The following is a 57,671-nucleotide window of genomic DNA, read 5'->3' as shown; positions in this document are numbered from 1 at the left end:
TAAACTTGAATTTACACATCCTGTCACACATAAAAAAATGCATTTTTCTTTACTAGCCTGATTTTGATGACCAACCCGATATGAGCATACTTCTAAATACTATGACATCTGCAACAAAACGGGCAGTCGCGCTAAAGTGCGATGATTCTTTCTCTTTTACAAGAAAAATTTTAAGGACGGAAGAGATGCATTTCTTCCGTCCTTAAACATTTCATTTCTTAATCAGTTTATATGATAGCGGCTACGCTTCCATAACTTCTTTACTCATTGCTTCTTCATACTTGCTAAGAATAATATTCTGGATACGCTCTCTCGTTCCGGAATTGATCGGATGCGCAATATCACGGTACTCTCCGTCCAATGACTTCTTGCTTGGCATAGCAATGAAAAGTCCCTTCTCGCCTTCAATCACTTTGATATCATGAATGACAAATTCTTCATCCATTGTGATCGAGACAACCGCCTTTAATTTGCCCTCCTTTGCTACCTTTCTCACTCGTACATCTGTAATCTGCATTTGTTCTAGCCCCTTTCTTTCAGCCGTTGTACTGTAATCTTTCTACAGCACATACCTCTCGTTCTTTTCGATGACCACTTTCACACCATCTTCCCCTACATGCCTTGTGTTCGCTCTGATGGTGTTACGACTTTCTACAATACAGTTTTCAATATAAGTATTGTCCCCAAGATAAACATCATTCAGAATGATAGAATTTTTAATTACACAATTGTTTCCGACGAATGTCTTCTTAAATAATATAGAATTTTCGACGGTACCATTGATAATACTTCCACTTGCAATCAGACTGTTCTTTACAACCGCACCCGGATTATACTTTGCAGGCGGCAGGTCGCTTACCTTTGAATATACATCTGGCTGTTCCTTGAAGAAGTAGTTTCTTACCTCCGGTTTCAGGAAATCCATATTCGTCCGATAATATGCATCCACGGTCGAAATACTGTTCCAGTAGTCTTTTATTTTATAACCATATATTTTCTTCAGATTCTTGTATCTGATGAGAATATCGGTCACAAAATCATGTCTGTCCTCTTCCGCACAGTGCTCGATCATATCGATCAGATGTCTTCTCCTGATCACATAAATCCCGGTGGAAATAGTGTTGGACTTAGCCACCATCGGCTTCTCTTCAAATTCTTCCACGCGCATCGTATCATTCATCTTCAATGTTCCAAACCGGCTCGCATCCTCTCCTGGAGCAAGTTCTTTACACACGATCGTAATGTCTGCGCGTTTTGCTATATGATATTCCAGAACCTTGTTATAGTCCATCTTATACACCGCATCGCCGGATGTAATGATAACGTAAGGTTCGTGGCATCTCTTCAAAAAATCAAGATTCTGGTAAATCGCATCTGCGGTTCCTCTGTACCAGTATCCGTTATCTGCTGTGATTGTCGGGGTAAATACATAAAGTCCGCCCTGTTTTCTTCCGAAATCCCACCACTTGGAGGAATTCAGATGTTCATTCAACGAACGGGCATTATATTGTGTTAAAACCGCCACTTTCTGAATATGTGAGTTAGACATATTACTGAGTGCAAAATCAATCGCCCGGTAACTTCCTGCGATCGGCATTGCTGCCACTGCACGTTTCTGTGTAAGTTCTTTCATCTTATAACTGTTGCCACCCGCTAGAATAATTCCTACCGCTCTCATACCCGTTCACCTGCCTTTATCAAAGTCTCTCCGCTGTCCAGTACGCCATCCGGGTAATCCTCTGCCGTTGTCTTACCACTGATCGCAGTATTTTTTCCAATCTGTACTTTTTCCGGGATTACCGAATTCTCTCCAATCGTTACCAGTCCAAAAGAATATACGGACGGTTTCAGGCGGTTCGGTACATCTCTTCCGATTCCCATTACAACTTCATCACCGATTTTACAGTTCTCTGCGATAATCGCCTTGTCCACAACACAGTTTTTGCCGATTACTGCATCCTTCATAATGATAGAATCTCTCACAACGGTTCCTTCTCCTATCACAACACCAGATCCGATAACACTATTGTGAACTTCACCGTAAATTTCTGATCCATTACCGATAATGCATCTGTCGATCACTGCCTGTTCGGAAATATACTGCGGCGGCAGGATGCCACTGTTTGTATAAATCTTCCAGAACTCTTCATAAAGATTGAACTCTGGAATGATATCGATCAGTTCCATATTCGCTTCCCAGTAAGAACCAAGCGTTCCTACGTCTTTCCAGTAACCATTGTACTCGTAAGCAAATAAGCGTTCACCTTTTCTGTGACAATATGGAATAATATGTTTACCAAAATCACATCCAGACTCATCTCTCATCGTATGCAATGCTTCTTTGAGCACCGGCCAACTGAAAATGTAAATTCCCATAGATGCGAGATTACTCTTCGGCTTCTCCGGTTTTTCCTGAAATTCTGTGATCCTTCCATCATCATCTGTGATCACGATTCCAAATCGGCTTGCCTCCTCCATCGGCACCGGCATCGCTGCGATCGTCACATCCGCATTATTCGCTTTGTGATAATCCAGCATAACTTCATAGTCCATTTTATAGATATGATCTCCGGATAAGATCAGTACATAATCCGGATGAAAAGTCTCTATGTAATCAATATTCTGATAAATCGCATTCGCAGTTCCGGTATACCATTCACTGCTCGTGCTCTTCTCATATGGTGGTAAAATCGTTACTCCACCATAATTTCTGTCCAGATCCCACGGAATTCCGATTCCGATATGAGCATTCAATCGAAGCGGTTGATACTGTGTCAGTACTCCCACGGTGTCAATTCCAGAATTAATGCAGTTACTCAGAGGAAAATCAATAATCCGGTACTTTCCTCCGAAAGCTACTGCAGGTTTTGCAACTTTAGCAGTTAGGACTCCAAGTCTGCTGCCTTGTCCGCCTGCCAGAAGCATTGCTATCATTTCCTTCTTTCTCATGTCATCACCCCTTCACAGTCGTTTATTATCTTATTATAGCATATATTTATCCTTTCGTGAACATTTTTCACAATTTTAGTAAACGTTTCGTGACCTTTTTATGAAAATATACCAAGAAATTTTAGGTTGGTTTTTTTGCCAGATATGTTTATAATAATATGATAGAAGTAAGTAAATTATGAACACTTTCCGGCAACCCGCCGGAGCATTAAAACTAAGGATGGTAGCTTATGTATAAAATCAATTTTGAACAACCGGTACACGTACACTTCATTGGAATTGGCGGAATCAGCATGAGTGGTCTGGCAGAAGTTCTTTTGGAAGAACATTTCACAATCTCCGGATCAGATAACAAACGTTCTCCGCTTACAGAACAGCTTGAGAAAGCCGGCGTCACTATTTTTTACGGACAGAAAGCTTCTAATATAATAGAAGGAATTGATGTTGTTGTTTACACGGCAGCAATTCATGAAGACAACGAGGAATATCAGGCAGCAGTCCAGAAAGGACTTCCTATGCTGAGCCGTGCCGAACTCCTCGGACAGTTAATGACTAATTATGATACTCCGATCGCTATATCCGGAACCCATGGCAAGACAACAACAACTTCCATGCTTTCCCACATTCTTTTAAGTGCCGAGATGGATCCAACGATTTCCGTCGGCGGTATTTTAAAAGCCATCGGTGGTAATATCCGCGTCGGTAATTCCGAAATCTTCCTTACAGAAGCATGCGAATACACGAACAGTTTCCTGCATTTCTTCCCGAAGATTGGAGTTATTTTGAACATTGATGAGGATCATCTGGATTTCTTCAAAGACCTTGCGGATATCCGTCACTCTTTCCGCAAGTTTGCTGAGCTATTGCCGGCAGACGGCACACTTGTTATTAATGGTGAGATTCCAGAGCTTCACGAGATCACAGACGGGCTTGCATGCCGTGTTGTAACTTATGGTCCGGACAGTTCTTATGACTACAGTGCAACAAATATTCTTCACGACCAGATCGGAGAGGCTTCTTTCGATTTCGTGAAAAATGGAGAGTTTGTAACAAGAATCGCACTCTCTGTCAACGGAGATCACAACGTATCTAACGCACTGGCAGCACTTGCTGTGGCTGATATTCTGAAAATCGATCCGAAGACGGCCGGACAGGGACTGAAAGATTTCCACGGTACAAACCGCAGATTTGAATACAAAGGTGAATTTGACGGCGTCACTGTCATTGATGATTATGCACATCATCCGACAGAAATCACTGCTTCCCTGACTGCTGCAAAACATTATCCACACCGTGAGATCTGGTGTATTTTCCAGCCTCACACTTATACACGTACCAAGGCTCTCTTCCCGGAATTTGCTGAAGCATTATCTCATACGGATCATGTGATCCTTGCAGATATTTATGCCGCAAGAGAGACAGACACACTCGGCATCTCTTCCAAAGACCTTGCAGACGCAATCGCTGAAAAAGGTGCAGATGTATATTATTTTCCTTCTTTTGAAGAGATCGAAAACTTCTGTCGCGAACATTGTCAAAAAGGTGATGTGTTGATAACTATGGGAGCCGGAGACGTTGTAAACATTGGGGAAACGCTCGTTAAGTAAGAGTTATCCACATTTTCCACAGGATTTTATCCACAAAAAACCTGATTTTTGGCTTAAAAATTTCTTTTTTGCCCGGTCAACTGATGTTATAATGATCCTGCAACATTTGAAAGACATTAGGAGGCTCATCAGGCGGGTATGAAAACACTGACTTTAACAAATCAGGCAAAAAAAACAGTTACGGTTCTGGAGAACGAATTCATTGACCGGTATATGCCAAAAGCAAATGGAGAATATGTAAAAGTTTATCTTATGCTTCTTCGCCACCTGGACGAGTCTGCCTCTTTGCCGGCTCCGTCCAGACTGGCTGATCTTTTAGAGTGTACGGAGAAAGATATTTTACGCGCTTTCAAATACTGGGAAGGTCAGGGACTTCTCGAGTACAAAGAAGAAGCTCCGGACCGTTCTTTACAAGCTGAAGTTTCTCCATCAGAAGCTTCGCTGACTGTTGCACCGGTTTCGGGCACGGACAAGTCTGTGAACACCAGAAAGCATGGTAACCGCAAGGAATTTAAAGAATTACTTTTTGTAGCTGAACAGTATCTTGGCAAGACTTTATCTGCTACAGATATTAATGCGATTACATATTTTTATGAGACATTACAGATGTCAGCTGATTTGATCGAGTATCTAATCGAATATTGTGTTGAAAACGGACATAAGAGTATCCATTACATCCAGAAAGTTGCTTTATCCTGGCACAGTCAGGATATCCGCACTGCAGAACAGGCAAAGACCAATTCTGTTCTTTATAACAAGAACTGCTATTCTATTCTGAATGCTTACGGAATCAAAGGACGTGCTCCTGCAGCATCTGAGATCGCATATATCCGCAAGTGGCACGAAGAATATGCTTTTTCTCTGGAAATCATTCTGGAAGCATGTGACCGAACCATGAATATGATCCATCAGCCGAATTTTGAATATACAGATTCTATTCTGAAGAACTGGTATAAGAAAAACGTCCACACTTTAGAAGACGTCTCTGTTCTGGATGCCGCATTTACACGTGCGAAAGCAGACAAAGCCAGACAGCAGACAACGCAGCCTTCCAAACCTTCCGGAAGGAATAAGTTTAACAATTTTGAAAACCGCTCTTATGACATGAACGATCTGGAGCGCAGACTGATACAGCAATAAGCAGACAAGGGAGATTTTCTTTATGGCACTTTCAAATTCACAGTACAATGAACTGATGCGCATCTATGAGCAGCGCCAGCTGGACGCCGTCCATCAGGTGCAAGAGCGCTATGAACGCGTCACACAGGCAATTCCTGAGTTTGCAGAAATAGATAACGCCATCTCTTCTGCCAGTATCCGGCAGGCGAGACTTTTGTTAAATGGCGAGACTTCTGCTCTGGCAGATTTAAAACAAGAGATACATACCTTATCTGCCCGCAAGAAAGAATTACTCAAATCACATGGATATCCGGCACATTATCTGGAGCCGCATTATCTCTGCCCGGACTGCAAAGACACGGGCTATATCGGAACGAATAAATGCCACTGCTTCAAAAAAGCAATTGTGGATTTATTATATACACAGTCAAACTTGCAGGAGATTTTAAAATCCGAGAATTTTTCTACACTTTCTCTGGATTATTACTCACGCAACCACATAGATCCGGTAACAGGACGATCCTCTCTGGATTCTATGAAGACTGCTCTACATGCATGTCATGAATTTGTAGATACATTTTCCACGGATTTTCGGAACATACTATTATATGGAGACACCGGTGTCGGCAAGACATTTCTGTCAAACTGTATTGCCAAAGAGCTGATAGATGCTGCTTATTCTGTCATCTACTTTTCTTCCAAGCATTTTTTTGATATACTTGCTGAGAATACGTTTGGCAAAAAGGATTCAGATTCTTACGATGAGGAATCCCCGGACACCAATTACATTTACAACTGTGATCTTCTGATCATTGACGATCTCGGCACAGAGATGGCAAATGGTTTTACATCTTCCCAGTTGTTTGCGTGTCTGAACGAACGTATTTTACGCCGGAAATCTACGATTATTTCTACGAATCTGGCATTAGATGATATCAAAAACATCTATTCAGAAAGAATTTTCTCCCGGCTCAGTAGCAGTTATACAATGCTTCGTCTGACCGGAGATGATATTCGCATCCAAAAAAAATTATTAAACCTAGGAGGTACAAAAGATGTTACGTCGTAACGAACGTGTTCTGGATAATATACCTGTTGGAGCTCTTGGAATCATTGCCCTTGACGGATGTCAGGAGATGGGAAAAAGAGTTAATGACTACATCGTAAACTGGCGTCGTGAAGACAGCCACGAATTTAAAAATGATGTAGTATTCAAGGGTTATGAAAGAGACAATTACCTGATTGATGCAAAGGTTCCGCGTTTTGGTTCCGGAGAAGCCAAAGGTATTATTGGTGAATCTGTCCGCGGTAAAGACCTGTATCTAATGGTTGATGTATGCAATTATAATCTGACTTATTCCCTGAGTGGACATACAAACCATATGTCTCCGGATGATCATTTCCAGAATCTGAAACGTGTCATCGCAGCCGTTGGCGGAAAAGGTCGTCGTATCAACGTGATCATGCCATTCCTTTATGAGAGCCGCCAGCACAAGAGAAGCGGACGCGAGTCTCTGGACTGTGCACTTGCTCTGCAGGAATTAGTGCGCATGGGTGTAGACAACATCATTACTTTTGATGCACATGATCCGCGTGTACAGAATGCAATCCCGCTCAGTGGATTTGAAACCGTTCGTCCTACCTATCAATTTGTAAAAGGACTTTTACGCAAATATAAAGATCTCCAGATCGACAGCGAACATATGATGGCGATCAGCCCGGATGAAGGTGCTACCGGTCGTGCTGTTTACCTTGCCAACGTATTGAATCTGGATATGGGTATGTTCTACAAGAGACGTGATTATACAAAAGTCGTAGATGGACGCAACCCGATCGTTGCACATGAGTTCCTTGGTTCTTCTGTTGAAGGAAAAGATGTAATCATCTTAGATGATATGATTTCTTCCGGTGACAGTATCTTAGATGTTGCCAGACAGTTAAAACGCCGCAAAGCAAAACGTATCTTTGCCGCCGCAACATTCGGACTGTTCACAAACGGACTGGACAAATTCGACCAGGCATACGAAGAAGGTACTATTGATGGTATCCTGACAACAAATCTGATCTATCAGACACCTGAACTTCTTGAGCGCCCTTACTATATCAACTGTGATATGAGTAAATATATCGCACTCCTGATCGACACACTGAACCATGACGGTTCTGTCAGCAGCATTCTTTCCCCGAACGAAAGAATCCAGCACGTTGTCGAGAAATATAAAAGAGGAGAAGAGATTTAAATCGTCTCTTCTCACATTTAGAATCATATAGCCAAAAAGAGCTTCCCCGCAGTTTTTAAGTATCCTTCTCTAACCCTGAGATAACATACTTCTTCGATTTGTTTATATCTGCTTGGAAGCTCTTTTTTATGGCATCATACATTTTCCTTATTATGCGGAATATGCATTTTCTTAAGCAGTTCTTCTTCCCGTTTCTGGCACGTAAAGATCAACACCTGTTTTTTATTTTCTGCAAGCCACTGTAATGTATTTGCCAGACGTTTCTCATCATAAAATCCAAATGTATCATCCAGAATCAGTGGAAATTCTTCTTCATAGAGAAATTCTGCGGCTGCAATACGAAGTGCAAGATAGATCTGTTCCGCTGTTCCACGGCTCACCTGTTCTATCCGGATTTTCCTGTCCTCTGTAATGAGATAAATTCGCGTGTCTTCGTCTACAAAAAGCCGCTCGTATTTTCCACCTGTGAACGCACAGACAATCTCAGATACTCTGCCATTTAACAACTTGTCCGTCTGCTCGCGCAGTCTTCCCGACAAAGCTTCCAGTTGTTCATACGCCATCGTAACCGCGTCTCTCGTCTGCTGTAATCTCTCAATAACATCATCTGTCAAATCTAGTTCTTCCAGCTGTTCTTTCAGATTCTCATATTGTGTCTGTTTCTCTTTCAATTCTGCTTCTATGCGGTTCTGCTCCCAGAGCAGTTTCTCTCTGGATGCTTTTTCTTCTCCCGGTCGGATCTCTTCAAGTAGAATCTCCGGCTCTGTTTTTTCCTTACGTTTACTTACTTTCATCCGATTCCAGATATAAATCAGGCAGCATAGGAAAATGATGATCGCCATCAGATAATTCCACGGTTTTGACACAATAAATAATGGGGAAATAATCAAAAGAACAAATACGATCAGCTCCATCGGATGAATTCGCCATTTGGAAACTTCTTCTGTATAAGCCAGACTGTCTTTTTTATTTTTCTGTTTTTCCATCTCCCGGAGTGCCAGTTCTTCACTGATGCGGTTCTTCTCTTCGGTGTACTTATGGATATCTGTCCATACATAGGATGCTTCCTGCTCCGTAATTTCCTGCTTTTTCTGTCGTTCTTCCAGTCTTATTTTTATCCGGCGTTCTATGTCCTTTTTTCGTTCCTTCAAGCGGGCAAATGCCGCCCCCAGATCGATGTCTCCCTTATCCTGCGCGCAAGCATTGGTTGCATAATTGCGAAGCTCTGTTCCAAGTGAAGCATCCGGTGTTACTTTCAATTGCCCACAGGATATTGTATTCTCGTATCCTGAAGCAGTCAGCCCATCGAGCAGCATTTCCAGATCTCCATTTTCTACCGAAAATTCTTCTCCGTCTTCCTCACAGAACAATTCTGCCTTTCTCCCTGTTTTTTCAAATGATCTCTGTAGGCAGAATGTCTTACCTCCCGCTTCAAATCGCAACACACCTGCATAGTAATTAGGATTTTCCCACGGTTCATACAGATGGCTTTCATCAGTTGCTGAAGCACGTCCACGCTTTCGCTCCATCCCAAATAACATCCCTTTCAGGAATGTGTGAATCGTTGATTTACCTGCTTCATTTTCTCCATAAAACAGTTGTATGCCGTCATTTACAGTAATTCTGCGATCTGCAAAACGCCCGAAATTCTTCATCCAGATCTCTCGTATACGCATAACTAACCCCTTCTTGTATCCATCAGCGCCTGTACTCCCTCACAAAGCGCACGATACTGTATGCTTTCCTGTGGATATTCTGATAATTCTTCGATAAATGCCCCCAGGATATCTTCTTTATGCTGTTTCATAAGCTGCTCAAAATCATATGTCGGCGTTGTCCGATCAGCGATTTCCAGTATATTCCATCCATGTTCATTTCCAAACGCCGGATGACCGTATAAGCTGTCACCGGGAGAAAATCTCCGGACCGTCTCAAACATAATATCAGGATCCCTGAAGCCGGTCAGTATAAATTTATAAAAATGCTGTTCTCCCTGTTCGCGGATACATGCTTCTATTCGCTCCTGCAGCTCCTGATCGGTAAACTGCGGTGTCACTGTGATTTTCTCATGGATGTAACGTCTGACACTTGCCGGTACAAAACGTATCCTGCAGCCTTCATCTGTTATTTCACCTTTGATAAAACCATGCTTTCCGGTATCATTCTTATCGATTGGTTCCAGCGCACCACTGTATGCCGCTTTCCCATCTATCACAGTCTGTGGCTTATGAATATGTCCGAGTGCCACATAATCATAATCTACGCGCCGCAGATCCTCTCTGTTAAATGGAACATGTGTCTCATCGCCTCCATGCAGCAGCAAAATTTTGTATTTTTGTCTTCCCTTTTTCAACTGGCTGATATCCAGACGATCTCTTATCTCCCGCGAATGATAACTAAACCCACAGACAGATGTACTGATCTCCAGAAGTTCGATACACTGCGGCTCATCTGCCGATATCATATGCACATGTTTCTGCCAGTGAAATGTACGGTAATAAGAATCTTTTTTTATGTAATCGTGGTTTCCTGCGACCAGAACCACCTGTGTTTTTGTCAATTTTCCAAACAGGTAACTGACCTCTTTTAATTCACGAAGCAGCGGTTGTCTGTGAAACAGATCTCCCACAATCAGTAAAAGATCTATCTTCTCCCGCTCACATGTCTCGATCACATTGCGGAAACTATTCCAGATCTCCTTTTTTCTTTTCTCTGCGAGTCCGTTTGGCAGGTCTGGACTTGCCCCTAAATGTATGTCCGCGAGGTGCAGAAACTTCATCTTCTTCTCCTTCCTCCTGCTCCTTCTTTGAAGGCAGTGTTACAATAAATTCTGTCTTCTGATCGTTGCTCTTCGCACGCACATGCCCACCGTGCAGTTCTACGATTTCCTTCGCGATCGCAAGCCCCAGTCCGGCTCCACCGGTACCGCTGGATCTCGAACCGTCCACACGGTAAAATTTCTCAAAAATTGTCTGCAACATTGTTCCCGGAATCTTATCCCCTTCATTGCTGAATACAATCTCTACGTCATCTTCTTTTTTTTGTGCATAGATCTGGATCTTCGTTCCGGCATAGCAGTATGCAATTGCATTTCTTAAAATATTATCAAAAACTCTGGCAAGCTTATCCGGATCTCCGGTCACTTCCAGATTTTCTTCCACTTCCACTTCACAACACAGATTCTTATCCTGCAGTACGCCGTACAGTTCGTCCGCAATCTGCTCCAGCATCAGAGATAAATTAATCTCAACCGGTTCCAACTCTATGTCCTGCAGATTATAGCGGGTAATATCAAAAAATTCATTGATCAGATCGCCAAGCCGCATAGATTTCTCTAATGCGATGTGAATGTACTTTTCCCGTTCTTCATCTGACATGTCCGGATGGCTGTCCAGCATTGTAAGATAAGCTACGATGGACGTCAGCGGTGTCTTCAGATCATGTGCAAGGAAAAGCACCAGATCATTTTTCCGTTTCTCGCCTTCTTCCGATTCCAGTTCCTGTCTCTTAATCGTTGCCTTGATCTCATTGAGACGGATCTCAATTGGCTTGAGCTCCGTGATCAGATGCACCGGTTCGTTGGAATCTGATACAATATTTTCGATTCCGTCTCCCACCTGATCCAGATATTTTGTCATTTTTGAGAGCGCAATATAGAAAAAGAGCGCAAATAAAAGCAGGAAACCGACAACCATGAAAAAGGTCTTATTGTCTCCGATCAATTTCCAGTATAAATGAATCGCTGTCGATTCATCAATATTCAGGTCTTTCAGATATTTAATGAAAAACTTACTGAATTTGTCATTATACGGTCCATCGATAATATAGCGCAGAATAAATCCACCTACCAGCACAGTCAGTGCCGTTACCAATACCGTCTGCAATAATATACTGAATTTGAGTTTCCGATAATTATTCTTCAACTTTATATCCCACTCCCCATACGGTCTTTATGAAATCAGATTTGCCGGTCGGTATGTTCATCTTCTCCCGCAAATGACGAATATGCACCATCACCGTGTTGTTGCTGTTCTTATAGTAAGTCTCGTGCCATACTTTCTCGAATAATTCTTCTGAGCTTATGACTTTGCCTTTGTTCTCACAGAGCAGCCAGAGAATATCAAACTCAATCGGTGTCAATGTCAGCGGAACTTCATTGTAAACACACTCATGAGACTTTCGGTTTAATAAAAGTCCGGCAAAATCAATGATATCTCCGGTGTCTTTACTGCCTTCATTGTACTGCGTATAACGTCTGAGCTGTGCCTTGACTCTTGCAACAAGCTCCAGCGGATTGAACGGCTTCGGAATATAATCATCTGCCCCCAGTGTAAGCCCTGTGATCTTATCCATATATTCCGTCTTTGCAGTCAGCATAATCACCGGAAATGTGTATTTCTCCCGGATCTGTTTTAAAATCTGGAAACCATCCACATCCGGTAGCATAATATCCAGAATTGCAAGATCAATCTTCGTGCTGTTAATGCAGTCCAGTGCCTCCTGCCCTGTATAAAACTTCAGAATCTGATACTGATCATTCTGTAAATACAGTTCAATTACATCTGCAATCTCTTTCTCATCATCCACTACTAATATATTCATACAATCCCTCCTGAAAACCAGGGGACGGGGCATTTCTCAAAAAGCCCCGTCCCCAATTAGTAATTAAATCTTACAGTTCGCAGTTATTGACTGTTCTTGGGAATGGAATCACGTCACGGATATTTCCCATACCTGTCAGATACATCACGCATCTCTCAAATCCCAGACCGAATCCTGCATGTCTGGTAGAGCCATATTTTCTAAGATCCAGATAGAACTTGTAGTCTTCTTCCTTAAGTCCCATCTCGTTCATACGTGCAAGCAGCTTGTCGTAATCATTCTCTCTCTGGCTTCCTCCGATGATCTCACCGATTCCAGGAACCAGACAGTCTACAGCGGCTACCGTCTTATTATCATCATTCATCTTCATGTAGAATGCTTTGATTTCCTTCGGATAATCGGTTACGAATACCGGACGTTTGTAGATCTCTTCTGTCAGATAACGCTCATGCTCTGTCTGAAGATCTGCGCCCCAGGATACTTTATATTCAAACTTATCATTGTGTTTCTCCAGGATCTCAATTGCTTCTGTATAAGTCACTCTTGCGAAATCAGAAGATATGACATTCTGCAGTCTCTCTAAAAGTCCTTTGTCAACAAATGAATTGAAGAACTTCATCTCTTCCGGGGCATTCTCCAGTACATAATTGATGACATATTTTAACATAGACTCTGCAAGAATCATGTTATCATCCAGATCTGCAAATGCCATCTCTGGCTCGATCATCCAGAACTCTGCTGCATGTCTTGTTGTATTGGAGTTCTCTGCACGGAAAGTCGGTCCGAATGTGTAAATATTGCGGAATGCCTGTGCGTATGTCTCACCGTTGAGCTGTCCGCTTACAGTAAGACTTGTCTCCTTGCCGAAGAAATCCTGTGAATAATCTACCTGTCCGTCTTCTGTCTTCGGTACATTCTCCATATCAAGTGTTGTCACACGGAACATCTCTCCTGCTCCTTCACAGTCACTTCCTGTGATCAGTGGTGTATGCACATATACAAATCCTCTCTCCTGAAAGAACTTGTGAATTGCGTAAGCTGTCAGTGAACGCACACGGAATACAGCCTGAAATGTATTCGTTCTCGGTCTCAGATGCGAAATAGTTCTGAGATATTCAAAGCTGTGGCGCTTCTTCTGAAGCGGGTAATCCGGTGCTGATGCACCTTCAACTTCGATCGTATCTGCCTGAATCTCAAATGGCTGTTTCGCCTGTGGTGTTGCTACCAGTGTACCGGTTACGATAATTGCCGCACCGACATTCAGTTTGGAGATCTCTGCGAAATTCTCCATTTTATCATGATATACGATCTGCAGTGGTTCAAAAAATGTTCCGTCATTCACTACAATAAATCCAAATGTCTTTGAATCACGGATGCTGCGAACCCATCCACCAATCGTGATGGTCTTATCCAGATAGTTTTCTTTGTTCTTGTATAAATCTCTGATTGAAATCAATTCCATGCTAATTTAACTCCTTTTCCTGTACAGCGACAAAAATAGCCGCAATATGCTCTTGGTATTATAACATATTGCGACCCGTTTTTAAAGTCTCATACCTATTTAAATCCTGTGCAGATTCTTAAGTGAAATGTCCAGGATCGGTGCGGAATGTGTCAGTGCACCGCTGGAAATATAATCCACTCCGACATCTGTCATTCTCTGGATATTTTCCAGTGTTACATTGCCGGAACATTCTGTCTCGGCTCTGCCGTCAATATATGCGACTGCTTCTTTCATCTGCTCCGGTGTCATATTGTCCAGCATGATAATATCTGCCCCTGCTGCCACCGCTTCTTTAACCATGTCAAGCGTCTCAACTTCTATCTCGATCTTGCGTACAAACGGCGCATATGCTTTTGCCATCTGTATCGCTTTTGTCACACTTCCGGCTGCTCCGATATGGTTATCTTTCAAAAGCACACCATCGGACAGATTATACCGGTGATTATATCCACCGCCTGTGCGGACTGCATATTTCTCAAAAATACGCATATTCGGCGTTGTTTTTCTTGTATCCAGAAGCTTGATCTTACTTCCTTTCAGATAACCCGCCACCGTATGTGTATACGTTGCGATTCCACTCATTCTCTGTAAATAATTAAGCGCCACACGCTCTCCGGATAACAGTACGCGGATATCTCCTCTTACTTTTCCCATCAGCTGTCCTTTTTTCACTTCATCTCCGTCTTTGCAGGAAAAAGTCACTTCTGTATCTGCATCCAGCAGTTCAAATACCCGTTTGAAAACATCCAGTCCTGCGATCACGCCATCCTGCTTGCAGATCAGTTCCACTTCTCCGTCTACCGCCTCCGGCATCACCGCATTCGTGCTGACATCTTCGCTCGATATATCTTCTTTTAACGCCTCCAGTATCAGATGATCTGCCTGAAGTGTCATTGAAATCTTATTCATCTTTGTTCCTCCTACGCTGTCTCTTTTTCCATCCGTGCATATTCTTCTGTAATACAGTTCGCCGCACGCTTCGCAAATACCAGACTTTCCAGCAGTGAATTGCTTGCAAGACGGTTCGCTCCATGTACACCGTTGCAACTTGTCTCTCCTACTGCAAATAAATGCGCCATCGATGTATGACTGTTCCGGTCTACCCAGATACCGCCCATAAAATAATGCTGCGCCGGAACTACCGGAATACATTCTTTTGTCACATCATAGCCTTCTTCCAGACAATGCTCATAAATATTTGGAAAATGCTTTAAAATTGTCTCTTCCGGAATGTGTTCCATAGAAAGCCATACATATTTTGTGCCATCCTTTGCCATCTGCTCCCGGATTGCCTTTGTCACAACGTCCCTCGGCAGCAATTCATTTACAAAACGTTCTTTATCTTTATTATATAATACAGCGCCCTCTCCACGTACAGATTCGGAGATCAGGAAACGTCTGCCCGGCTTCTCGGAATATAATGTTGTCGGATGGATCTGCACATAGTCCAGATGCTCCAGACGGATATCATGTTTCTTCGCAACTTCCAGTGCATCTCCTGTTAAATGCGGGAAATTCGTAGAATGTTCATACAGACCACCGATACCACCGCTTGCAAAAATCGTATAATCCGCTTCGATCTTTAACTGATCTCCATCCTGGTCTGCCGCATAAATGCCACAGCATTTACCAGCTTCTTCTATAATATCTGTCATTGTTGTATATTCCAGAATCTCGACATTCGCTCTCTTCTTAACCTGAGCAAGCAGTTTGCTCGTAATCTCTTTTCCGGTAATATCTTCATGGAAGAGAATACGCGGTTTGGAATGTGCACCTTCTCTTGTATAACAGAACTCGCCGTTCTTCTTCTCAAAATCTACTCCGTAAGATACCAGATCATCAATAATCTCTCTGGAACTGCGGATCATAATGTCTACGGATTCTTTCCGGTTTTCATAATGTCCGGCTTTCATTGTATCTTCAAAATAACTATCATAGTCTGTCTCATCTCTCATTACACAGATTCCTCCCTGTGCCAGAAATGAATCACTACTTTCTAAATCTGCCTTTGTCAACATCAGAATCCGCTTATCTTCCGGGAGATTCAACGCATGGAACAGACCGGATACTCCGGTTCCGACGATAACCACATCCACTTTTCTCTCTTTCACTCTTATCCCTCCTAATTATATAGCAAGAGCAATTTTTTATTTTGCAAGCTGTAACATACGCTCCAGCGGAAGCTTCGTCTTCTCACGAAGTTCTGCATCAACGTGTACTTCATTCTCTCCGGTCTGAAGGACATGCAAAACCTTGTCCAATGTAACCTTCTTCATATTCGGACATACCGGAACACTCTTTGGATAATAAAATTGTTTCTCCGGATTCTGACGCTTAAGCTCATATCCGACACCTTCTTCTGTGCAGATGATAAATTCCTCCTTCTCACTTGCTGTCGCATACTGGATAATTCCTTTTGTACTGCCTATGTAATCCGCATGCTTCAATACCCCCTGGTTACATTCCGGATGTGCCAGCACTTCTGCTTCCGGATGCAAAGCTTTCTGTTCAAGAATTTCATCCTCTTCCATCCGCTCATGTGTCGGACAGAAGCCTTCATTATATATAAAATGTTTTTCCGGCACCTGCTCTGCAATGTGGTGTGCCAGATTACGATCCGGGATAAAGAAAATGTTCTTCTGTGGAAGTGCTTTTACAATCTTCACTGCATTGGAAGATGTAACACAGACATCGGAATATTTCTTAAGCTCTGCTGTAGAGTTGATATAACAGACAACCGCCAGGTCATCATATTCCGCACGCACCTTCTGGATTGTCTCCACATCTGCCATATGTGCCATCGGGCAGTCTGCATCTGCTGCCGGCATTAATACGGTCTTATGAGGGCTTAAGATCTTCGCACTCTCTCCCATGAATCCAACACCGCAGAATACGATCAGCTGTGCGTCCAGATCTACCGCTACTCTGCTCAGATAAAAGGAATCCCCGATATAATCTGCTATCTGCTGCACTTCCGCCGGCACATAATAGTGAGCCAGGATCACTGCGTTCTTTTCTTTTTTTAATTTCTTTATCTCTTCAATTACTGACATTGCTCCGTCACCTCGTTTATTTAAAGTCATACTATTATACCATACTGTCTTACAGGTGACAAGACACTTGTATTATTCAAGGCTTTACACATATAATTACTTTTCTGTTTTCCGAATTTGGATAATACGTTTTCTTTATTTCCACAAATTTGTCTGCTGCTTCCTCTACAGAGGACCAGATTCCGTTGGCAACTCCAGCCAGAATTGCACAACCCATTCCCGGTGTACTTCCGCTGTTTTTAATTACTTTAACCGGAATTTCAAGAATATCCGCCTTAATCTGACACCACGCTTCCGATTTAGCTCCGCCACCAAGCGAGCGAATCTCTGTCATCGTTGCACCCAGTTCTTTTTCGCATGCCTCATATTCTGCGGGAAATGAAAGATAAATATCCGGGCGTAAAAGTCATACAGCATCACGGTAATTATAAAGAAATTGAATACTGGCTAGAAAAAGAAAAAGTAGATGTTGTATTAATCCCCCTTGTCGAATGTGGACTTGGTATCTCTGTGTTTCCAAAACTGATTATGGATTTTGTCCATTCCAACGTTGTTATCAAGAGATTTGCTTGTCCACGTTACCGGACTATCGGACTGGCTGTCAAGAATCCGGATGAGAGCTCCGGATCAACAAATCTTTTAATGAACTTATAGAATTAAATCTGCTATTATTGAAGAAATCTTGCACTAAAAATCACGACCACCGGCTTAGCCGGTGGTTTGCTTTGACCCTATAAGGGTCTCTTACCGGCACTGGAGTCTAAAGACTCATCGAAATAGATTCGCCAATCGCAACATCACTTACCCACCAAGCCCTTTCGGGCTTATTTTATTTGTTATGTTTTACTGGCTCACCCGTGAACGGGTCGATATACTCCTTTAGTGTCATTTGATCATATTCCAAATCACTCTGTAACTGATTAGCTATATATTCCTGAATTTTCTTCGCATTTTTTCCTACCGTATCTACATAATATCCTCTGCACCAAAAATGTCTGTTGCCATATTTATATTTCAAATTTGCATGGCGTTCGAATATCATTAATGTACTTTTGCCTTTTAAATACCCTACAAAATACGATACACTTATGCTCGGTGGAATCTCAACTAACATATGCACGTGATCTGGACATATCTCTGCTTCCACAATTTTTACACCTTTTCTCTTGCATAACATACTTAAAATATTTGCAATATCTTGCTTAATCTTTCCATATGCTACTTTTCTTCTATATTTGGGAGCAAAAACAATATGATACTTACAATTCCATTTCGTATGTGATAAACTATTATTATCCATATGGATACCTCCTTTGTTAAATAATGCGGTTGGCGAACCTAACATTATTATAGCACTGGAGGTTTTATACTGTAAGCTGAAGCAACTTCAACCACCCGCACATGGTGGTTTATTTGTTTTCCAAAGTTTCGTTTTTCGGATCAACGAAAAACTCCACAATGTAAAACAGGGCTTTGCCCTAACAATCAAAAACACCACCAGCCTTTTTATGACTGGTGGTATACTACATAGATAATATTTCTATATCATTCCACAATTCTTTTAACGATATATCATTTATTTTATTCTTATCAAGCATCGTCTGAACATTAGCGTAGAACATGGCTTCTCCTTCAGGACATTCGCATATAAACGGCTTATTATCTCTCCTGGAGATATTGTATCTTTTTCCAGAAAGAATAAACTCAATATCCAATCCCATCTCAATAGCTTCTGACATCTCTGATAGACTTTCAAATTTTGCGCAATCTTTGTACTCGATCATCCTGATCACCTCTCTACAACCATCATATCCTACCCGCCAGCATTCCGCAATATCTCCCTGACTGCTGCCATCACAATTTATTCATTGTGGGTAAATTGTGGGTACAGCTTGAAATTCTCTATCACCCATGTTATACTATCACCCGTTACAAAACCCTAAAAAACAAGGTCTAATAAGGGTTTCGCCGATTCCCGGCATAAAATGAATCGAGTGTTCGTGACCTTCCACTCGTAAAACAAAACTAAAGGAGATATGAAAAATGAAAAACAAAAACATCACTTACATGACACAGGCTGCCATGATTGCTGCCATCTATGTTGTCATCACCTATGTCGGTGCAGCTTTCTCGTTCGGAGAAGTGCAGGTTCGTATTTCGGAGGCGCTTACAATTCTTCCGATCTTTACTCCGGCTGCCGTTCCAGGATTATTTGTCGGATGCCTGATCGGTAACATCTTAGGCGGAGCAATCCTTCCGGATATCATCTTCGGAAGTCTTGCCACTTTGATCGGTGCTTTCTTTACATGGAAGCTTCGCAACCAGAACCGCATCCTCGCACCACTTCCACCAATCATTGCAAATATTATTGTTGTTCCATTCGTTCTGCGTTATGGCTACGGTGCAACTTTACCAATTCCGTTCATGATGCTGACGGTAGGTATCGGCGAAGTGATTTCCTGTGGTATACTCGGACTGATCCTTGCATATGCGCTGGACAAATACAAACACATCGTATTTCAAAATGCATAAATAAAATAGAATGTGCCTTGGCACATTCTCGCGCCGAGCGCGTTGCTGAGCGCCTGTGACGCTCGTTTAGCAACGACCGGAGTGGAACGTAGACAGCTTGCAACACTCTACGTTTCGTGCGAGTGCGCATCCTCCCGGAGGGTTTGTTATGTAATAGAAACGAAGTTTCCTATTACATAACAAAGAGCTGCGTCAGAGTGAATTTTTCACTCTGTCACAGCTCTTTCTTAGTTAACTCCCAATATAATTTCCATTGGCTTTTTTATCCATCTTCTCCAGACTTACCGTATGGCTCTTGCCATTTTTCGCTTCAACATATGTCACATCCGTCTCCGTATAACCGATCAAAATCACATATTTTTTATTTTCCGTAACTGCGATCACAGGTTTTCCCTGGTTCATTACATATGCAATCTGTTCAGCTTTACAGCCACTCAAGTCCAACGCATCCTCGCCAAATATCTTGCTGATCGCTTCCATCGGTGTCGCGCCGCCATTCAATTCAGAACGCAGTCCTTCTACCGGCTTACTTGTGGCGCTGATCTTATATTGCAGATCACGGTTGCCCCGCTGCCAGATATATTCCTGATTCTGATCAACCACTACACCTCCGTAGTTATCCGCTGATTGAATCGCATCGCCCGCCTGTTTGTAAATTTCCTGCAATTTTCCGTATCCAAATACATAGTATTCTTCTTTACTTTCTGCTTTCTGTACATTTACAACTTTCGGTTTCTCAAACAATACCTGTTTTGGTCTTAACAGCTTCGGTTCTTTGTCAGAAATTCCGTCTGCATAAGTCAGACGCATCTGCGCGCCTTTCAAATCAGTCTTATAAGTCTCCAGCATAATATTGCTTTCGTCTTTTTCTTCATTATTTGTAATATATTCTTCGGTTGTCTTAATGTATGTGCCGTTCTTTTTCTTTGCCTGCTCCAGAATAATACGGTTATCTTCTACTTTCGCATCCAACACATAGATCTTCTTCTGGCTGTATTTCTTCACAACCTCCCCTTTACTGCTCCGAATTTCTACCTGATACATCGGATCTGTAGATTCTCCCGCCGCTGTCTTTCCAACGTCCGACAGGTGGAAACGTCCGTACACAAAATCACCACCGATAAATCCAAGCGGACGAACACCTTCTTTATTCTTTGCAGAAATTGTCCGTTCTTTTCCATTCTGCAGGTTCAGAATTGTAATTCTGGAAAAGTCCTCATCTGCACAGTATGCCAACAGATGACTGTCTCCGGAAATAACATATTTGCCTTCCGTCAAACCAGTCTGTAATTCTTCACTCCGGTTCTTATTTACATCTGTCTTTCTTAAAACGCCATCATTTAACAGATATAACTCTCCATTATCTTCACTGTAGTAAATTAATTTGCCGAGTTTCTGTGAAGTAATTCCATAGGACTGATCCGTCTGCACAAACACTTTCTCTTCTACGGAATTTTTCTCTATATCATAATAGTAAATGGCAATACCGACCTCACCTTCATGTTCGCCACGGTTCATATAACCACATACGGCAAATGTGATATTTCCTGCTTTATCTGCTGTGAGCAGACGGATCTCATGTTCAGATGTAAGGTTTCTTGCATCATTGTTCTCTGTACTTGCAAAGCTAAATACAAGTGACAGCTCGTCGCGGTCCTTGTTGTAATTCCACAGTTCATCCGCCTGCACAAATGACACGATCGTACCTTTTTTATTGATTAGATACGGAACGTCTGCATCCGTAATTCCAAGCAGTATTCCTTTTGCTGAAAGCACTTTGGAAGAAGGATCAAATACCTGTTCCGCAGTCCGGTCATAATCAAGCAGATAGACTCTGCGTGCAGTCTTATCGTAACGCACGCGGAAAAATTCTTTTACATTATACGTATCCTGTTTGTTTTTTTCGCCTTTGCATTTCACCCGATATTCAAGCTGGACACTCGTTCCTGTAGAAGTCGTCTCCTTTACGCTCCAGCGTTCACCGCCCTCAATCTCAGGTTTTAAATCGCCCCACGTAACCTGTGAATAATTGGAATGAATCGTTACATGCCCATAGGATGTATTGCTGCTCTCTTCATCCGCTTCCAGTGCTGTGCTGATATCTGTATCCGTATTCTTATCGACCGTTGCCTCATGGAATGCCTTGATATAATCCATGCAGGCACTCATATTTGTCTCATTCGTCTGCGCAACTCTTGTATAAAAATACACATCTTTTCCCGTCTCCAGATGAAGGATCACTTCCATTACACGCTCTTCACCGAGTACACTTACCGAGCCAAGCGGAAGACTCACATCTGTTCCCGGATTCTTCACCGTATCTTCATGCAGACATTCTGTCCCATCCAGTGTATAAATCTTATATTCCAGACTGCTGATCTTATTGTCATATGGAATCAGCTCCATATCCAGTTTATTTTTCAATACAGGAGTAATCGTATCACGGACCTCTGTAATATTCATCTGTTTTGCATATCCCGGTACGGCATTGACACCAAATCCGTCACAATCAAATGAAATCTGTGGAAATGTCGCTGATCCGAGATCTGCTGTCATGGAGTCATCCCCTTTATTTGTCAGATAACTGAATACCAGAACAGCCATGATAAATACACCGGCTAAGATAATTCCATCTCTTATTCTTTTTTTCAAAATCATTCCATCTCCTTCAACAGTTGTCCCAGTGTCGGTTTCACATGTAAGAATGCTTCGCACTTACGGATTTCTTCTTTACTCTGCTCTCTGCTCTGTTCTTTTTTGTCATTCTTTATTGCACGGATAAGCAGATTTTTCGGCGTATGTTCCATATCGATAAATTCCAGTATCTGTACATCATAACCGACAGATTCCAGATATTCTGCACGAAGTCCGTCTGTCACAATCGCCGCAAAACGTTCTTTTAAAAGTCCGTATTTTAATACCGGTTTTAATGTATCACTGGCAATCTGGCGGTTCACTTCATGCTGGCAGCAAGGCACCGACAAAATTACTTTTGCATTCCAGCCAACCGCCTTCTCAAGTGCGAAATCCGTTGCCGTATCGCAGGCATGCAGTGTAACCACCATATCTACTTCACTCGCCCCTGTATAATCGGCAATATTTCCCTCCAGAAATTTCAGTTTCTCATAGCCATATTTTTCACTCAGTTCATTGCAGTGACGGATTACATCCGTCTTCAGATCCAGTCCGATCATGCAGACATCGTATTTCTTCAGTTCATGCAAATAATAATACATGGCAAATGTCAGATAAGACTTGCCACATCCAAAATCAAGGATTGTAACTTCCCTGTCTTTTGGAAGCTGCGGCAACACATCTTCTACAAATTCAAGAAAACGGTTGATCTGCCGGAACTTGTCAAACTTCGCATGCACGATCTTCCCCTCGGCAGTCATAACACCCAGATCACGCAAAAAAGGCACCATGGTTCCTTCTTCCAGAATATAGTGTTTCTTCCGGTTGTGCGTAAGATCTACCTGTTTCCAGTTTCCCTGCTGCATTCGTCTTTTGATGGTCACTTTTCCTTTCTTACTGACAAGAACCGTATAATTGTAAGTTCGCGTCTCCATCTGCATCTGTTTCATTGACTGCATATATGCAAGGATCTTCTCACAGGTCTCTTCTACTGATAAGTTCTCATGAAATGCCTGATTGTTACGGAAAGACTCCAGCTGAAAGAGCAGTTCTCCCCGTTTTATAAGTGGACGGACGCGCACTTTCGTCACCCCCGTCTTATCATGGGCTCCGCTTAATACAGCGGAGCCGAAATCTTTATTTAATTGTTCATTTAATAATTTTCTTAATTCTTCCATAATCATATATTATAACAGAAAAATCAGATTTGTGTACTTTGTTCTTCCTGTACTTTCGGAAATGTAACGGTTGCCTTAAACAGATCACCGTCCAGATACAGTTCAAACTTACCTTTCTGCATCTCTGTCAGTGTCTGGGCAATGGAAAGTCCCAGTCCGCTTCCCTCTGTACTTCTGGAAATATCTCCGCGGATAAAGCGCTCTGTCAGCTGATCTGCATTGATATTTAACGGCTGTTCGGAAATATTTTTAATGCTGAAGATAACCGCACCTTCCGTCACTTTCAGATCTGTATAGATCCTGCTGCCCGTCATTGCATACTTGGCGGCATTATTGTATAAGTTCGCAAGGATCCGCCATGTTCTTCTTCCATCAATATAGACGAGTGCTTTCTCTTTTGGAAGATGCTGAATTTCCGTCAGATTTCTTTCTTCAAACTTCTCTTCATACTCTGCACTTGTCTGCAATACAAGCTCTGTGAAATCCAGTTTCATACATTCCAGCTTAATATTACCGGAAGTAATCTTAGATGCTTCCACAACATCTTCTGTCAATGTTTTCAGACGCATAGATTTCTGTTCCAGCACTTCGATGTATCTCTGGATTCTCGGATCATCGAAATTCTCATTTTTCAGGAGATTCACATAGTTAATGATCGATGTCAATGGCGTCTTAATATCATGCGAAACATTCGTGATCAAATTCGTTTTCAGACGTTCATTCTTAATGCTCGCTTCCACAGCCACTTCCAGACCGGCACCAACAGAGTTAATTCCTTCTGCCACTTCCTTCTGACTGCTAAACATACCTTCTGTCGGCACTTTATAGTCCAGTTCCCCTGCTGCAATCTTCTTTACACCGTCTTTGATCTTCGCTCTTCCGATCCCATCATAGACCAGATACACAAACACTGCAAGCTCCGCCAACAACATCATGAACAGCGGAAATCCATAAGTATCTGTAATCATGACAATCCAGTGCAAAACAACAAAAAGTACAAAAACCATGATATTACGCCACAGCGAAGACATATTCTGCGCAATATCTCTGACCAGGTGACAGAACATTCGTGAAAGACTGTTTTTCCAGACGATATGCGCTTTGATCCTGCGGACAAAACTCAAAAATCCGATCAGAAACATACTGCATGTATATGAACCGAAAATTCCTCCCACAATAATATATGGGATCGCATTTTTTACATAATCTGCCTGACTATAAAAAGTCCCCTTTGTTTTTTGTAAATAATCATCAAAGTAAACAAAATTACCCACTACAGCTACTGTCACCCAGAGACCTATGATCAATACTGCGGCAATCTCCGTTTTCCACCGGTCAAATCCCGCCAGATGCATTTCTTCATCTTCTGCTCTGCGTCCCGCAATCGCTGTGAGCCAGATTACACAGATCACAAAAAGTGCAAATGCAATCACTGAGAGCATACAGATTCCACGGATACCTGAACCGTATTTTTCATAAAGCTGATTTTCTGAATAAAAATGATCTGCAATCGGATAGTTTGTATTTACACATGCTGCAAAGGCAAAATCCTTCTTTTGGATTCCTGTATTTTTAATCTCATCACGCCATGCTTCTGCAATCTCACTTCGAAGGTTCGTCTTAAAATCCTTTAATTTGGATTTTACAATTACATATTTTCCGGTTTTACGGAGCAGCTTTAAATTGTTGTCCAGTTCCTGAAAATTTTCAAGTCTTTTCTGATTTGTATAAATCGTTCCCGCCTTCATATCTGCGTAAATATAATAGAAGTTCGAGTCTCCTTCTTCAATATCTTCATTCGTGTTCTGATATTCTGAATAACGCTCACTCAGACTGTCTACCACACTTGTCACAAGATTATAAGCATCATTCAGTCTGCCATTCCATCTGGAATCTTTATTGGCAAGATTCATCAGGCTGTCGGCTCCTACCGGGGCATACGGCTCTTCCATCGAATATCCATCATAACTCCAACAATCTACATATTTTAATTCATTATTGCTGCCCTGAATCCCTCGAATCTCACTGCCACCAACATAATTCTCACTGTCATAACCATAATTTCCTGCCTTTAAAGAAGAAAGAATCTCTTCTGTAGATGTTTCGCTTCCTGCATTCAAAATAAATTTCAGTTTCTTTGCATTAACAAGCGCTGCAAATTTAGAATAACGATAATAATGATAAGAACCATCTTTCTTTCTGCAGACAATAATCGGATTCTCCGCATTCGTATCTTTTGTGGAATCCATCGTGTCATTCCATTTCAGCAGATCCTTTAATCGATATGCCAGTCCGCTCTCATTCCTGCCCGTATATTTTTTTTTCTGATCATAAGCTTCAATATCTACGATTTTATTCGGATCAAATTTTCCTTCTGTCTCAAAATACTTTCGCGCACTGATTCCGTTCACAACCTGTGTCGTATAGTCCTTCATCTGAGTATTAAAATTCCTGGAATCCTCGTATTTTTTTGCCGGTTTTCCTTCAAAAATCTCCTGTCGGAAAATCGGATACGCAGTTACCCAGAGTCCACCTGTCGTCGCCGTGATCACAAAAATGTGCGCCAGAATAATCAGGACGAATTTCATTCCTTTTGACCGGTACCATTTACTTTTCATACACCGTCTCCTATATCTTTTATACCCTGCTACTTATAGTCAGATCTTTTCAATCTTATATCCGACTCCCCATACAACCTTCAGATATCTTGGCTCTTTCGGGTTGATCTCTATCTTCTCACGAATGTGACGGATATGTACCGCAACTGTATTATCTACACCGATTGCATCTTCATTCCAGATATTTTCATAAATTTGGTCAATGGAAAATACTTTTCCCTGATTCTGTACAAGAAACAGTAAAATATTATATTCAATCGGTGTCAGTCTTACTTGTTCCCCATCAACTGTTACTTCTTTCAGATCATCGTTGATCACCAGTCCACCGGTCGTATAGACTTCTTCCCTCTCCTTACCGGATGTACTTCCAAGCTGTGTATATCTGCGAAGCTGGGATTTGACTCTTGCAATCAGCTCCAGCGGATTAAACGGTTTTGTCACGTAATCATCCGCGCCGACATTCAGTCCCAGGATCTTATCCGCATCTTCCGATTTTGCTGACAGTATAATAATCGGAATATTATTCGCTTCCCGAACTTTCAGTGTTGCACGGATTCCGTCCAACTTTGGCATCATGACATCTATGATCAGAAGTTCCACATCTTTTTCTGTCTCCAGAATCTTAAGTGCTTCCTCACCGTCATATGCTCTCAGGATCTGATGTCCTTCCTGACTCAGATAGATCTCAATCGCTTCTACGATTTCTTTATCATCATCACATACTAATATTTTCGCCATTTTTCTTCACCTCATCTCTTACTATACAAGAATAACAGAAAAAATTTAAGGACAAATAAGGAATTTCCTTAAGAAATTATGAAAAGAGCCAAAAAATGTGTGTCGATGTCTGTCGCAGTTTTCCTTATTTTGTAGTATTATTAAGAAAAGTACCGATTTTCTATTATAATAGTCGAATAATAGTCATCACTTTTTACTTTTGCAGGCGGTTTTAATCTCGGAAGAAGTGCGAGGTAATTTATGAGAAAACACGAAATTGAACAGCTTATCCGCTCACTTGGCATTGGAGCCACTTACCGTGGATATCATTATCTTGTCTATGGCGTATCCCTTTGCATGGACAATGAAGATTACCTGCTATCAGTAGGTAAATTATTATATACCCGTATTGCAGAAGCTTACTCCACAACCGGAAGCAGCGTAGAACGTGACATACGCACAGTGATCCGCATTTGCTGGGAACGCGGGAACCGTCCCCTTCTTCAGGAAATTGCCATGTATCCACTGCATGCCCGTCCAACCGCGGGAGAATTTTTTGATATACTAGCCAATTACCTTAACAATCAGTTGCGTACAGAGGCCTGTCTTTAGATTTTCTTCCCATCATCTTAAGGTCGTCTTAAGATTTTTTCGATTTCTTTTATAGTTTTAACATATTTTGGACATATTTATCTAATATAATAAGAGACAGATAGATGAGAAACACTTATCTATCTCCCCCCTCATAAAGTTAAGCATTGACACAAGTTCAATGCACACTTTACTCTCATTCCTTTAGATAACTATAAAAACAACGAAAACCCGTTAGCACAATGCTAACGGGTTTTCGCTATTGTTGAATTCTACCAGTTCGCGACATCTTGCTTCATCTGCCGTAATTCCTGCTATACAATTATCTGCTAACGTTTCTGCTGCCTGTCCAAGTGTCTCAACAGATTCAAATAAATTATAAAATATTACCGGTAACTACTCCATGCTCATTATAGTTGCATTTCCAAGCACAATTGAATTGGATCAATTCATTGGACATCTGCAAAAGTTTGGGAAAACACAAACTCAGATTGTTTTCTCTACCCCGGTAGAACCCCGCAGTCTGAACCTGGAACACATGGACGATCCACAATTGGGATCTGAACTTTCATAGTCAAACCTTCCCTATATTCCGATACAGCATATAATTTCAATCCCAGATCTGTCGCCATCTCTCTTGCAAGATAAAGCCCCATGCCGGTTGGTTTCTTGCTGACATTGATATCACTGCCGGTGAAGCCTTTATCAAAAATATACGGAAGATCGCAGGCTTTTACACCACAACCGTTATCTTCTATATAAAGTATCCACATTTTCTTCCTGTTTTCTTCTCTTTTTTCCACATGGATACGGATTTCCGGCTCTTTATCACAATATTTGACCGCATTGCTGATAAACTGTCCCAGCATAAATTCAAGCCCTCTCCGGTCACTGTAGATTTGAATCCCTTCCGGCTCCATCTGGATATCCACGTGAAATTTCTTCTCCTCCAGAAGCGGACCGTAATCTTCCAGGACTTTCCCCAGTGATTCTTTAAGATTCAGCATTTCAAACAGATAATCTTTGTGACCACCCTTTAACCTTGCATAAAATAACATCTGATCGATCGATTCCTGCATACGTGTCTGAATATATTCCAGCTTATATCCGACCGGCTCTGAAAATTCTTCTTTATGATTTCCCAGTATAAATGTAAGCAAAGATAACGGCGTTTTTACCTCATGTGACCACCCTTCAATATACTCTTCATAATCTTCCGTCTTTTTCAACAGATTTTCTTTTTCTTTTCGTTGTATTTGCAGATAGTCGAGGAGATTCTGCATCCGTTCTTTCTCTGCTTTCCCGCAGTATAGCAATAACTGTTCTGCTGTCTTTTCCTCTGGTTCCTTTAAAAATAGAGCAAATGCCTCTTCTTTTTTCTGTTCTTTCTTTACGATATAAATGCAGACCCCGGCATACATTAATACGGTCATCAATGTGAGAACTCCTGCAAGCACTTGTAACACCTGGACATCTGCAAGCGCAAGAAATAAAATACAGATACCTTCCACACACCCTGTCAACAAAAGCCAGGGCATATATTCTGCTATTCTCTTTCCGTAGTTCTTCATCCTGCACATTCTCCTTACATCATTTTTTACTTTTCTTTTAATGAGTTGCCTGACATCTGCCTTTTATCACCGAATTTCCAAACGATAGCCTGTTCCCCGGATGGTTTCAATCTCTTCTTCCATATGAAGTTTCTGCATGGTTTTCTTTAATCTCGTCAGATTTACCTGCAATGCATTTTCATCGATAAATTCTATTGTATCCCAAAGTGCAATCGACAGTTCTTCTTTTGTCACGATCTGCCCACGCTTCTTAAGAAATACTTCCAGTAATTTTCCCTGATTCTTTGGCAGGACAATCGATTCATCATGGATATAAAGTGTATATGTCTGCTGATCCAGCAAAAATTTTTTCCCTTCCAGCAAATGCTTGCGGCCTTCATATCTTTTTAACACATTGGACACCCTCGCCAGAAGTCTTTCTTTCCGGCATGGCTTTGTCAGATATTCATCCGCACCCAGTTCCAGCGCACGCAGTTCATCTGCCATCTGGTCTCTCGATGTCAGTACACAGACCGGCGTCGTTCCTTTATGCTTCAACTCCCGACAGATCTGGAATCCGCTCTTCCCCGGCAGATTAAGGTCAAGCAGAACGAGATCAAGAGGAGCCTTAGAAAGCTCCTCTTCCACCTTTTCAAAATCTTCTACCGCCACGACTTCATATCCGGCCTTTTCCAGTATTTCTCCTAATTCTTCACGTATGAAGGCTTCGTCTTCCACAATTCCTATTCGTTTCATAAAATCATACTTTCTTTTATTCTTCTCTTTCCGGCACCATCAGATACAACAGATATCGGTCGCTGAGTTTCTTGACTTCCAGAATATAGATCAATTCTACGATCAGAAGCAGCAGGATCATCCCGCTTGCACTTAAGAGCAGTACTTTCTGTGTACCTTCTCCTGTTTCCACAAACAGGGAAAATAAGCTTGCCATCGCCGGAATACTTCCGGCTGCTCCTAAGAATACCGGAATGCCAAAATACCAGTTAATCTGCTTTCTTGCGGAACGGCAGAGCGCATTGGAGGTTGCTCCGAGCCGTATCAGAGTCTGATACCGTCTGCCAATTTTCTGCTGATTTGTCAGGAACTGTACACTGATTACCGTATTTCCAATAATCAGGAAGATCACTGCCAGATAGATTGTAATATAACTTGCACATACACCGTAGAACATACGTCGTCCAAGGCTCTGCAGAAAACAGTCATACGAAATTCCGACTTTGTCAAGTTTCTGGTTCATTTCCTGATATACACGGATAAGCCCCTGTTTCTCCGTTTTTGAAGGTTTTAGCACGCCATCCAGATATGTGGTGCCATTTCCGGCTGTCATCTGTTCATAAGCCTTGTCCGGTACGATCAGCGCAAATCCAAGTGTAATCGCGCGGTCGGCAACGATTTCTTTATTCATAACCTTTTCCCCAAGGCTCCATGTCTTTCCGTCCATTGTAACATGTATATTTCCCTGTAAGGCTTTACTCATTATTTCTTTAAACTCATCGGAATAAATTGCCGATCCAAGGTAAACTGCTGCCTGGTGATCTTTCAATGCAAGAGGCTTTTCTCCTGCCTGTTTTAACAGCTCATTATACCCGGATAATGCAATAATATGCGGTGTATCTTCCTGTTCTATCTCCATTGCAAATACATTTTCATTCGGTGTCTTTCCATCTTTTTTCAGCTTGTCTACGAGTTCGTCTGCGTTAAAGCCAACTACCCGGTTCTTCTTTTTCGATGGTTTGCCTTCCTCATCCAGATTTTCGATCGAAGATTCTATATATCCGGTTTTAATCTGGATCAGCTTTTCAAAATCTGAGCGAAGCCCGGACTTCTGCAATTTTTCAATAGTTGTACTGACGTCCTCATTGTCATCGTCAAATGTATAATCTACGACACGCTCGCTCTGTACCGTATAACTTCTGGCGATTCCGATTCCTGCACCGAACAGACAGAGTGCTGCGAGAATCAGAATACAACTCACCGCCGGAACACTGCTCTTACGGATAAACATTTCTTCTAACTGACGAAATGTAAACATTCCAAGTCTCTCATGGCGGCTGCCCCATCTGCCCAGTTGTTCCAGTATCAGCCGGAAACCATAGAATACAAGAAATACTCCGGCAATTCCAAAGACTACTGTCCGTGCAAGAATAAGAAGGTCATCCCAGATATGTCCACGGATTCCATCATAAAATGCCACAAACAATAACACGCATCCTGTCGCAAAGGCAAGTACATACAGAACCTTCGGTCTTGTTTTTCCCTGCTCTTTTGCCTGCGGATTCATAAGATTGCCAATCTCATCCTTAACTACCGCGCCGCTTAAGAACAGGCACGCAAATAATTTTACCAGTATGAAACCGACAGCGGTTCCAATCACTGCAGCGAATGAAAATGTACTCTGATGACCGAGGATTCCAAGCCCCTCTACCTTCGCTGTGATCAGGCTGACCAGCTCGGAAATGCAGACTGCAACCGGGATTCCTGCCACAAGGATCAATAGACTGCTCTTAATATCTTCTGTCATCAACATAAAAAACAGCCGGCTCCGGCTCATGCCCATCATACGGTACACACCAAATTCATGTTTTCTCCGCTCCATCTGGTAACGTCCTGCAAAATATACGAGAAAGAACAAAATGCATAACGATGCGCCAAACAGTATCGGAACCATTTGAAAGATTTTCTGTATAGCATCACTTTCCATCTCTTTCAGGAAAATGATCACATCCTGCTTCGGCAGTGCCAGAATCACATAAAATGCAATTACGACAACGAGAAGTGAAGCATGAAACAATCCATTTTCCCTGCGGCTTCTCTTACTGTTTCTGGAGACAAGTTTAAAGAACATTTGCACTGCCTCCTCCCAACTGCGCCAACACTTTCAAAATGCGCTCGTAAAACTCCTGCTGGGATTCTTCTGCGAAATCTCTGCGCAGCTCATGGAAGAGTACTCCATCCTGGATAAATAAAATCCGTCCGCAATAACTTGCTGCATTTGCATCATGTGTCACCATCATGATTGTTGCTTTTTTGTTGCGATTTAAACCGAAGAGTTTCTCCATCAATGCTTTTGCATTACGCGAATCCAGCGCCCCGGTCGGTTCATCTGCCAGAATCAGGTGTGGATCCATGATCAATGCTCTGGCTGCTGCTATACGCTGTTTTTGCCCGCCGGACATCTGTGTCGGAAATTTGTCCAGTACATCCTGTATCTCAAGATATGCTGCCAGTTCTTTTAACTTCTGTTCCCCTTTTTTCTCTTCATATTTATGAAGAGCCAGCGGAAGGAGAATATTTTCTCTTCCGGTAAGGTTTTCTAAAAGTTCAAAGTTCTGGAAAAGGTAACCGATCTGGCGTCCTCTGTAATCGGAAAGTTCTGCGCCTTTCAACGAACGGATATCGGTTCCATTTACAAGAATCTGTCCTCCTGTCGGACGGATCACACTTGCCACGCAGTTAAGAAGTGTGGATTTTCCGGATCCGCTGCTTCCCATGATTCCTAAAAATTCCCCTGTCTGTACTTCCAGGCTGATTCCATCCAGTGCCTTTGTCTCATTTTTCTTGTTTCCATAATATTTACATAAAGATTCAATTTTTAAAATACTCATTCTCTGCTCTCCTTTCATTGATGTAATCATAGCATCTGTGGCTTCCAAATAACACTTACAGTGAGTGAAAGGTTTCGCAGGCTTTCGTTTCTGGTATTTGATAATAATATGCCTTACAGCAGATCATCCTTAATATCTTCCTCTGTCATGCGAAGTCCGACCACACTCGAAACAGGCAGTGAAAATACGATTGCCTTCTCCTTACTCTTCAATCCGGTTTTCTCCATGATTGCTTTCATAATCTGTGCTTTCTGTGAGGAACGAGTAACAATGAAGATCATTTCCTTCTCTTCCACGAGGGAAACACCAAGATATTTTCTGGCGAGCTCTGTTCCGGTTCCTTTCGCATGGACAACTGTACCGCCTCCCGCATTTGCTTCTCTTGCGGCTTCCATAACCGTATCGATATATCCCTGATTGGCAATGGCAATCATCAGTTCATAATCTGTCTCCTTCAATGCTGTTTCCTCCTCTTTTTCAAATGGCTGTTCCTGTATCAGATATTGCAGTGTCTTTTTGCCGCCTATGCTCGCAAGCGGCACTGCAAAAGCAATTCCCGTTCCCGGAACATCAATTTTCATATCAATGATCAGTCCGCGTTTCAGTCGTTTCCATGTATCTCCGGTCACGATGGAGAGAAAAAGAATCTTTTCTGTTTCTTCTAATCCAAAATAATTCAGCACCTCACTGTTCGCTGTCCCTTTTCCCAGTATTTCAAAAAATACCTGCTGTTCGTGTGTCTTATAAAATTCGCGAAACTTTTTTCTTGCGCTGCGGCTTGTGATCGCAGCCATCATATATAACCGGCTCATATTTTTCCGCCTTTCTAATTCCAATAAATCGTTTCATACTGTACGCTCTCACATCTACACTCCACTCTGGTCGGCACTAAACATGTGTCGTTGACATATAGCTCTTCTGATGTTATATGATACCAGTAAATTGCTCCGGATTCCAAGGTATCATCATAACTCTATAATATCCATGTCGCCGTATGCTTCCAGTGGCAGTACAGGAACCGCCTCTTCGTTCTGACGTTTCTTCTCCTGATGCTGGTAAACCGCACCCAGTATCTGTATCGTGATAAGTGGTGTCATCGCAACCATTGCCACAACACCAAATGCATCTGTAACTACATTTCCGCCAATCGCTTCGCATGCTCCCTGTGCCAGAGGCAACAGAAAAGTTGCCGTCATTGGGCCAGAGGCCACACCACCGGAGTCAAATGCTATCGCAGTGAAGATTTTCGGTACCCGGAACGCAAGAAGCAAAGAAACTGCATAACCCGGTATGAGAAACCAGAAAATAGAAATTCCGGTCAGTACACGGATCATTGCAAGCCCCAGTGAGACCGCAACGCCGCAGGACAAACTCAGTCCCATTGCTTTCCCAGGTATCGCACCCGAAGTCAGCTCTTCTACCTGCTCCATGAGCACATAAACTGCCGGTTCCGCCTTTACGATGAAATAGCCGATCACCATACCGATCGGTACAAGCACAAACGGATTCGGTAACCCTGCAAGTACCTGCCCCAGATAATTACCGGTTGGAAGAAATCCTACATTTGCCCCTGTCAGGAACAGCACAAGCCCAATGTATGTATACAGGATTCCAATTGCAATTTTCACCAGTGTCCGTTTCATCAGATGCAAAGCCAGTACCTGGAACACAAGGAAAAATACAACAATCGGAAGCAGTGATAATAGCATTTCTCTTATATAAAGTGGAAGTTCCGCTGTGAACAGTCTTCCAAGTTCTATCGAATCCTTCACATCCGGAATATGGATGCCTGCATAAACTCCACTCTCCGGGCGGTAAAGAATACCTAGAAGCAGGACGGCAAGTACCGGCCCGATTGAACAAAGTGCAACCAGACCGAAACTATCCGTTTCTGCATATTTATCACTTCGCACTGCGGAGAAGCCGACACCAAGCGCCATAATGAAAGGAACGGTCATCGGTCCTGTCGTGACTCCGCCGGAGTCAAATGCGACCGCCAGCGAATCTGCCGGAACAAAAAACGCAAGAATAAATATCACCGGATAAAACAAAAACAATAATCTGTAAAGTGCAATTCCAAATAACATACGAAGAACCGCAACCACAAGAAATATCCCAACGCCTGCCGCTACTGCAAAGATCAGAACATTGTTCGGAATAAACGGAACTTGTTCGGCAAGCACTTGCAGATCCGGCTCCGACACCGTAATAATAAATCCCAGCGTAAAACACAATAACACAATAAATGGAAGTCTCCTGGAACCGGCAATTCTCGTTCCAATTCTCTCTCCCATAGGCGTCATCGCAATCTCAGCTCCCAATGTAAAAAACATCATTCCCACAACAAGAAGAATCGCGCCCACTAAAAAAGCCATCAGAATTCCTGCCGGGATCGGAGCGATCGTAAAACTAAGCAACAGAACAATTCCTATGATCGGCAGTACAGCTTCCAATGACTCTTTTAGTTTTTCCAATAATTTTGACTGATATAACTTCAATCGATACCATACCTTTCCTTTTATTTTTTACGTTTCATGTGGACTAATTGTAACATACTCTGGTTAATTTTTCCTTAAGAAAATTTCGTTTTGTTTAAGAAAAGGAACATACTTTAGACACATTTTCCCTGTATACTAAGAGTCAGATAGTTGAAGAACACATCAACTATCACCCCCTCATAAAGTAGCACCGGTCAAGCCGGTGTGCACTTTACTCTCATTCCTTTAGATAACGATAAAAACAACGAAACCCGTTAGCCGTATGGTTAGCGGGTTTTCGCTGCGCTAAAAAGGGGACGGGGCTTTTTGAGAAAAGCCCCGTCCCCTTTTTAGAAATGCCCTGTCCCCTTTTCAATTTGCACCTGGCACTTTCTAGAAAATCCCCGTCCCCACTGCGCGGTGGAGTTCATCAAGAATCTCTTTTTCCACCGTCAGTGGAAAACCATCCACACTCAGTACCTGTTCTTTTGTCACGCCATCGATGCTGCCGAGATCTACGATCGCCTTCAGATAGGATTTGATTTCTTTATATGTAGGAAGTACCTGTATCTTTTCTATCTTTTGTATATATGCCGCTAATGCATATGCGCCCCAGTTGGATACGGTTGCGATAATTAGATTATCAACTTCTACCTTGCATGGTACAAGCGCCAGTTTATCTACAATAACTTCTTTCAGATTGCCCATACCGATTTCATTTCCGCCATCTCCGACACCAAATGTCGGGATTCCGCGCTTTTTGGCAAGATCAAAAAGGATATCGGCTTTTGCTGTATTTTTCTTAATGCTTACACCGCGCATATTTGCATAATCATCTTCAATATTTTTGCCACAGCGTTCAATGGAAATCAGTGCAACCGGATCGTAATCTTCCAGAACTTCTGTATACTGTTCCACGCCATCGCAGATATGTGCATATTCTACGTCCAGATCCTCAAGTTCAAAAAATCCACGACAATATTTATCTGTTACGATGATCGGTCGGTATCCAACAGCCCGCAGTGCTTTTGCGAGTGTCATCGTTCCGAGAGGACCGTCCGTCTCTGCATGTCCCGCTACATAAAATCCGGTTGTCAGAAATATATTTCCTTTCGGAAGCTCCAGAATCTTCTCAGCCGCCCTCTTGCAGTAGAAATCGCCCATATATTTGCGCAGGATAGTCATACCGCGCTTGGAATGACGCAGTACAATATCTTCAACGGTTTCTTTTTTTATATTTACTTTTGTCTGTGCCGCCTGTGCCTGTGCTCCCACTTCTAATCTCTCCTTTATTTTTGCTGTCGTCTTCTGCCTGTTTTATTTCCCAATTACTTCTTCGATTGATGCAATCCTGATGTTTTCTGCTTCCAGCGCTTTACGGATCTTCTGAACAAATGCCAGTGCTTTCGGTCCGTCTCCATGCACGCATACAGAATTTGCTTCAACCGGAATCTCTTTTCCGGTAATCGCTGTTACGGTTCCTTCCTTTATCATCTTGATGACACGTGCCACAGCTTCGTCTTCATCGGTGATCATTGCGCCCGGTTTGCTTCTTGCTACCAGCGAGCCGTCTTCTTCATATGCTCTGTCCGCAAATACTTCTTTTGCCACGCGAAGTCCTACTGCCTTTGCGGCTCCCATCATTTTGCTGCTACTCGGTGCAAGAAGGATAAGCTCAGAATCGACTTCTTTGATTGCTTCTGCGATTGCTGTTGCCAGTTTTTCATCTTTTCCAGCCATGTTATACATTGCACCGTGCGGTTTTACATGCTGCAGTTTAATTCCCTGTGCTGTGCAGAATGCTTTCAATGCCCCGATCTGATACTGCACCATTGCTTTTACTTCTGCCGGCGATGCTGCCAGATTTCTTCTGCCGAATCCGACCAGATCCGGATATCCCGGATGTGCGCCAACACGGACGCCCTGCTCTTTCGCAAGTGCTACGGTCTTTGCCATTACCACCGGATCGGATGCATGAAATCCACATGCTACATTTGCAGAAGAAATAAAGGGAATAACTTCCTCATCCAGTCCGCATTTATAATTTCCAAAACTTTCTCCAAGATCACAGTTTAAATCTACTGCAAACATTTTTCTTCCTTCTTTCTATGTTTCAAATCTTTTTTCAATCTACTTCCATCTATTCTCAAAACCGCACAATACTCGTGTTCTCCCATCACTGCATTGCTACGCTTTTACTCATATCATGGTGGGTGGCTCTATTAGAACCACTTTAGTACTTCAATTCTACATTTTTTACATCCGTGATCAGCATATGTCCCGGTGCGTGTGTGATCACAATATCCGGTTTCACATTCATAACAACATTCTGCGGTGTTACGCCACATGGCCAGAATACCGGAACTTCTCCTTCATTGATCGTTACACTATCGCCGAAATCCGGTTTCATTACATCAGAAATACCAATTGCTTCCGGATTACCAATCTGTATCGGTGCACCGTGTACTCTGGGCATCTCACCCGTGATCAGTGCGGATTTTACAACCTGGTCATTCGGGATCGGACGCATGCTGACTACCATATTTCCTTTGAAAATACCTGCCGGTGTGCAAGCGATATTTGTCTTGAACATCGGCACATTACAGTTTTCCTCGATATGTCTGACCGGAATTCCTGCTTCCAGAAGTGCAGATTCAAAAGAGAAGCTGCATCCGATCAGAAAGCTCACAAAATCATCCTGCCAGAACTCTTCAATGTCGGTATACTCTCCGACAAGTTCACCTTTTTTGTAAATGCGGTATTTTGGAAAATCCTTTGCCAGATCCACATCATCTGCGATATAGTGAAGGTCTCTGCTTCCTACGTCGCTGACTTCAAGGATCGGACACGGTTTCGGGTTTCTCTGGGTAAATAAGAGAAAATCATAAGCCAGATCCTTTGGCAAGATAACCAGATTTGCCTGTGCATATCCCGCACACATACCAGATGTCGGACATGTTATTTTCCCTTCTCGGATCAGTCTTCTGACCTCTGCCGGTTTCAAATCACTGTAATTTACTGCTTCACTCATCTTTACCTTTCCCCGCTTTCTGTTTTCCATATCTTTGCTGCTTCATCTAACGAAATTTTCTGAAATCTCACCTGATCCCCCGGCTTGCCCTGTACCAGTTTCGGGATATCAAAAGAACACACTGTAGCAATCTTTGCATATCCTCCGGTTGTCTGCCGGTCTGCAAGTAGAATGATTGGTTTTCCATTTGTCGGAACCTGAATGGAACCAAGTGCAATTCCATCGGAAATAATATCCGTTCCGTTTACACTTTCAATCGGTGCACCTTCCATCCGGTAGCCCATCCGATCACTCTGATCAGATATCGTATACGTTTCATTGTAAAATGTTTTCTTTCCCGCCTCGGTAAAATACTCTTCCTGCGGTCCTTCGATCACACGGACAGTGATTGGTGATGTATATACATCCGGCTTTGCCATCCGGTCTTTCAATGCTTCATAACTTCTGCCATTTTTGCCAATTTCAAAAATATCTCCGGCTGCCAGCGTCCTTCCTTCGTAACCGCCCATCTTACATTTCAGATTTGTCGAACGGCTTCCAAGCACAACCGGAACATCAATGCCACCGGCAAAAGCTACATAAGTTCTGCAGCCTGCAGTCACCATTCCAAGGGATAAGATATCTCCGGCTTTCACCTGGTATGCACGGTACATTTCTGTCGGTTTCTCATTTATCTTTACGTCCATTGTTGCTCCTGTAACAGCAATGACTGCATCTTCCGTAAATTCCATCGTTCCGCCGAACAAAGTTACTTCCAGTACGGCTTCTCCGTTTTCATTTCCCACAAGATAATTGGCTTTCTTATAAGAAACTTCGTCCATGACTCCGGATGTCCCGATACCGGAATTCATATATCCGTATCTGCCCGCATCCTGTACTGTTGTAAGCGGTCCCGGAATAACAACTTTTACTGACATCCTTCATCACCTTCTTCCACAACCTCTACCTGATACTCTCCTTTTACGATCATGTGACGGATATCGTAGTAATCGCCAATCGTGATCGGTACAAAACGGATATATTCTCCTGCTTTACAGAGGATCGGATCTTCTCTGTACGGATCATAGAAATCAACCGGTGTACCACCCATCAGTCTCCATCCTCCCGGTGAAGCCAGCGGATAGACTCCTGTCTGATTGCCACCAATGCCGACAGCCCCCGGAAGAATCCTTACACGCGGACTTTTCAGTCTTGGCATTTCAATTCGTTTATCCAGGCCACCAAGATAAACAAACCCCGGCAGGAATCCCATCATATAAATTTTATAATCAACGGAACTATGGATCTTTATGATCTCGTCACGATCCAGTCCGGTATGTTTTTCCATATCTGCCAGATCCAGTCCGAATCTTGCGCCATAACAACACGGAATTTTTAAAATCCGTTTCTTCTCTGTTGTCTTCCCAATCAATTGTCCGGTCAGCTCTGCTGTCTGCTTCCTTACATTTTCAAAAGAGGTAATTGCCGGATCATAGTAAATCATCAAAGAACGAAACGTTGGTACCATTTCCTGTACACCCGGAATCCGAGTTTCTGCAATTCTCGCTGCCAGCGCATGTACTTTGTCATTGATCGCAGGATCGATCTGATTGCCAAATTCCACAACCAGCGCCCGGTCCCCTGCCGGCATATATTTTATTTCTCCCATGACTTCACCTTCTCATTTATTTATCTGTTGCTTTGTAAAATTCATCCAGAACTGCTACACGGATCTTCTCCAGAAGTTCCGGTGCTTTTCCGCCAACCGGCTTGCCATCGATCTCATTTGCATGCAGACATAAGTTGCTGGAGCTGGATACGATAACTTCATCTGCGTTGAACAAATCATCCAGTGTGTACGGTGTCTCGCTTACCGGAATCTCCAATTTCTTGCAGGCTTTGATAATATGTGCTCTTGCAATACCTGGAAGAATCAGGTTGTCAGTCGGTGCTGTTATCAGTTTGCCATCTTTAATAATATGGACATTACTATGTGCACATTCTGTTACACGTCCACCCGGTCTGTAGAATACACATTCCTGACATCCGGCTTCTTTTGCTTTCTGTGTCGCAACTACAGAAGGAATTAAGTTCAATGTTTTGATATTACAATGGAAGAAACGTGTATCTTCTCTTGTGATCAGCTTGATTGGCTTCGTTCCATCGGAAATTTCTGCCGGTTTCAGCATAATCCATAAGTTTCCGGGACCCTCTGTATATGCATGATCACGGATACCGGTTCCTCTTGTGACCTGATAGTAAACAAATAAATTACCTGTATCCATTTTATTTACCATTTCCTGAAGGAGTTCTTTCAACTCTGGCTTTGTTACCGGCATTTTAATGTCCAGAAGTCCCGCACTGTTAAAGAATCTGTCGATATGTTCATCAATTGCGAAAATCTCATAATTTCTGGACGGACCTGCATCGTATACACCATCTCCAAACCAGCTGACACGGTCGTTCATCGGGATTGTCATCTCATCCAGTTCACCGTATTTGCCATTGTAATAACCTAAAGTTTTCATTGTAAATTCCTCCTTCTCCTGACCTTTTTACACTAAAAAAGGCGCACAAACTCATGTTTGTGACGCCTTCGTCCTGTACGCTCTATTAATTTCACCTACATTTTATGCTCACCCATTAGTTTTGTCAATGGGTTTTACTTAATTAAAGTGATAAATTTTCTTCCATCCATAAATACAGATCTTCGAATACCTGACTGCGGTCTGTTTCATTCAGGATCTCATGCCTGTCATCCTGATACAGCTTCATCTCTACTTTTTCAAATCCGGCATTCTTGTACTTGTCATATACTTTCTGTACTGCTTTTCCAAAATCTCCAACCGGATCGTCTGCACCGGATACAAAGAATATCGGCAAATCCTTCGAAATCTTCTCTATGCTCTCTTTGCGGGCAAGCACTTTCATTCCTTCAAACATCTGATAATAACCGCCAACCGTAAACTGGAAAGAGCAAAGTGGATCTTTCTCGTATTTTCTGCGCACATCCAGATCTGAACTGATCCAGTCTGTTGCTGTTACTGCCGGATGAAATTTCCTATTATAATTACCAACGCTCATCTTATGCACAAGCGGGCTGTGATAATGCCAGCCCCTTGCTGCCGCAAGCCCTTTGCAGAGCTTCTGCCCCATGTTCAATTCCGCCATGCTGTGTTCACCGGTTCCCATGATGATCGCACCGGCAAGTCCGTCAGCATACATCGTCAGATACTGACGAAGCAGAAATGAACCCATACTGTGTCCCAGCATAAAATATGGTAGATCCGGATAATTCTTCTCACCGACTCTGCGGACTCTGTGGATATCTCCGATTACATAATCGTTACCGTATTCTTCCGGGAAATGTCCGTATTCTTCCGGCTTTGCTGCAGTCTTTCCATGTCCCAGATGGTCGTGCCCGATCACAAGATAACCATGTCCGTTTAAGTATCTGGCAAATTCATCGTAGCGGTCTATATATTCTACCATTCCGTGACAGATCTGGAGGATCGCACGCACTTCACCTTCCGGGATCCAGATGATTCCATGTGAGCGCGTCCTCCCATCTGCACTTAAAAAGTTGAAATCTTTCTTCATTTTATATCAACTTCCTTCTCCTAACGATCTTCCATTTTTACATATTCTTTGTGGGAAGCCAGTGGCTTATACGCCGGACGGATAATCTTATCCGCATTCTTTAACTCTTCCAGACGGTGTGCACTCCAGCCGACAATACGTGCCGCCGCAAAAATCGGTGTGTAAAGTGCCGGAGGAAGATCCAGCATACTGTAAACCAGTCCGCTGTAAAAATCTACATTGGCATTGACACCTTTGTAAATCTTACGCTTCTGTGCGATCACTTCCGGAGCCAGACGTTCTACAAGCGCATACAGTCCGTATTCTTTTTCACAGCCTTTTTCCTCTGCAAGCTGTTTTACAAATTTTTTGAAAATGTCTGCACGCGGATCTGAAACAGAATAGATTGCATGTCCCATTCCGTAGATCAGACCTTTCTGGTCAAATGCTTTCTTCTCCAGCAGATCATTTAAATACTGACGTACTTCATCTTCATCTTCCCAGTCTGATACATGCGCTTTCATGTCTTCAAACATCTTCGTTACTTTGATATTCGCACCACCGTGTTTTGGTCCTTTTAACGAAGCCATCGCTGCTGCCATCGTTGAATAAGTGTCCGTTCCGGAAGAAGTTACAACGTGTGTCGTAAATGTTGAGTTATTACCACCGCCGTGATCCATATGCAAAACCAGAGCCATATCAAGGAGCTTCGCTTCCAGTTCTGTGTATTTACGATCCTCACGGAGCATCATCAGAATATTTTCAGAAGTAGACAGATCCGGTGATGGCGCGTAAATAAACAGGTCATCGCCCATACGGTAATTATATGCATGATAGCCGTACACCATCATCATCGGGAACTGGCTGATCAGGTTCAGACACTGTCTTAATACATTCGGGATACTTGTATCATCCGCTTTGCGGTCGTAAGTATACAGATTCAAAATACATTTCGCCAGCGTATTCATCATGTCCCGGCTCGGCGCTTTCATAATGACATCACGCACAAATGTCGGCGGCAATGTCCGGCGCTCTACGAGTGTCTCATGGAACATCTCCGACTCTTTTATATTCGGAAGCTCACCAAACAACAACAGATATGCGATCTCTTCGAATCCAAAATGTCCGTCCTCTAAAAATCCACGCACCAAGTCTTTGATGTTATATCCACGGTAATACAGATTACCTGCACACGGAACTTCTTTGCCGTCCACGATCTTAGTCGCACAGACATCGGAAATATTAGTAAGGCCGGCAAGTACTCCTTTTCCATTCACATCACGGAGTCCGCGTTTTACTTCGTATTTGCTGTACAGGTCTTTTTCTATTGTCGTATTCTTCTCACACAGTCCTGCGAAATGCTCAATCTCCGGTGTGATCTCGAACAGTGCATATTTGTTTTTCTTCTCCATGCGCATCATCCTTTCTTTGTTAATATCTTTGTTTTTTAATCCACAATTGTTTTTTTCTGCAACAAATTTATTGTTATTTACCATTTATATGATGTCAGAAACCACAATGCAATTACACCAGAGTGATTTTATGACTTAATGGCCCGCCCCGATATGAGCATAAACAGGAAGCATAAGCTTCACGATATACGATTATGCAGATAATTATAAATTTCATTGCTCAGTCTTGCAAATTCCTCCAGTGATAGTGCCTCTCCTCTGACGCTTGCGCCTTTGCCTAACGTCTCGATTGCTTCTGCGATCACTTCTTTCGGGAGATCCCATTTGCCCGCATTTTTCAAACCATTGGCAAGTGTCTTCCGACGCTGGTTGAAAGACGCTCTGATAATATCAAACATCAGCTTCTCATCTTCTACTTCCACCGGAGGTTCGGCATGTCTTGTCAGACGGATGACTGCTGAGCCTACCTTCGGTCTTGGCATGAAGCAGTTCGGTGGGACATTTGCAACAATGTACGGGTCTGCATAATATTGCACCGCCAGTGACAGAGCACCGTAATCCTTGTTACCCGGTCCGGTCTGCATACGGTCTGCCACTTCCTTCTGTACCATGACCGTAATGCTCTGAAGCGGAACATGATTTTCAAAAAGTCCCATAATGATCGGTGTCGTAATATAATATGGAAGATTCGCAACCACTTTAATCGGTTTTCCTCCGTTCTGCTCCTCTACGATCTTCGCAATGTCAAGCTTCAGAACATCCTCATTGATAATCTGAACATTTTCATATTCATGCAGTGTATCCGCAAGAATCGGAATCAGATTTTTATCGATCTCAACCGCAATGACCTTGCCGGCTGCCTCTGCCAGATATTGTGTCATCGTTCCGATCCCCGGTCCGATCTCCAGCACCATGTCTTCTTTTGTAATCTCTGCGGAATAAATAATCTTATCCAGCACATGTGTATCGATCAGAAAATTCTGTCCGAACTTCTTCTGAAAATTAAATTTATATTTCTGTAATACTTCAATTGTATTCTGCGGATTTCCCAGATCTGGTTTTGCCATTTTCTCACTTCTCCCTGAATTTTAGGTATTTTCTAATTATACAATAAGTTTTGTCTTAATGATATACCCAAAATCGAAAATAGTCTTAAGAAAATATAAAGAAAACTCCGAAAATATATGGAAAAATTAAAATATAGCGAAATACATATAGAAATGCAGAAAAACAGGTAGCGAAAATCCAACCGGGAATTTCCTGGTTGGATTTCATAAAATTAATTTATTTGTACTTAATAAAGTTCACTATCGCTGATTCATTGCGAATAATGTCTTACACGTCCAGACCATACATGATGCGTGCATATGCTTTATGTATCCAGACCATACCTGATGCGTGCATATGCTTTATGTATCCAGACCATACATGATGTGTGCATATGCTTTATGCATCCAGACCATACATGATGCGTGCATATGCTTTATGCATCCAGACCATACATGGCACGTGCATTTTTCTCTGTCTGTGCAACAACTTCTTCATATGAGATCTCTTTGATCTCTGCGATCTTTTCCGCTACATATTGGATATATGCAGACTGGTTTCTCTTGCCGCGGAAAGGCTCCGGTGCAAGATACGGGCAATCTGTTTCCAGCACGATTGAAGTAAGCGGAATCTCTGCGACTGTCTCTTTTACTTTTTTCGCATTTTTAAAAGTAACGACACCGCCGATGCCGATGTAAAAGCCCATTTTCACATACTCTTTTGCCATCTCTTTGGAATAGGAGTAGCAGTGGATCACACCATTTAACCCCTGTGCATGCCCCTTCATGATCTCCATCGTATCTGCCGCAGCTTCCCGGCTGTGGATCAACACCGGAAGATTATGCTTACGTGCAAGTTCAAGCTGACGGATAAACCATTCTTTCTGTAGATCATGAGATTCATGATCCCAGTAATAATCCAGTCCAATCTCGCCGACGGCAACAACCTTTTTCTGATCCAAAAGCGCTTCCATCCGTACAAGTTTCTCTTCGTCCAACGCACCGACTTCATCCGGATGTACGCCGACTGCGGCATACATAAACGGATATTTTTTCACCATTTCTGTCACACGTGCACAGGACTCATAAGTTGCCGACACATTGACGATCGCGCCGACACCATTTTTCTCCATGGACATCAGCAATTCTTCTCTGTCTACGTCAAACTGCTCATCATCATAGTGCGCATGCGTATCAAAAATCATCATCTTACAGTAACTCTTTTCTGAGTTCTTCCGGTGTCTTCTGTGACAGCATTGCCGGTGCGATGTCAAATACAGATTTTGCTCCGCTTTCTCCAGCTTTGGAAAGTCTATAAGCTGCTCTTGCATAACAGATCAGAACGCTTGCTGTAAATTCCGGGTTGGAATCCAATTTCAGAGAATATTCGATCACGTGTTTATTTCCTTCTGTTCCTGTCTCTCCGCTGCGGATAACAAAACCACCGTGTGGCATCTTGCTGTGATTTTTCTTTAACTCTTCTTCTGTAATAAATGTTACAGTTGTATCATACTCATCGAAGTAGTTTGGCATTGTCTTGATTGCCTCTTCGATTGCTTTTAAGTCAGCTCCCTCTTCCGGAACAACATAACACTCACGAAGATGTTTATCTCTTGTTGTCAGCTCCGGCTCACTTCCGGTTCTTACTTTCTCTACTGCATCCTCGATCGGTACAGTATACTGGATACCATTTTTTACACCTTCAATACGGCGGATTGCATCAGAGTGTCCCTGGCTGACACCTTTTCCCCAGAAAGTATAAGTGCTTCCCTGTACCAGAATGGATTCTGCATACAGACGGTTCAGTGAGAACATTCCCGGATCCCAGCCAACAGAAATAATACTTACATTGTTTCCTGCTTTTGCTGCAGCATCCACATTTGCAAAATACTCCGGAATCTTTGCGTGTGTGTCAAAACTGTCAATAGTACAGAAGTTCTTAGCAACTTCCGGTCCCATAACCGGCAGATCTGTTGCAGAACCACCACACAGAACCATAACATCGATATCTTCTTTCATAGATACCATATCATCAAAATGTTTTACTTCTGCGCCTTCTGTTTTAATAGAAACTGTCTTCGGATCTCTTCTTGTGAATACAGCCTTCAGTTCCATATCATCGTTACGCGCGATTGCCTGTTCTACACCACGTCCAATATTTCCATATCCTACAATACCAATTCTAATTTTTTCCACAATTCTGTCTCCTTTTCCACATTTTATTTATCCACATCCGTGGGATAATTTAATTGGGGACGGGGCTTTTCGAGAAAATCCCCGTCCCCAATTAAATATTAACAGATTTCAGCACCTGCCGGCATATCTTTTTCTGGTGATACAAGTGCCAGATTGCCATTGGCGTCTTCTGCACAGAGTAACATTCCTTCAGATAATACGCCTGCAAGTTTTGCCGGTTTTAAGTTTACAAGTACCATAACTTTCTTGCCGACCATCTCTTCTGCACTATAATGTGCTTTGATTCCGGAAACAATCTGTTTTACTTCGCTTCCGACACGCACCTGTGAGCAGAGAAGTTTTTTGGATTTCTTCACTTCTTCGCAGGAAATGATTTCTCCTACCTGGAACTGCATTTTACCGAAATCTTCAAATGTGATCTCTGGTTTTGCTTCGATATCGATCACTTCCTCGTCAGAAACTTCTTCTTTCTCTTCTACATGTGGATGCAGTTCTTCTACTCTCTTCATCACTTCGTTGATGTCCTGTCTTGCGAACAGAATCTCCGGCTTGTCTGTAACTTTTCCGTCACCTAACTGTGCGAAGATTTTCTCTGCTGTTTCCGGCATGAAGGATGAAAGTAATCCTGCACCAACCTTGATACTTTCGATCAGATTTGCAAGAACAGTTTCAAGACGGTCTTTCTTGTCTTCTTCTTTTGCCAGTGCCCAAGGCATTGTTTCATCGATGTATTTGTTACAGCGTTTGAAGAGTGTGAAAATCTCTGTGATTGCATCTGCTACACGCAAGTCATTCATCTTCACATCAACGTTCTTCGGTGTGTTCTCTGTAACTGCTTTCAGATCTGCATCGATTGCAGCACCTTCTTCACCTAATGTCACATTTTTATTTGTAACAACGCCGCCGAAATATTTATTTGTCATGGAAATCGTTCTGTTTACCAGATTTCCTAATGTATTTGCAAGATCAGAGTTAATACGCTCTACAAGCAGATCCCAGGAAATGACTCCGTCATTTTCGAATGGCATCTCATGCAGTACAAAATAACGGATCGCATCTACGCCAAAGAAATCTACCAGTTCATCTGCATATAATACATTTCCCTTGGATTTACTCATCTTACCGTCACCCTGTAATAACCACGGATGTCCGAATACCTGTTTCGGAAGCGGCACACCAAGAGCCATCAGGAAAATCGGCCAATAAATAGTATGGAAACGAATGATATCTTTACCGATCAGATGCAAGTCCGCCGGCCAGTATTTATTAAAGCGCTCAGAATTATTTCCGTCGCAGTCATAACCGATTCCTGTAATATAGTTTGTCAGCGCATCCAGCCATACATAAACAACATGTTTCGGATCGAAATCTACCGGGATTCCCCATGAGAATGAAGTTCTGGATACACACAGATCCTGCAGTCCCGGAAGAAGGAAGTTGTTCATCATTTCATTTTTTCTTGCTACCGGCTGGATAAATTCCGGATGTGTATTGATATGCTCGATCAGGCGGTCTGCATATTTACTCATTTTGAAGAAATAAGCTTCTTCTTTTGCCGGTTTTACTTCTCTTCCGCAGTCCGGGCATTTGCCATCTACTAACTGGGATTCTGTCCAGAAAGACTCACATGGTGTACAGTAAAGTCCTTCATAAGAGCTTTTGTAAATGTCTCCCTGATCGTATAATTTCTTGAAAATCTTCTGTACCTGTTTCTCATGATCTTCATCTGTTGTACGGATAAATTTATCATAAGAAGTGTTCATCAGATCCCAGATTTCTTTTACTTCTCCGGCAACTTTGTCGACGTATTCTTTTGGTGAAATACCTGCTTCTTCTGCCTTTAACTCAATCTTCTGACCATGCTCGTCTGTTCCTGTCTGGAAAAATACATCATAGCCCTGACTTCTCTTATATCTTGCGATCGCATCTGCAAGTACGATCTCGTAAGTATTACCAATGTGCGGTTTGCCGGAAGTATAGGCAATCGCTGTTGTAATATAATATTTTGGTTTGTCCATGTTTTCCTCTCCTTTTGCTTTTAGATAATTATGAGTTTGTGCAAGCACAGTGTGACGACTTCAACTTTTTTTACCTTCGGATTGCTCCGTGCTTTCGCACTCCCGCAATCCTACCCGCAATTCGGATATCGCATGGCTTTCGCCATGCTTTTATCCTCATTGCGGGGCAGGTCATGAAGTCATGCTGTCACCCTTGTGCAAGCATAGTGTGACGACATGACTTATGACCTTGGTAAAAAAAAATCTCCAATTTTTCAAAAACTGAAAAATCAGAGAAGACGGGATATCCCGCGTTACCACTTCTGTTCGCTTCTGCCTCACGACAGCAACCTTATCGGGTGCATGTAACACCTCCCGCTGTAAAGGGCGGTCCCTTCATGACCTAACCTCGCGGCTCAGCCATCCCACTCCGAAGCCATCTTCCATCTTCCTTCATCTGTTCCTCTCAGCCTGCCGGAACTTCTCTGTAAAATGTACGGAAAATGTACTCTCTTCTTCACTGTGTTTGCTCATATGATTAACATATTTCCAATACATGAAATCGTAGCATAATCAGCGTGCCTGTGTCAAGTCATTGAGACGATTAACGATTAAAAAGGTTAAAAGATATTCTCCCCTTCCTCTGCATATACTCTAGTAATAATGTCTTCCTTCCGAAAGGGTTCTTATGTTCCGACAACTATTCCGTAAACGTTTCTATTTCTTTATTCCCATTATAATTATTACCGCGTGGCTCGCGCTGCATTTATTGCCTGCGTCCCTGTCTCAATTGCTGCCGCAGTCCCTGCCTTTTTCCGCTCCGGTCAAGACCGCAGATTCCAAATTCCGCACTTACACGCGTGAGCTGTTCCGGCAGGAATTATCCGGTAACACGCTTTCGCTGCATTATACTTTAAAAAATCCGTCCGCTTACGGCATACAGGAAGAGGACATATCGCTTGGATCTTACAATATCGATCCGGAAGCGTCCTGTGCCGCCGCGGAAAATGCGCTTTCCCGCCTACATACTTTTAATCGCAAAAAATTATCCTCTGAAAATCAGATTACTTACGACATTTTGCAATATTCCTTCCAATCCGCAAAACAAAATGCCAATTACCAGTGGTATGAAGAACCACTATCCTCGCTGACCGGTGTGCAGGCACAGTTTCCGGTTCTGCTGTCTGAATATCAGTTTCACACGCGCGATGATATAGAGACTTATTTTAAATTGCTCGCCGAAGCTCCGGAGTATTTTGACTCATTATTGCAATTTGAAACGAACAAAGCAAAACGCGGATTATTCATGTCTGACTCACAGGTGCAGGCGATCATAAAAGAATGTGAGTCATTTTTAAATTTACAGGAAAATAATTATCTTTACTCAACATTCCAGACACGGATTTCCAAGCTGTCTCTCTCGAAAAAAGAGCGGATCAAGTGCATACAGAAAAATGAATCCGGGCTAAAAAAATATGTTTTTCCCGCCTACCAGAATCTGATCAAAGGTCTGCAAAATCTGCTTGGAAATGGAAAATACACAGGTGGTCTCTGCCAGTACCCGGGCGGTGCCGGTTATTATGAACATCTCGTTGCCGAAGAAACCGGTTCTTCCCGCAGCATTTCCGAATTAAAAAGCCTGATCATCCGCCAGATGAGAGAAGATCTTGCCGGGCTGAAAAAATATTATATTTCCAATTCATCCCCGTCTTCCGATCTCTACAAAACGCAGGGGACAAAACTTTCCGACACCAACCCGCACTCCATTCTCGCTTCTTTGCAGCAGAAAATTAAAAAGGATTTTCCGAAAGCAGCCAAAACCGAGATTACGATCAAATATGTAGATAAAGAAATGGAGGAATATTTAAGCCCGGCTTTTTATATGATTCCTGCCATTGACGATACAAAAAATAATACAATTTATCTGAACCGCGGGCATCTGCCGGATGACCTGTCCCTTTACACCACGCTGGCGCATGAAGGCTATCCCGGTCATCTCTACCAGACGACTTATTTTGCCGCCAGAAAACCAGATCCTATCCGCACAATTTTCAGCTTCGGCGGCTACACCGAAGGCTGGGCGACCTACTGCGAAATGCTGAGCTACTACTATGCGCCTGTCGATAAAACGTATGCAGCTATGGCGCAAAAAAATACTTCTCTCATTTTAGGTCTCTACAGCCTTGCCGACATCGGTATCCACCATGAAGGATGGGGACTTTCGGAGACAACAACATTTTTCCGGAGCCACGGCATTACCGACACCGATTCCATCCGGGAAATTTATGATCTCATCATTTCCGATCCGGCGAATTATCTGAAATACTATGTCGGTTTTCTGGAATTTCTGGAATTAAAAAAAGCTGCCGTCGAGAAATGGGATTCTCACTTCTCGCAGCAACGTTTTCATAAAGCGGTATTGGATGTCGGGCCTGCGCCGTTTGAGATTTTGCGTGGTTTTACATTATCAGCCAACAATTAATCTGGCAAGGGGATTTTTATTCCATTAAAATCCCCTTGCATTGATCTCAACAATCCAGTTTAAACCGTATGTCATTCTGTGTGAAATTTTTCCGTCCATCGTTCTTCATCTGAACATAGTTCTTATTATCCATAATAAAAATCATCCTGATTGACTCGCAGTTTCTTAATCTTGAAACACCGCGGATAGTCTTTAAATCCTTGTACCTGTGAACGATATTTCTTCATCACCTGGCGCGCTTTCTTCCAGCTTCCGAAGTAACCTATCACTTTAATCTCTACACCTCTCACATGTGTCAACTGATATACATACATAAATCATCACTCCATCTCATTAAGCCTAATTGCTTTTAAATTCATATCCGAAATTCCATAAGTTTCCTGTAAATGTTTCTTCATTTCTACTACAACGTTTGAAACTCTGTTTTTTTTACAATTTTTTATAATTTTATTGAAAAAATTGTAAAAAAATACCGCTCCTACTGCTCTACTATAAGTAACAATCAGAAACGGTATTTCGTGACACTTTTTTATAAATTTTTTTAATTTTGTTTAATATTCCTCGATATTGACTTCCTTCGTGGTCGTCACATCATAAGGCAGGATCGAATCGGCGAATTTCGTAAATTTCTCCGCCGCATCACTGACATAGAACTCATAGGACGCTTCTCCTTCAGACGGATTCGCCATTCCGCTCTCTGCCAGCACTTTTTTAAGATCCATGGCTGTCTCATATGCCGGATTGACAATATGTACGCTCTCTCCGAAATATTCCCGGATGCTGGAGCGCAGAAGCGGATAGTGAGTGCAGCCTAAGATCATCGTATCAATATCTGTTTTCTTCATCTCAGACAGGTAAATGTCGATGACTTCTTTTGTAATGCTGTGTTTTGCAAATCCCTCTTCTACCAGCGGTACGAACAGCGGGCATGGTTTCCCGATAACCTTGATATCCGGATTCAGTTTATGGATCTCTTTGTTATAGGTCTCGCTTCGGATCGTCGCTTCGGTTCCGACGATTCCGATGCAGTTATTTCTTGTCTCCTGTACAGCGGCTCTCGCTCCCGGAACAATTACGCCGAGGATCGGCAGATCCGTCTCTTTCTGCACAGTTTCCAACGCAAGCGCACTTGCCGTGTTGCAGGCGATTACAACTGCCTTTACATTTTTCGTCTTTAAGAAACGGATGATCTGTCTGGAAAACCGGATAATGTTATCCTTGGATTTACTTCCGTATGGCACACGCGCCGTATCTCCAAAATAGACGATATTTTCATTTGGAAGCTGACGCATGATCTCCCGCGCTACCGTCAGCCCGCCGACACCAGAATCAAACACTCCGATCGGTGCTGTATTTATAATCTCTTGACTCATAATCATACTCCCTTGATTTCATTATATGCTAACTATCATATCACACTCGAGTTCGGATTTCCATACTCAGCGAAAATGTTCGCCACCTGATCACAGGCACTTACTCCTCAACCAACTCATCGAAATCGCACTTCTCAAACTCCTGGATGGAAATGTGCCGTTTATTCGGATTGGCATAGACAAATGTCTTATCGACATTCTCCAGATAATTCTGGATCTTGTCGTTCGTAGCACTGATGATCGCCTGAAATCCAAGTCCGCGGATCAGCGAAATACAGCTTGCCACCTTCTCAGCGTCCATCTTGGAAAACGCTTCGTCCAGCACAACGAGACGGATTGTCGGGTTGCGGTGCATTTTCGGAGACAGATTAATCCGGTAAATCTGTGCAAAGCTGGCAAGAAGTGCCACATACAGCGGGTTCTGCCCTTCTCCGCCGGAATTTTTCTTGATCATTTTGCTCAAGCCGATTTTCATGTCTTTTTCGCCATGCACGATCTGCTGCATATCGAAGGATAAATACGTTCTGTAATCTGCATATTTGTCCATATTTTTCTTCGCTTCTTCCAGCTCTTCCGGTGTTGCATTCTCCGGCGGCAGGAAAATACTGATCAACTCATCCATCAGATCTGCGTACTGCTCCTCATGCTCCATCGTGAAAAGATTCATCTGATTTTCCATACCGTCATCCAGTGACGCCGGATGGATCTGGAGCGAATCATCCATGAACATTTTATAATATTTTCCGTCCGGTCCTTTGTTCTTCGTAATGACAAACTGGTATTTATCTTTACCGAAATCAAGCTTACTGATAATGCGGTTCAGCTCATCCTGTCTTTGATAAGCTTCTCTTATGGCACTGCGGATCTTAAAAATAAAATCGTCTTTGAAATGCTCTACTGCTGCCCTTGCCTGATCTTTTGCTGCATCCTTAAATGTCTCTAATTCTTCACACTGCAGCTCATCCAGCAGTCTGTCATATGCTTCATTGTCTCTGTTTGTCGCAGAAAATGTCCGGTTCGCATAACTTCTGAGATAAGTACTTCTTTCTTCTACCAGCTTCTGATAAGCCTCTTCCCGCTCATCCATCTTCGGATACCGTGAAGCAATCTTCTGTTTCTGTAAATATTCATAATTTTCCGAGCGTCTGCCTGCAAGATATTCCTGAAATTCCTGTTCGTAAACGTCATCCCATTTGCTCTGTTCCATTTTCTGTTTCTGCACAAGCAGCGCTTCTTCCGCATGGAGACGTTCTTCCTGCAACTGCTGCATTTCCTGCGTCTGCTTCCAGATTGCTTCCTGCACTTCCGTGATCTGTGCCTTCTTTACATCCTGTTTCTTACGGATGTCTTCTTTTTCCTGCTCCCAAGCATCCACAGACGCTTCTTTCATTTGCTGCATCTGTTTTACAAGCTGACTTTTCCGTTTCTCACGCTCTGTAATCTTCTCTGCATCTGCCTGCAAAGTAAGATATTCTTCTGCCGGCTGGGACAGCATTTCAAGCTGCAATGTTTTCTTGATCTCTTCTAATAATTCCTGCAGCGGCATGCGTTCTTCTACCAGTTTCTCACAGCGCTCTTCCAGCTGACGGACACGCTGACGCATACTCGTCTCACCGATGTACGCTCTTCTTGTGTACTGATCCGGATTCATATGCTGCAAACGGAAACTATGATACAATACACAGTCCGGTGTCACACCGATCTTGCAGTCACGGAGCTGTTCTACGGAATCACATTTTTCTACATTTCCAAGGAAGAAATCAATATAATCCTGCACATATGCTTCTTTCGCTTTCACTTCTTTTGCAAGTCCGTTATCTTTGACTGCATAGCCATCCTTGCCTGCGCCTGCCACCACTTTTTCTGTATCGAGAATGGACACGCGGTGGTATTTCTTCCGATCCATCTGTTCATACAGTTCCATCGCTTCTTTTGCATACTTCGGTTCCACGATCAGAAGCAGCTTGTTGTTGCCAAGATAACCTTCGACAGCGTTGTGCCATGTCTCGTCTTTCACATCGAGAAGGTCGGCAAGGATCTGCACATTTACAAACTTTCCGCACTTCTCATGTAGGCGGTTGCGCAACTCATATCTTGCTTCCTCCAGCTCTTTCGGATAAGCTTTCTTTCCCTGTTTCAGCTCTTTTAACTCTTCTCTTGCCTCTTTCTCTTCTTTCTTCACTTTGCGGAGCGACATCTGTGCTTCCTGTCTCTGCTCTTCCAGTTCCTCGCGGACTTCGCCAAAGCTCTCCTGCAGACGCTCCAGTTCTTCTGCCATAATCGTTCCTTTTGTAAACTTTTCCATGTCCCAGAGCATCTGGTTGGAAACCACATCCTGCTCTTTCCATGCTTCCAGCCGGTCACTGATCTGCTGCCATTTTCCCTGGCTTGTCTGTAAATGTTCCAGTGTCTCATTTACCGCCGCAAGTTCAGCTTCCAGATTTGCATATCCGCTGTTCGCAATTCTTAAAATAATCTCTTCATACTGTTTCTGCAGTTCAACTTCTTCTTTCTTAAGCAACGATAAAATTGCTTCCTGCTCACCGGTGCCTTCTTTGCGCACTTTTTCCTTATCCATGCAGGCCTGGATCTGTCCTTTCAGCTTCAGCATTTCCAGGCGGTCAATCTGATAAGTACATAAAAGAACTTCTTTTTCTTTCTCCTGAAATGCTTCATATCTGCCATGGATATCCTGCAACTTTTGAATTTCGTTCAATGTCTCCTCGATCTTGCTTCGCATTCTCGCATACTGCATAACGCTTTCCTGCAAGTCTTCTATATGAATATCCTGCTCCATGCAAATATATTCTTTCACAAAATCTTCCAGTTTAATATTCATTTTAAATGGAATCGCACGTTTGAAAAGTCGTGGGAATTTCTCCGCATCCAGTCCGCCAAGATAAATATCATACATCTGGCGGCGGAATCTCTCATTGCTCGGTCCACAGTAAAACTGCTCCGCCGGGAAAGAACGCTGTAAATATTCACGCATTTCCATCGTCGTCAGGCATCTGGATGTGGTACGGTAATTATTTTCCAGAAGACCTCCCATGTGCCAGAAAAACAGTCTGCTGATATCATTTGTCGCCGTATCTACGTCAAACACAACGCCGATACACTGCTTTTCTTTTGTATCACTCTGCTCTAATTCCAGTACGATCGTGCTGGAAAAATTCTGATTTCTCAGATACTGAAATTCATTGTGTTCATTAATATTGACCATTCCACGCAAATATTCAATGAGGGAACGGTCGGAATCATCTGCTGCCGCTTTATTAAAAAATCCACGTCCGTCTGTATTTGCATATAGTACAATCTGCATCGCGTCAATCACGGTTGATTTTCCACTTCCCGAATGTCCGGTGAAGAAATTAATTCCTTCACTAAATGTCAGTATTTTCTGATCAATGTAATGCCAGTTATTCAGACAGATCTTCGACAGTATTTTGAATGGTTGTTTCGTCTCCAATAGTATCCTCCTCACTGAATGTCTCTAATAATGCCCGCAGGTCATCGCCCAGAAGTACCGTATGAATACATGGGTAAATGACCAGTCTCGTCTCTTCGTTTAATTCTTCCAGAACATCAAGTGGTTCTATGATCTGGTATTTTTTTAAAAGTGCAATCGTTCTGCGCATTTCGGTCGGTGACGGCAGACCGCGTAGCACGCGGAACTCGCCGGCTTTACCGTTTAATGCGCCAACGGTTGTCACAATGTGGCTGCTCGAAGAAACCGTCTCCATCTGCTCATCGTAAATCAGTTTCAGAACAAGCAGATAAATCGTTGCAAGCCGCGATAATTTTTCACCCCAGAGCTGTTCGCCCTGAATGTAAATCACACCCATATGCGCATTTTCCCGCAAAGTAATTCCTGCCACTTTGAAGTAGGCACGGATAAATTCCAGATGTTTGCTCAACACACGATATTCTCTCACCGGAACCATGCGTCCCTGTCTTTTATCAAACTTCCGCTCCAGAACGAAGGTCTGTCGGTACAGAATCTGGATAACTTCTGTTATTTCTTCCTGCTCTTCCTGCGAAAGCTGTTCAAAATATTCGATCATAAGCGTCTCCTTACAAATTTGAGTGCCGGATATTTATAAGAACCATTTTCAATCTGATCCGGTTCTTCCTCCAGCACCATATATTTACTGTTCTTTCTTGTACTGTAATCGTAAGCAAGAATCAATTTCTCAAACGCCTCTTCATCCATCAGCGAAATCTTGGAAGCGTCCATTACTTCTCCGTCCATATAAGACTCAATAAATTCCTCAATCTGGCTTCTGCTGTAGCGCATCTGAATCCGGTTTAGCTTGAGTACATCATCTTTATCAAGATCCGGCAATGCCTGATCCGGCGCCATTTTACTGATAAAATCCGTTCTTGGTCTTCGTCTCTTATACAGCGATTTCTCCGAAAGAATTTCCAAAAGCGAGAGATTCATCCGCTCCCCGGTTTCACGGATCATCGCATCCTGTTCCTGCGCATCCTCCGTTTGGGACATGCGGTTCAAGAGCTGCACGACCAGACCTTTCGTATCCGTCTCACCACTTAACAGATAGTTAAGTCTCGTCACTGTCGCACGCACATATTTCGCATGCTCTTTATCCATATTGGCGATCCGGTGCTCAATGTCATCAAATCCACGCTCGATCCGATCCAGAAGATCCAACACATCATCTTTCGTATCACCCATCTGCGCCGCCCGGGTACGGATCTCTTCTATCCATTCTTCATCTTCCCGCATGTCGCGCAGACATTTTTTAATATCCATCTTATAAATATAGAAGTTATCCGATGTTTTCAAAATGTGGTATTTCTTCTGTACGATTTCTTCCACATATCCATCCAGATGTTCCCGCAGCAAATCTTCATAATTATTCTGCTCCAGAAGTCTTGCAAAAAATTTATCCATATTATGAAGCATATCCTGCAATGCTTTATTCAGCCGCTTCGTGTTGACAAGCGCCGTCCGCAGCATTCCGAGGTTCGCCCTGCTGTCGTTCTTAAAAGAAAATAATGTTGCATACACATTCTGGATATAGATTTCCGTGTCCTGCATATCTTCTGAAGACAGCCGCTCAAACGCCTCAATAAAAACAGCCGAATAATCCGGAATGACAATGTTCGTAACCAGCGTTTGATAATCTTCAATCCGCTTCAGCCATCCGGTCTTCAAAAGCCAGTTTAGAATCCTCGACGATGGCGTCTCCAGCATGTCGAACTCTGTCTCATTTTCCTCCCACTGGAGCTTGAACCGCTTTCTCGCATTCATGTCCCCCAGCACTTGGATACACACTTCCCTCGTCAGAAAATAATTATTATATTGATATTCTTCATTGATGCACAACAGTGCTTCAATATAAATGTCCCGGTTCACCGAACGGAATAAACTCCAGAACGTATCCGGGATTTCATTTCTTAATTGCATCTGTTTTCTCCATTTTATAATCCAAATCCGTTATTGCCCACAAACCATCTGCAAACAACAACTAAAATCCATCATTTAGTATAAATGTTTCCGGCTTCCATTGCAATGTTCTATTTTTCCTGTCATAATGTATATAATACCAAGGGAT

At 42.7% G+C, this 57,671-nt stretch carries 50 protein-coding genes and 2 pseudogenes (1 of these 52 only partly in view); 10 read left to right on the top strand and 42 right to left on the bottom strand.

Annotation, left to right across the window (positions count from 1 at the left end):
- Positions 1-61 carry the final stretch of an RluA family pseudouridine synthase gene (locus DWY31_RS10590; protein ID WP_118520488.1) on the top strand. The gene continues 785 nt to the left of window position 1, outside the view, so only the last 61 of its 846 coding nucleotides appear in the window; its start codon lies off the left edge, out of view; it ends in the stop codon at positions 59-61.
- Positions 62-241: 180 nt separating this feature from the next.
- On the opposite strand, the gene spoVG is transcribed toward DWY31_RS10590, so the two are convergent.
- Genes spoVG through DWY31_RS10575 form a run of 3 tightly spaced genes read right to left on the bottom strand, consistent with a single transcriptional unit; the run spans position 242 to position 2,949 of the window.
- The gene (spoVG, locus tag DWY31_RS10585; RefSeq protein ID WP_021860634.1) at positions 242-517 is read right to left on the bottom strand and encodes a septation regulator SpoVG; all 276 of its coding nucleotides are present in this window, start codon (positions 515-517) and stop codon (positions 242-244) included.
- A 42-nt stretch (positions 518-559) separates the two neighbouring features.
- Complete coding sequence (gene glgD / locus DWY31_RS10580) at positions 560-1,678, bottom strand: glucose-1-phosphate adenylyltransferase subunit GlgD (protein ID WP_021860633.1); 1,119 nt, start codon at positions 1,676-1,678, stop codon at positions 560-562.
- Positions 1,675-2,949: a glucose-1-phosphate adenylyltransferase gene (locus DWY31_RS10575; protein ID WP_117537898.1), complete on the bottom strand. Its 1,275-nt coding sequence runs from the start codon at positions 2,947-2,949 to the stop codon at positions 1,675-1,677. Before DWY31_RS10575 ends, glgD begins: the two co-directional genes overlap by 4 nt.
- A gap of 230 nt (positions 2,950-3,179) precedes the next feature.
- Here DWY31_RS10575 and murC point away from each other — a divergent pair, with 230 nt between their 5' ends.
- From murC to DWY31_RS10555, 4 genes are all read left to right on the top strand, one after another.
- Positions 3,180-4,556 carry a UDP-N-acetylmuramate--L-alanine ligase gene (gene murC, locus DWY31_RS10570; RefSeq protein WP_118520486.1) on the top strand — a complete coding sequence of 459 codons (1,377 nt, stop codon included), beginning with the start codon at positions 3,180-3,182 and terminating at the stop codon, positions 4,554-4,556.
- Positions 4,557-4,694: 138 nt separating this feature from the next.
- Positions 4,695-5,696: a DnaD domain protein gene (locus tag DWY31_RS10565; protein WP_021860630.1), complete on the top strand. Its 1,002-nt coding sequence runs from the start codon at positions 4,695-4,697 to the stop codon at positions 5,694-5,696.
- A gap of 22 nt (positions 5,697-5,718) precedes the next feature.
- Positions 5,719-6,744, top strand: a complete 1,026-nt coding sequence (locus DWY31_RS10560; RefSeq protein WP_117537901.1) for an ATP-binding protein — start codon at positions 5,719-5,721, stop codon at positions 6,742-6,744.
- On the top strand, positions 6,731-7,915 hold the full coding sequence (locus DWY31_RS10555; RefSeq protein WP_021860628.1) for a ribose-phosphate pyrophosphokinase: 1,185 nt from the start codon (positions 6,731-6,733) through the stop codon (positions 7,913-7,915). The genes DWY31_RS10560 and DWY31_RS10555 overlap by 14 nt, the downstream gene beginning before the upstream one ends.
- 134 nt (positions 7,916-8,049) lie before the next feature.
- Here the strand turns inward: DWY31_RS10555 and DWY31_RS10550 are convergent, their stop codons facing one another.
- From DWY31_RS10550 to DWY31_RS10510, 9 genes are all read right to left on the bottom strand, one after another.
- Positions 8,050-9,591 carry an ATP-binding protein gene (locus DWY31_RS10550; RefSeq protein ID WP_118520484.1) on the bottom strand — a complete coding sequence of 514 codons (1,542 nt, stop codon included), beginning with the start codon at positions 9,589-9,591 and terminating at the stop codon, positions 8,050-8,052.
- Between the two features lie 2 nt (positions 9,592-9,593).
- Positions 9,594-10,694 carry a metallophosphoesterase family protein gene (locus DWY31_RS10545; RefSeq protein WP_118520482.1) on the bottom strand — a complete coding sequence of 367 codons (1,101 nt, stop codon included), beginning with the start codon at positions 10,692-10,694 and terminating at the stop codon, positions 9,594-9,596.
- Complete coding sequence (locus tag DWY31_RS10540) at positions 10,600-11,838, bottom strand: sensor histidine kinase (RefSeq protein WP_118520480.1); 1,239 nt, start codon at positions 11,836-11,838, stop codon at positions 10,600-10,602. The genes DWY31_RS10545 and DWY31_RS10540 overlap by 95 nt, the downstream gene beginning before the upstream one ends.
- Entirely contained in the window at positions 11,828-12,517 is a 690-nt protein-coding gene (gene vanR, locus DWY31_RS10535; protein WP_021860624.1) for a VanR-ABDEGLN family response regulator transcription factor, read from the bottom strand. Before vanR ends, DWY31_RS10540 begins: the two co-directional genes overlap by 11 nt.
- A 70-nt stretch (positions 12,518-12,587) precedes the next feature.
- Positions 12,588-13,979: an asparagine--tRNA ligase gene (gene asnS / locus DWY31_RS10530; RefSeq protein ID WP_118520478.1), complete on the bottom strand. Its 1,392-nt coding sequence runs from the start codon at positions 13,977-13,979 to the stop codon at positions 12,588-12,590.
- A gap of 99 nt (positions 13,980-14,078) precedes the next feature.
- The gene (nadC, locus tag DWY31_RS10525; RefSeq protein ID WP_117537907.1) at positions 14,079-14,930 is read right to left on the bottom strand and encodes a carboxylating nicotinate-nucleotide diphosphorylase; all 852 of its coding nucleotides are present in this window, start codon (positions 14,928-14,930) and stop codon (positions 14,079-14,081) included.
- Positions 14,931-14,941: 11 nt separating this feature from the next.
- A complete protein-coding gene (locus DWY31_RS10520) occupies positions 14,942-16,132 on the bottom strand; it encodes an L-aspartate oxidase (protein ID WP_118520476.1) in 1,191 nt (396 codons plus the stop codon).
- A gap of 36 nt (positions 16,133-16,168) precedes the next feature.
- Complete coding sequence (gene nadA, locus DWY31_RS10515) at positions 16,169-17,074, bottom strand: quinolinate synthase NadA (protein WP_021860620.1); 906 nt, start codon at positions 17,072-17,074, stop codon at positions 16,169-16,171.
- Positions 17,075-17,150: 76 nt separating this feature from the next.
- Positions 17,151-17,465 (bottom strand): FGGY-family carbohydrate kinase, encoded by a 315-nt coding sequence (locus DWY31_RS10510; protein ID WP_279220080.1) that lies wholly within the window; start codon positions 17,463-17,465, stop codon positions 17,151-17,153.
- On the opposite strand from DWY31_RS10510, the gene DWY31_RS10505 reads away from it, so the two are divergent.
- Positions 17,453-17,728: a hypothetical protein gene (locus DWY31_RS10505; protein WP_118520472.1), complete on the top strand. Its 276-nt coding sequence runs from the start codon at positions 17,453-17,455 to the stop codon at positions 17,726-17,728. The two genes, DWY31_RS10510 and DWY31_RS10505, sit on opposite strands and share 13 nt — an antisense overlap.
- A gap of 175 nt (positions 17,729-17,903) precedes the next feature.
- On the opposite strand, the gene tnpA is transcribed toward DWY31_RS10505, so the two are convergent.
- Together tnpA and DWY31_RS10490 are read right to left on the bottom strand one after the other, a co-directional pair.
- Positions 17,904-18,374: an IS200/IS605 family transposase gene (gene tnpA, locus DWY31_RS10500; RefSeq protein ID WP_118520470.1), complete on the bottom strand. Its 471-nt coding sequence runs from the start codon at positions 18,372-18,374 to the stop codon at positions 17,904-17,906.
- 223 nt (positions 18,375-18,597) lie between these two features.
- Complete coding sequence (locus DWY31_RS10490) at positions 18,598-18,858, bottom strand: hypothetical protein (protein WP_118520466.1); 261 nt, start codon at positions 18,856-18,858, stop codon at positions 18,598-18,600.
- A gap of 259 nt (positions 18,859-19,117) precedes the next feature.
- On the opposite strand from DWY31_RS10490, the gene DWY31_RS10485 reads away from it, so the two are divergent.
- The gene (locus DWY31_RS10485) at positions 19,118-19,606 is read left to right on the top strand and encodes a QueT transporter family protein (RefSeq protein WP_118520464.1); all 489 of its coding nucleotides are present in this window, start codon (positions 19,118-19,120) and stop codon (positions 19,604-19,606) included.
- 231 nt (positions 19,607-19,837) lie between these two features.
- Here DWY31_RS10485 and DWY31_RS10480 read toward each other — a convergent pair whose 3' ends face one another.
- From DWY31_RS10480 to DWY31_RS10465, 4 genes are read right to left on the bottom strand one after another with little or no spacing between them, the layout of a single operon-like run.
- Positions 19,838-22,264 carry a hypothetical protein gene (locus tag DWY31_RS10480; protein ID WP_118520462.1) on the bottom strand — a complete coding sequence of 809 codons (2,427 nt, stop codon included), beginning with the start codon at positions 22,262-22,264 and terminating at the stop codon, positions 19,838-19,840.
- A complete protein-coding gene (locus DWY31_RS10475; protein ID WP_118520514.1) occupies positions 22,261-23,418 on the bottom strand; it encodes a class I SAM-dependent methyltransferase in 1,158 nt (385 codons plus the stop codon). Before DWY31_RS10475 ends, DWY31_RS10480 begins: the two co-directional genes overlap by 4 nt.
- A 23-nt stretch (positions 23,419-23,441) precedes the next feature.
- Positions 23,442-26,036 (bottom strand): sensor histidine kinase, encoded by a 2,595-nt coding sequence (locus tag DWY31_RS10470; RefSeq protein WP_118520460.1) that lies wholly within the window; start codon positions 26,034-26,036, stop codon positions 23,442-23,444.
- A 39-nt stretch (positions 26,037-26,075) separates the two neighbouring features.
- On the bottom strand, positions 26,076-26,774 hold the full coding sequence (locus DWY31_RS10465; RefSeq protein ID WP_118520458.1) for a response regulator transcription factor: 699 nt from the start codon (positions 26,772-26,774) through the stop codon (positions 26,076-26,078).
- A 240-nt stretch (positions 26,775-27,014) separates the two neighbouring features.
- On the opposite strand from DWY31_RS10465, the gene DWY31_RS10460 reads away from it, so the two are divergent.
- Positions 27,015-27,365, top strand: coding sequence for a sporulation initiation factor Spo0A C-terminal domain-containing protein (locus DWY31_RS10460; RefSeq protein ID WP_021860614.1), 351 nt, complete (start codon positions 27,015-27,017; stop codon positions 27,363-27,365).
- 249 nt (positions 27,366-27,614) lie between these two features.
- On the opposite strand, the pseudogene DWY31_RS14550 reads toward DWY31_RS10460, so the two are convergent.
- Positions 27,615-27,737 (bottom strand): annotated as a pseudogene (locus DWY31_RS14550) (lyase family protein); the annotation flags it as partial.
- Here DWY31_RS14550 and DWY31_RS14545 point away from each other — a divergent pair.
- Positions 27,730-27,918: pseudogene (locus DWY31_RS14545) on the top strand (Lrp/AsnC family transcriptional regulator); the annotation flags it as partial. The pseudogenes DWY31_RS14550 and DWY31_RS14545 overlap by 8 nt on opposite strands.
- Here the strand turns inward: DWY31_RS14545 and DWY31_RS10455 are convergent.
- The 18 genes from DWY31_RS10455 to metG all read right to left on the bottom strand — a co-directional run bounded on the left by DWY31_RS10455 (position 27,845) and on the right by metG (position 48,306).
- A complete protein-coding gene (locus tag DWY31_RS10455; protein WP_118520456.1) occupies positions 27,845-28,915 on the bottom strand; it encodes a sensor histidine kinase in 1,071 nt (356 codons plus the stop codon). The pseudogene DWY31_RS14545 and the gene DWY31_RS10455 sit on opposite strands and share 74 nt — an antisense overlap.
- 66 nt (positions 28,916-28,981) lie before the next feature.
- On the bottom strand, positions 28,982-29,650 hold the full coding sequence (locus DWY31_RS10450; protein ID WP_118520454.1) for a response regulator transcription factor: 669 nt from the start codon (positions 29,648-29,650) through the stop codon (positions 28,982-28,984).
- Between the two features lie 16 nt (positions 29,651-29,666).
- Positions 29,667-31,760 (bottom strand): ABC transporter permease, encoded by a 2,094-nt coding sequence (locus DWY31_RS10445; protein WP_118520452.1) that lies wholly within the window; start codon positions 31,758-31,760, stop codon positions 29,667-29,669.
- Positions 31,750-32,520, bottom strand: coding sequence for an ABC transporter ATP-binding protein (locus DWY31_RS10440; protein ID WP_118288302.1), 771 nt, complete (start codon positions 32,518-32,520; stop codon positions 31,750-31,752). Before DWY31_RS10440 ends, DWY31_RS10445 begins: the two co-directional genes overlap by 11 nt.
- 113 nt (positions 32,521-32,633) lie before the next feature.
- Entirely contained in the window at positions 32,634-33,332 is a 699-nt protein-coding gene (locus DWY31_RS10435) for a P-II family nitrogen regulator (RefSeq protein WP_021860609.1), read from the bottom strand.
- 153 nt (positions 33,333-33,485) lie between these two features.
- Positions 33,486-35,018, bottom strand: coding sequence for a DUF1538 domain-containing protein (locus tag DWY31_RS10430; protein WP_118520450.1), 1,533 nt, complete (start codon positions 35,016-35,018; stop codon positions 33,486-33,488).
- Positions 35,019-35,390: 372 nt separating this feature from the next.
- Positions 35,391-36,272 carry a DUF4392 domain-containing protein gene (locus tag DWY31_RS10425; RefSeq protein WP_021860601.1) on the bottom strand — a complete coding sequence of 294 codons (882 nt, stop codon included), beginning with the start codon at positions 36,270-36,272 and terminating at the stop codon, positions 35,391-35,393.
- Between the two features lie 42 nt (positions 36,273-36,314).
- Complete coding sequence (locus tag DWY31_RS10420) at positions 36,315-37,088, bottom strand: LamB/YcsF family protein (RefSeq protein WP_021860600.1); 774 nt, start codon at positions 37,086-37,088, stop codon at positions 36,315-36,317.
- Positions 37,089-37,230: 142 nt separating this feature from the next.
- Complete coding sequence (locus DWY31_RS10415) at positions 37,231-38,028, bottom strand: putative hydro-lyase (protein ID WP_021860599.1); 798 nt, start codon at positions 38,026-38,028, stop codon at positions 37,231-37,233.
- Between the two features lie 2 nt (positions 38,029-38,030).
- A complete protein-coding gene (locus DWY31_RS10410) occupies positions 38,031-38,945 on the bottom strand; it encodes a biotin-dependent carboxyltransferase family protein (protein WP_021860598.1) in 915 nt (304 codons plus the stop codon).
- A complete protein-coding gene (pxpB, locus tag DWY31_RS10405) occupies positions 38,936-39,676 on the bottom strand; it encodes a 5-oxoprolinase subunit PxpB (protein WP_021860597.1) in 741 nt (246 codons plus the stop codon). Before pxpB ends, DWY31_RS10410 begins: the two co-directional genes overlap by 10 nt.
- A 16-nt stretch (positions 39,677-39,692) precedes the next feature.
- Positions 39,693-40,535 carry an aminotransferase class IV gene (locus DWY31_RS10400; protein WP_021860596.1) on the bottom strand — a complete coding sequence of 281 codons (843 nt, stop codon included), beginning with the start codon at positions 40,533-40,535 and terminating at the stop codon, positions 39,693-39,695.
- A 142-nt stretch (positions 40,536-40,677) separates the two neighbouring features.
- Positions 40,678-41,607, bottom strand: a complete 930-nt coding sequence (locus DWY31_RS10395) for an alpha/beta fold hydrolase (RefSeq protein WP_118520448.1) — start codon at positions 41,605-41,607, stop codon at positions 40,678-40,680.
- A 20-nt stretch (positions 41,608-41,627) separates the two neighbouring features.
- A complete protein-coding gene (locus tag DWY31_RS10390) occupies positions 41,628-43,007 on the bottom strand; it encodes a citrate/2-methylcitrate synthase (protein ID WP_118520510.1) in 1,380 nt (459 codons plus the stop codon).
- Between the two features lie 170 nt (positions 43,008-43,177).
- Positions 43,178-44,065 (bottom strand): 16S rRNA (adenine(1518)-N(6)/adenine(1519)-N(6))-dimethyltransferase RsmA, encoded by an 888-nt coding sequence (gene rsmA / locus DWY31_RS10385; protein ID WP_021860593.1) that lies wholly within the window; start codon positions 44,063-44,065, stop codon positions 43,178-43,180.
- A gap of 416 nt (positions 44,066-44,481) precedes the next feature.
- On the bottom strand, positions 44,482-45,249 hold the full coding sequence (locus tag DWY31_RS10380) for a TatD family hydrolase (protein ID WP_118520508.1): 768 nt from the start codon (positions 45,247-45,249) through the stop codon (positions 44,482-44,484).
- A 4-nt stretch (positions 45,250-45,253) separates the two neighbouring features.
- Positions 45,254-46,240, bottom strand: coding sequence for a diaminopimelate dehydrogenase (locus DWY31_RS10375; protein ID WP_021860591.1), 987 nt, complete (start codon positions 46,238-46,240; stop codon positions 45,254-45,256).
- 98 nt (positions 46,241-46,338) lie between these two features.
- On the bottom strand, positions 46,339-48,306 hold the full coding sequence (gene metG, locus DWY31_RS10370; protein WP_279220078.1) for a methionine--tRNA ligase: 1,968 nt from the start codon (positions 48,304-48,306) through the stop codon (positions 46,339-46,341).
- A gap of 619 nt (positions 48,307-48,925) precedes the next feature.
- Here metG and DWY31_RS10365 point away from each other — a divergent pair.
- On the top strand, positions 48,926-50,719 hold the full coding sequence (locus DWY31_RS10365) for a DUF885 domain-containing protein (protein ID WP_118520444.1): 1,794 nt from the start codon (positions 48,926-48,928) through the stop codon (positions 50,717-50,719).
- A 125-nt stretch (positions 50,720-50,844) separates the two neighbouring features.
- Here the strand turns inward: DWY31_RS10365 and DWY31_RS10360 are convergent, their stop codons facing one another.
- The 5 genes from DWY31_RS10360 to DWY31_RS10340 form a co-directional block, all read right to left on the bottom strand.
- Positions 50,845-51,033 (bottom strand): DUF7336 domain-containing protein, encoded by a 189-nt coding sequence (locus DWY31_RS10360; protein WP_021860588.1) that lies wholly within the window; start codon positions 51,031-51,033, stop codon positions 50,845-50,847.
- A gap of 237 nt (positions 51,034-51,270) precedes the next feature.
- Positions 51,271-52,092 carry a glutamate racemase gene (murI, locus tag DWY31_RS10355; protein WP_118520442.1) on the bottom strand — a complete coding sequence of 274 codons (822 nt, stop codon included), beginning with the start codon at positions 52,090-52,092 and terminating at the stop codon, positions 51,271-51,273.
- A gap of 100 nt (positions 52,093-52,192) precedes the next feature.
- On the bottom strand, positions 52,193-55,561 hold the full coding sequence (locus tag DWY31_RS10350; RefSeq protein ID WP_118520440.1) for an ATP-binding protein: 3,369 nt from the start codon (positions 55,559-55,561) through the stop codon (positions 52,193-52,195).
- A complete protein-coding gene (locus DWY31_RS10345) occupies positions 55,512-56,156 on the bottom strand; it encodes a DUF4194 domain-containing protein (protein WP_021860581.1) in 645 nt (214 codons plus the stop codon). The genes DWY31_RS10350 and DWY31_RS10345 overlap by 50 nt, the downstream gene beginning before the upstream one ends.
- Positions 56,153-57,523, bottom strand: a complete 1,371-nt coding sequence (locus DWY31_RS10340) for a Wadjet anti-phage system protein JetA family protein (RefSeq protein ID WP_118520438.1) — start codon at positions 57,521-57,523, stop codon at positions 56,153-56,155. Before DWY31_RS10340 ends, DWY31_RS10345 begins: the two co-directional genes overlap by 4 nt.
- Positions 57,524-57,671: the final 148 nt, after the last annotated feature.

Origin of the sequence: Dorea sp. AF24-7LB, assembly GCF_003478575.1 — a bacterium.
Lineage (GTDB): Bacteria > Bacillota > Clostridia > Lachnospirales > Lachnospiraceae > Dorea_D > Dorea_D hominis.
The sequence above is the reverse complement of the archived record's forward strand: the minus strand, read 5'-3'. Positions and strand labels throughout refer to the sequence as shown.

What these genes read in the sequence shown, in the direction of transcription:
- spoVG (WP_021860634.1), bottom strand. Translation starts at nt 517, where the DNA reads ATGCAGATTACAGATGTACGAGTGAGAAAGGTAGCAAAGGAGGGCAAA.
- glgD (WP_021860633.1), bottom strand. Translation starts at nt 1,678, where the DNA reads ATGAGAGCGGTAGGAATTATTCTAGCGGGTGGCAACAGTTATAAGATG.
- DWY31_RS10575 (WP_117537898.1), bottom strand. Translation starts at nt 2,949, where the DNA reads ATGAGAAAGAAGGAAATGATAGCAATGCTTCTGGCAGGCGGACAAGGC.
- murC (WP_118520486.1), top strand. Translation starts at nt 3,180, where the DNA reads ATGTATAAAATCAATTTTGAACAACCGGTACACGTACACTTCATTGGA.
- DWY31_RS10565 (WP_021860630.1), top strand. Translation starts at nt 4,695, where the DNA reads ATGAAAACACTGACTTTAACAAATCAGGCAAAAAAAACAGTTACGGTT.
- DWY31_RS10560 (WP_117537901.1), top strand. Translation starts at nt 5,719, where the DNA reads ATGGCACTTTCAAATTCACAGTACAATGAACTGATGCGCATCTATGAG.
- DWY31_RS10555 (WP_021860628.1), top strand. Translation starts at nt 6,731, where the DNA reads ATGTTACGTCGTAACGAACGTGTTCTGGATAATATACCTGTTGGAGCT.
- DWY31_RS10550 (WP_118520484.1), bottom strand. Translation starts at nt 9,591, where the DNA reads ATGCGTATACGAGAGATCTGGATGAAGAATTTCGGGCGTTTTGCAGAT.
- DWY31_RS10545 (WP_118520482.1), bottom strand. Translation starts at nt 10,694, where the DNA reads ATGAAGTTTCTGCACCTCGCGGACATACATTTAGGGGCAAGTCCAGAC.
- vanR (WP_021860624.1), bottom strand. Translation starts at nt 12,517, where the DNA reads ATGAATATATTAGTAGTGGATGATGAGAAAGAGATTGCAGATGTAATT.
- asnS (WP_118520478.1), bottom strand. Translation starts at nt 13,979, where the DNA reads ATGGAATTGATTTCAATCAGAGATTTATACAAGAACAAAGAAAACTAT.
- nadC (WP_117537907.1), bottom strand. Translation starts at nt 14,930, where the DNA reads ATGAATAAGATTTCAATGACACTTCAGGCAGATCATCTGATACTGGAG.
- nadA (WP_021860620.1), bottom strand. Translation starts at nt 17,074, where the DNA reads ATGTCAGTAATTGAAGAGATAAAGAAATTAAAAAAAGAAAAGAACGCA.
- DWY31_RS10505 (WP_118520472.1), top strand. Translation starts at nt 17,453, where the DNA reads ATGAAAGATAAATATCCGGGCGTAAAAGTCATACAGCATCACGGTAAT.
- tnpA (WP_118520470.1), bottom strand. Translation starts at nt 18,374, where the DNA reads ATGGATAATAATAGTTTATCACATACGAAATGGAATTGTAAGTATCAT.
- DWY31_RS10490 (WP_118520466.1), bottom strand. Translation starts at nt 18,858, where the DNA reads ATGATCGAGTACAAAGATTGCGCAAAATTTGAAAGTCTATCAGAGATG.
- DWY31_RS10485 (WP_118520464.1), top strand. Translation starts at nt 19,118, where the DNA reads ATGAAAAACAAAAACATCACTTACATGACACAGGCTGCCATGATTGCT.
- DWY31_RS10480 (WP_118520462.1), bottom strand. Translation starts at nt 22,264, where the DNA reads ATGATTTTGAAAAAAAGAATAAGAGATGGAATTATCTTAGCCGGTGTA.
- DWY31_RS10475 (WP_118520514.1), bottom strand. Translation starts at nt 23,418, where the DNA reads ATGGAAGAATTAAGAAAATTATTAAATGAACAATTAAATAAAGATTTC.
- DWY31_RS10470 (WP_118520460.1), bottom strand. Translation starts at nt 26,036, where the DNA reads ATGAAAAGTAAATGGTACCGGTCAAAAGGAATGAAATTCGTCCTGATT.
- DWY31_RS10465 (WP_118520458.1), bottom strand. Translation starts at nt 26,774, where the DNA reads ATGGCGAAAATATTAGTATGTGATGATGATAAAGAAATCGTAGAAGCG.
- DWY31_RS10460 (WP_021860614.1), top strand. Translation starts at nt 27,015, where the DNA reads ATGAGAAAACACGAAATTGAACAGCTTATCCGCTCACTTGGCATTGGA.
- DWY31_RS10455 (WP_118520456.1), bottom strand. Translation starts at nt 28,915, where the DNA reads ATGAAGAACTACGGAAAGAGAATAGCAGAATATATGCCCTGGCTTTTG.
- DWY31_RS10450 (WP_118520454.1), bottom strand. Translation starts at nt 29,650, where the DNA reads ATGAAACGAATAGGAATTGTGGAAGACGAAGCCTTCATACGTGAAGAA.
- DWY31_RS10445 (WP_118520452.1), bottom strand. Translation starts at nt 31,760, where the DNA reads ATGTTCTTTAAACTTGTCTCCAGAAACAGTAAGAGAAGCCGCAGGGAA.
- DWY31_RS10440 (WP_118288302.1), bottom strand. Translation starts at nt 32,520, where the DNA reads ATGAGTATTTTAAAAATTGAATCTTTATGTAAATATTATGGAAACAAG.
- DWY31_RS10435 (WP_021860609.1), bottom strand. Translation starts at nt 33,332, where the DNA reads ATGAGCCGGTTATATATGATGGCTGCGATCACAAGCCGCAGCGCAAGA.
- DWY31_RS10420 (WP_021860600.1), bottom strand. Translation starts at nt 37,088, where the DNA reads ATGTTTGCAGTAGATTTAAACTGTGATCTTGGAGAAAGTTTTGGAAAT.
- DWY31_RS10415 (WP_021860599.1), bottom strand. Translation starts at nt 38,028, where the DNA reads ATGAGTGAAGCAGTAAATTACAGTGATTTGAAACCGGCAGAGGTCAGA.
- DWY31_RS10410 (WP_021860598.1), bottom strand. Translation starts at nt 38,945, where the DNA reads ATGTCAGTAAAAGTTGTTATTCCGGGACCGCTTACAACAGTACAGGAT.
- pxpB (WP_021860597.1), bottom strand. Translation starts at nt 39,676, where the DNA reads ATGGGAGAAATAAAATATATGCCGGCAGGGGACCGGGCGCTGGTTGTG.
- DWY31_RS10400 (WP_021860596.1), bottom strand. Translation starts at nt 40,535, where the DNA reads ATGAAAACTTTAGGTTATTACAATGGCAAATACGGTGAACTGGATGAG.
- DWY31_RS10395 (WP_118520448.1), bottom strand. Translation starts at nt 41,607, where the DNA reads ATGAAGAAAGATTTCAACTTTTTAAGTGCAGATGGGAGGACGCGCTCA.
- DWY31_RS10390 (WP_118520510.1), bottom strand. Translation starts at nt 43,007, where the DNA reads ATGATGCGCATGGAGAAGAAAAACAAATATGCACTGTTCGAGATCACA.
- rsmA (WP_021860593.1), bottom strand. Translation starts at nt 44,065, where the DNA reads ATGGCAAAACCAGATCTGGGAAATCCGCAGAATACAATTGAAGTATTA.
- DWY31_RS10380 (WP_118520508.1), bottom strand. Translation starts at nt 45,249, where the DNA reads ATGATTTTTGATACGCATGCGCACTATGATGATGAGCAGTTTGACGTA.
- DWY31_RS10365 (WP_118520444.1), top strand. Translation starts at nt 48,926, where the DNA reads ATGTTCCGACAACTATTCCGTAAACGTTTCTATTTCTTTATTCCCATT.
- DWY31_RS10360 (WP_021860588.1), bottom strand. Translation starts at nt 51,033, where the DNA reads ATGTATGTATATCAGTTGACACATGTGAGAGGTGTAGAGATTAAAGTG.
- murI (WP_118520442.1), bottom strand. Translation starts at nt 52,092, where the DNA reads ATGAGTCAAGAGATTATAAATACAGCACCGATCGGAGTGTTTGATTCT.
- DWY31_RS10345 (WP_021860581.1), bottom strand. Translation starts at nt 56,156, where the DNA reads ATGATCGAATATTTTGAACAGCTTTCGCAGGAAGAGCAGGAAGAAATA.
- DWY31_RS10340 (WP_118520438.1), bottom strand. Translation starts at nt 57,523, where the DNA reads ATGCAATTAAGAAATGAAATCCCGGATACGTTCTGGAGTTTATTCCGT.